Consider the following 56,218-nt stretch of genomic DNA (forward strand, 5'->3'; position numbering starts at 1 on the left):
CTGCCGGTGACATCCGGTACCCGCTACGCCTTCCTGCCCTTCCTCTATGATGAGAAAGGGCAGGCCCTGTGGGAGGAAGGCCAGCAACATCTGGCAAAGGAATCCTGATACGACAGGGTGGCCGGTTACAGCCGTTGGGGTTGCGGCGGCTCCGGTTCCCGCTGCGGCAGCGGCACATCCGGTTCGGGCGTGCCGGGCGGCAGGCGACCGGGATCGTGACCGGGAATTGGCTGCTCGCCCGGCGGGGGGATTTCCGTATTGCCGGGCGTCGGTGAACCGGGCAGGGGCGGTATGATGCCCATGGGACAAGCTCCTTAAAATCAGGGTGGGCCTGTTACTCCAACACCAGGGGCGCCCATGCGTTCCCGCCATGCGCGGATGGTTCTTGAGACGCTGGAATAGTTCCGATATGGGATGGTTTGGTAATTCTGCCTGATCCGTGAGCATTTCCCATGTCGTCCCTTGCTGTCACCGCCGAAACCATGTCCGATCGTATCCGCCGTCATGTCGACGATCTGGTTCGGCTGGCCATCCCGGTGATCATTGCGCGGGCCGGCATCATCGTCATGGCCCTGACGGATACGTTGATCGTTGGGCGTTACAGCGCGCAGGAACTGGCCTATCTGGGCATGGGCCATTCGCCCATTGCCGTGCTGCTGGGGGTGCAGGTGGGGTTGCTGCTGGGGGTGGTGGTGGCCACCGCCCAGACGGTGGGCAAGGGCGATCTGGCCGGTACCGGCGTGATCTGGCGCCGTTCCTTGCCCTATGCCGTGCTGATCGGCACCATCATCGCCGCCGCCAGCCTGTTCGGGGAAGAGTTTTTGCTGTTGACCGGGCAGGAACCAGACCTTGCCCAGGGGGCCGGGCATGTGATGGCGGTGATGGCGTTCGGGATGCCGGCCGCCGCCTTGCATCTGGCCTGCAGCCTGTATCTGGAAGGGTTGAAGCGGCCGATTCCCGGCATGGTCGCCATGTTGATCGGCAACGTTTTGAATGCCGGGCTGGTCTGGCTGCTGGTGGGCGGTCATTTCGGCCTGCCCGCGCTGGGGGCTGTAGGGGCCGCCTGGTCCACCACCAGCCTGCGCTGGCTGGGGGCTATCGGCATGATCGCCTATGTCTGGTGGCATCCGCTGCGCGACGCCTGGGGCGTGCGCGGCGATTTCCGGGGCTGGTGGCGTGATTCTGTCACCCAGCGCCGGGTCGGCTATGCCGCCGGCCTGTCCAACGCCCTGGAAGGTTCGGCCTTTGCCGGGCTGGGTCTGTTTGCCGGCTGGCTGGGGGCGGCGGCGGTGGGGGCCTATACAATCGGCCTGAACCTGATCGCCCTGCCATTCATGTGTGCCCTGGGGCTGGCCTCGGCTACGGCGGTGCGGGTGGGCAATGCCTATGGCGCGCGTGATCAGGCCGATATGGTGGTGGCCGGCTGGACCGGGTTGGGGGTGACCAGCTTCATTCTCTCCCTTGTCGGGCTGTTTTTCTTTGCCGCCCCCGCCTGGATTGCCGGGCAGTTCACCCATGATGCCACCGTGCTGCTGCTGACCGCGCCGCTGATCGCCTTTTCTGCCTGGCTGCTGGTGGCCGATGGTGGGCAGGTGGTGATGGCCCAGGCTTTGCGCGGGCGCAATGATACCTGGGTGCCCACCGCCCTGCATTTTGTCAGCTATTACGCGGTGATGATGCCGCTGGGCTGGCTGCTGGCCTTCCCGCTGGGGCGCGGGGTCTTGGGTCTGTTTGAGGGGATTTTCATCGCCAGCGTCTTCTCCGTTTCCGTGCTGGCGGCCCGGTTCTGGTGGCTTTCGCGCCGCGTGTGAATGCAGGTGGGTGCTTTCATTGTTCGCATCCGCGAATGGTGCTACAAGAGCGTGAAAGCCGCTGGCCAACCAGCGGCTTCATTTTCCGACACGTAATGACGAGTTCCGCTCGGTGACTTCCACGCCCGCTCTGCCGTCCGATATCTCGCCCATCACCATCGAAGATGAGATGCGGCGTTCGTATCTCGATTACGCCATGAGCGTAATCGTCAGTCGCGCGTTGCCGGATGTGCGCGACGGGTTAAAACCCGTGCATCGCCGCATCCTCTACGCCATGAAGGAAGGCGGTTACGACAGCACCAAGCCATATAAGAAATCGGCGCGTATCGTCGGTGACGTGATGGGTAAATACCATCCGCACGGCGACAGCGCGATTTATGACGCCATGGTCCGCATGGCGCAGGATTTCTCCATGCGCCTGCCCCTGATCGATGGTCAGGGCAATTACGGCTCCATGGATGGCGACGCTGCGGCGGCCATGCGTTACACCGAGGCCCGTCTGGCCAAGGTGTCGGAATTCATGCTGGATGATATCGACAAGGAAACGGTCGATTTCCAGGCCAACTATGACGAATCGCTGGAAGAGCCGACGGTTCTGCCGGCCAAGTTCCCCAATCTGCTGGTCAATGGTGCCGGCGGCATCGCCGTGGGCATGGCCACCAACATCCCCCCCCATAATCTGGGGGAGGTGATTGAGGCGTGTCTGGCTTATATCGAGAACCCGGATATCTCGATTGATGAGCTGATCGATATCGTCCCCGGCCCGGATTTCCCCACCGGTGCCCTGATTCTGGGCCGGTCCGGCATCCGTTCCGCCTTCCATACCGGTCGTGGCAGCGTGATCATGCGCGCCAAGACGGAGGTGGAGGAGATCCGCAAGGATCGCTGGGCCATCGTTGCCACCGAAATCCCCTATCAGGTCAACAAGTCCAAGCTGCTGGAACGCATTGCCGAATGCGTGAATGAAAAGCTGGTCGAAGGCATCAGCGACGTCCGCGACGAATCCGACCGCGACGGTGTGCGCGTGGTGGTGGAACTGAAGCGCGATGCCGTGCCGGACGTGGTGCTGGCCCAGCTTTTCCGCCACACCGCGCTGCAGACCAGCTTCGGCGTCAATATGCTGGCGCTGAATGGCGGCCGGCCGGAACTGCTGGACCTGAAGGCGATTATCGCCGCCTTCGTCCGCTTCCGCGAACAGGTTGTCACCCGCCGGATCGAGTTCGAGCTGGGCAAGGCGCGCGAACGCGCCCACACCTTGGTTGGTCTGGCCGTGGCCGTGGCCAACCTGGATGACATGATCGCGCTGATCCGCACCGCGCCCGACCCGGCGACGGCGCGCGAACAGATGATGGCGCGCGAATGGCCGGCGCGTGATGTGGCCCCGCTGATCGCCCTGATCGACGAGCCGGGCCGCACCCTGTCGGAAGCTGGCACCTACAAGCTGTCGGAAGTGCAGGCCCGCGCCATTCTGGACCTGCGCCTGCACCGCCTGACCGGGCTGGAGCGTGACAAGATCGGCGAGGAACTGACCGGCGTTACCGATCAGATCAAATATTTCCTGGCCGTGCTGTCCGATCGCGCCATGCTGCTGGATATCATCCGCACCGAACTGGGGGAGATGAAGGAACGCTTCGCCACCCCGCGCCGGACCATGATCGAGGAATCGGAGTTCGAAAGCGACATTGAAGACCTGATCCAGCGGGAGGATATGGTCGTCATCGTCACCCAGGGCGGCTATATCAAGCGCGTGCCGGTCTCCACGTACCGGGCGCAGGCGCGTGGCGGTAAGGGCCGCTCGGGCATGAGCCTGAAGGCGGAGGATAATGTCTCCGACCTGTTCGTTGCCAACACCCACACGCCGATGCTGTTCTTCACCAGCCGTGGCATCGTGCATAAGCTGAAGGTCTGGCGCCTGCCGCAGGGTACGCCGCAGACCCGCGGCAAGGCCCTGGTCAATCTGCTGCCGCTGGAGGAGGGGGAAACCATCTCCACCGTCATGCCGATGCCGGAGGATGAGGGTACCTGGGGCACGCTGCAGATCGTGTTTGCCACCAGCAAGGGCGGCATCCGCCGCAACAAGCTGTCGGACTTCCAGAATATCCGCGCCAATGGCCTGATCGCCATGAAGCTGGAGGAAGAGGGCGAAAACCTGATCGCCGTGCGCACCTGTGGTGAAAGCGACGATGTGCTGCTGGCCACGCGCCTCGGCCGCTGCATCCGCTTTGATGTGTCGGATGTGCGCGTGTTCAGCGGCCGTACCTCCACCGGCGTGCGCGGCATCAAGCTGGCCGATGGTGATGAGGTGATCGGCATGTCGATCCTGCACCATACGGATTACAGCGCCGATGAACGCGCCGCCTATCTGAAGCAGGCGCGTGAGCTGCGCCGGGTCGAGGGTGAGGAGGCGGATGACGCAGTGGATGTCGAGGCCGAACCCGTGGAAGGCACGGCGGAACTGTCACCCGAACAGTTCGCTGAGATGCAGGCACGCGAACAGATGATCCTGACGGTTTCCGAACAGGGTTACGGCAAGCGGACCTCGGCTTATGAATATCGGCTGACGGGCCGTGGTGGCCAGGGCATCTGGAACATGGATATGGGTGATCGCAACAAGGCCATCGCCGCCGTGTTCCCGATCAACGACACCGACCAGTTGATGATGGTCAGCGATTCGGGCCAGGTGATCCGGATGCCGGTGCACGATATCCGCCTGACCGGCCGCAAGAGCAAGGGTGTCACCCTGTTCCGTCTGTCGGGGGATGAACGCGTCGTCTCCGTCGCCCGTCTGGAAGATGATGGCGGCGATGCCGGTACGGAGGGTGGCGACGATGCCGCCCCCGTGGCGGCAACTGATCAACCGTAACAATATTGCAGGTGACAGGCCAGTCCCCCTGGGGGCTGGCCCTTGTCTTGGCGTCACCGTACCGGGGAGGGGAGTTGAGATGACGGGCAAGCGTCGGATCGGTGTGTATCCGGGAACCTTCGACCCGATCACCAATGGTCATTTTGACATCATCCAGCGCGCTGCGCGGACGGTGGATCATCTGATCATCGGTGTCGCCAGCAATGCCGGCAAAGGCCCGCTTTACACCACGCAGGAGCGGGTGGAACTGGTGGCTGGCGAGCTGGAACAATTGACCAAGCAGGGAATCAGCGTTGAGGTCCGGCCGTTCGACAAGCTGTTGATGCAGTTTGCGGTGGATTGCGGCGCTTCGGTGATCATCCGGGGGCTGCGCGCTGTTTCGGATTTCGAATATGAATTCCAGATGGCCGGCATGAATGCGCGCCTGAATCCGTCGGTGGATACGGTGTTCCTGATGGCCTCCGACCGTCACCAGTTCATCTCTTCGCGCTTTGTGAAGGAGATTGGCCGGCTGGGTGGTGACATCAACCATTTCGTCAGCCCCCGGATTGCTGCCAGCCTGAAGGCCAAGTTCGAAGAGGAGCGTCAGCAGGGCAAGGTCGGCTGACCATCTGACCGGCGGATGATGCAAGGGTGGTTTGCAGGCAATTGTAATAGTTGACGAACCGCCTTCATCTGCTTATGGTCCGCCCCACTTTCGAGGAGCGATTCCGTAGCTCAGTCGGTAGAGCACGTGACTTTTAATCATGGGGTCGTGGGTTCGAATCCCACCGGAATCACCATCGAAAAGACAATCAAATCAACGACTTAGCTTGATTTGATGTTGGGAACAAGGAGAGAACATACCAACTCCCCCATACCGACCTACGCAGACACGTGTTCCGGTCAGGTATCAGGCGAGAAAACTACGTTCATTTTCTTCATCTAGACAGCGTTAAAATACCTCTAATGCATTCTTGTTGGTAATGCTGCTTGGATGACGTGTATTTTTCTGGTACTATAATTAGTACCCTATGTCTTTCCTTATAGCTTATGCTCGTGTATCGCGCGGCTGAACTTCATTCGCATGGTGACACTATTTTTCACTATCGGGCTGGTTCAGTCTTCGCAATGTTTGAATACGGTAGTAATTTCTCCAATTGTCTTTTCTATAAGTAGGAGAAGTGATGTGTTTAAAATTGTCGATCCAAGAAAAGTAAGAATATTTAGGCCCTATGGGGAGAATGTTGACCCCTGGTTCAAAATAATAGATGAAGAAATATATATACCTGGGAAAAATGGACCAATATCATATTCAATTGAAAAAATTGACTGTAAAGAGACAATAGACAAAGTAGAGTTAAATAACTGGAACGATGTTTCTAGGTATTTTGATAGAATAGGCTGCGGAGATCAGTTTAAAAGTGAATTTCCCGGAGTTCATTACATTAATCTTGGAGATTAAGATGCTTAATACTTGCAATGCGATTGCTTGAATAACCCAGAAAGTTCAAAGCAGGCCCGGACGTTGTTCCGGGCCTTTTCGTTTGTCACCATCACAACCGGACGCGCACGCCGGCCAGCCATTGGCGCTCCGGGCCGATATTGGTCAGACCGTCGCTGCGGCGGCCGGTTTCAACCCGTTCGCCGGTGACATTCTCCGCCGTGGCGTAGAATTCCAACTGTTGATCCACCCGCCACGCGGCATAAAGATCGCCAACAATGAAGCCGTCCAGGGTGCCGAGATTGCGGCTATCCTCGAACTGTTTGCCCGCAGCCCGGACCTGGGCGCGCAGGGTCAGTTCCGGGCGCGGCGTCCATGTCATGTCAACCGTGCCGGAATGCCGGGGTGCCTGGCCCAGTTGATTGCCCCGCAACGCCGCCATCGTGCCGGGATCGGTGATCTCGCTGTCGCTGAAGAGATAGGCAACGCCAAAACGTAAAGTCGGTGCGGCCTGCCAACCGATTTCAGCCTCCAGCCCCTGCACCTCAACGCGGGGCAGGCCCCGACGCTGGGCCAGGCTGCCGCCGGCTGGAACGAAGATCCCCAGTTCGGCGTTGGTGCCGGGGCTGGTCTGGATAACCACATTATCCACGGCATGTTTCAGCCGCACATGAAACAGGGTGGCATTGGCCGTGATCCCGGCACCAGGGCTTAGACGAAGCCCGGCCTCCACCCCGCGCATTCGTTCCGGCTGCAAACCGGGGTTGGCTTCTGTTATGTCATTGCCGACCCGGAACGGACGATAAAGCTCGTTCAGGGTGGGCAGGCGGAAGCCGGTATAGGCGGCCACCCGCAGGCCCAGCAGGTCGCTGGCCTGCCAGTCGATGCCGGCGCGGCCATTGGCGACGGTGCCATCGCGCTTGGCATAGCGGTCATTGCGCAACAAGGTACCGCTGGCAATGTCGCTTTCAATCCGGCGGCCATCGCTGTTGCGCCAGGCATCCAGCCGGCCGCCGGCGGAAACGGTCAGGCCCTGAATGCCGGTCCAGGCATGTTCGAAAAACAGGCCGGCAACAGATTGGCTGCCGCCAGCATCCCGCATTCTGGTGTAGCGGCCGGCGCTATAGGTCATCAGTTCGCGGGTCTTGCCCTCTGTTTCCCGGATATCGGCGCCGATGTCCGTCTGGTGTCCGTCCGCCGGGGAGAAGGCGACTTGCAGAATGCCACCCTTGGCCGTGGCGGGCACATCATACTGGTCCAGCGACGGGTTTTCCGCCGTGCGGGCCGCATTCACCCCGGAAAAGGTGCTGGCGAAGGACCAGTCCCGCCAATAAGCCACGGCTTCCCAATCGATTTTTTCCCCCGTGCCGACCAGCCGCAGGCTGGCCTCTGTCGCGTCGGTTGAATTGTTGGTGTAGGGCGTGCCATTGCCCCGGCTTTCCTTGAAACCGGCTAGTTTCGCTGTCGCCGTGACGCTGCCCAGTTGGGTGGACAGGGTGCCATCCACGGCATAGGCATCGCTGTCGACCTTGATATCGATGGGGCCGCGCCGTGACGGTTCCACCAGATTGACGCCATCGGTGCGAAAGGCGCTGCCGGACAGGCCGAGATGCCAGCCATCGGCCGAGCCCCCGACGGACGATTGCCCCATCCAGGTGCCGTTGCTGCCACCGGCCAGTTCCAGATCCAACCCGTCACGCTGTTTGGTTTCAATCCGGATGGTGCCGGCCAGGGCGGCATTGCCCCAGGGGCCGGCCCCCCCGCCACGGGTCAGCACCACATTGTCGACCGCAGCGGTCGGCAGGCGGGACCAATAGACCCAGCCGCCGAACGGGTCATTCACCGGCACACCATCCACCAGCACCAGGGTGCGCCCGGCCCCGTTGGGGCCGATGCCGCGCAGGCTGACGCCTTGGGCCGTCGGGTTGGCGGTGCGCGAGCCGGCACGGCGGAACAGGCTGAATCCCGGCACCGCCCGCAAGGCCTCGTCCAGCCGGCGCTGCGGCGCGGTGGCCAGGGTGGCGGCATCAATCACGGTCGGCCCATAGGCCCGCTCATAGGCGGGCACCCCCTCCCGCCGCCCGGTGACGACGATCTCTGCCACCTGACTGGTATCGGCGGCCAGGGCCGGGGGGACCATGGCAAGGCTGATGATACCAAGGGAGACAAGATGCCTGGGGGACAGGGCGGTGGAATGGCTGTGTTTCATCGCTTGGGGCTTCTCCGGCTTCGGCCGTTCTTCGGCAATTCATTGATCTATAAGGGTCGGGGCACGCCCCTGGGCAAGGTTTATCTGTCCGGGGATCTGGCTGATATCGCCATGCAATCCGGCCGCTCCTCCTGGGAAGTATTTATCTTTGCCCCATGCTACGGCCCCAGCTAAGTCGGCCATATTAGACCAAGGAAGCATGGGCCGGCCCTGCATGTCCTGGGGACAGGTGATCATGCCCTTTCCGGCGCTGTGGAGTATGGTTTCAGGGGCATTTCCGCTGAAAATACTCTCCCCCCAAAGTTCAATAAACCAACGTCCAATATCAAGCCGGCTCGATGCTTCCTAAAGTGTCGCCGTGAAATCTTTTCAATCTGACAGTTTTTGTTCCACCCGCCGCGAATATTCGTGGCGGGGCAGGGGATAACTTGCCCGCGAGCCGGGCCAATCATCAAAATGGGAGGTAAAAATGCAACTGCGCAAGGTTCTGCGGCTGGGGGCGTGCGGTTTTGCTTTGGGTTTCGGGCTCAGCGGCCCCGCCATGGCCGACACGACGGAGGAATTGCTGAAACAATTGAAGGCCAAAGGCATTCTCAGCGAACAGGAATATCAGGCCCTGTCCGCCCGCCGTGCGGAGGAGGAGAAGGCAAAGCCGGCCCCGGCCGCCGTGGCTGCCGCCCCGACTGATCCCAGCCGCCTGCTGCAGGCCAGTGACAGCGGCATCGGCTTCAAGGTCGGGGCGGTGAATGTGCAGATTTCCGGTTCCGTCAACGGTTTCTACGTCAAAGATAAAGCCGACAGCCCCGGTGCGGGCAAGAATGTGGTGGGCGGGTTGGCTAGTGTCGGCGGCAATGATACCAGTGCCATCCGCAATGGTCTGCTGCCCGGCTTCCTGAAATTCGATGTCACCACCCGACAGGGCGGCTGGGATGTCGGGGCGCATTTCGGCATGTATCCCGGCATCAACAGTGTCAATTGGGGCGGCGGTGCCAATTCCGCCGGCCAGCCGACGGCGCTGACGACCTCCGGCATTGATTTCCGCCAGACCTATCTGACCTTCGCCCGCGCTGGCTTTGGTGAGGTGAAGGTGGGGCGTGATATCGGCCTGTTCGGCTCCGATGCCATCCTGTCCGATATCACCCTGCTGGGGGTGGGGACGGCGGCCGGCAATGCCGCCCCCTCCAACACCTCGCTGGGGCGCATCGGGCTTGGCTATATCTATACGGATTTCCAGCCGCAGATCACCTATACGACGCCCGAATTCGCCGGGTTCAAGCTGTCGGCCGGTATCTTCCAGCCGCTGGCCACCGCGGGGGAGAGCGAGTTGAACGACACGCCCGGTTTCCAGGCCAAGGCGAGCTATGACGTGAAGAATGGCACTGTCAGCGGCCGGATCTGGGCCGGGGTGTTGAGCCAGGATCACGACCCGGCCACGCCTGGTGGGCCGGATTACAAGGGGACTGCCTTCGATGTCGGCGGCAAGCTGGGCATCGGCGATGCAGGTCTGCTGGGCTATTACTATACCGGCAAGGGGGTCGGCACGACGGGGCTGTTCATTCTCTCAGCCGATGCCAAGGGCAACCGGCGCGACAGCGACGGCTTCTATGTCCAGGGCACCTACAAGATCGACAAGGTGACACTGGCCGCCTCCTATGGTGAAAGCCGTCTCGATCTGGCCAAGGGGGAAGTGAACCCGACCCTGTTGTCCGCCAACAAGTCCTGGGTGGCCGCCACCCATTACGCCCTGACCGATTGGGTGACGCTGGTGGGCGAATATATCAACACCAAGGCGGAGGCCCATGGCGGCAACAAGGCCAAGTCCGACACCATCGCCATCGGTGCAATCCTGTTCTTCTGATCCTCCCGGGTGGGGGGCGGCGCGCGATCCGGTGCAATCATGCCTCTCACCTCGGCAGCCTTTTCCAGCCCTTGAACAGCAAGCCTATCGGACCGCCATACGCGCAGCCATTAGACCATGGCAGCATGTTCCCGAAAGCCCATGGAAAGCGTTTTGGCACCAAAGTCCAATTAGGTGTGGAGGGGGAAAAGGTTACGCTTCCAACCATTGAAAGGCTGGGTTGCCAGCCCGCCATCGACCATTCTTCCCCGAGGAAATCACTATGCCGTCGTCCGCCCGCATCGCTGCCGGCCTGATCGCCGTTGCCCTGCTGTTCGCCAGTTCTTCCCTGCCAGTGCTGGCGCACGGGGATGTCACCCCGCAACCTGTGAATATCGAAGGGCTGGAGAAGCTGGGGCCCGACTGGCGGCCCAGCAACCCCTATCGCGGGAACAAACGGGCCATTGAGATCGGGGCTTCGGCCTATAACCAGAATTGCGCGCGCTGTCACGGGCTGGGTGCCATTTCTGGTGGCATTGCCCCGGACCTGCGCTTTCTGGAGATGGGCGATACCGGCGATGAATGGTTCTCCGAACGGTTCCGCAAGGGCGCATCGCGCGATGGCAAGGTCTATATGCCCGCCTTTGGGGAAGTGCTGGGCCAGGAAGCCGGCTGGGCCATCCGCGCCTGGCTGGAAACGGTTCCGCAATGAACAGGTGCCATCTGCTGGCCCTCATCGTGACCCTGCCGCTTGCGGCAGGGTTTTCGTGTTCGGCCAGCCCCGCTGGACAAGGGTGAAATTGGTCGCCCCCCCGGTTGAAAAGCTGCGGGCGGAAACACCAATGGCCGTGCCCAGACATTCCGTCCTGGCGCCGGCCTTGCTCAGTGTCCGTCTGAAAAGTTTTTCTTCTTTTTCAATACGCTAATGTTTTAATCCCGTCACCCCGGCGAAGGCCGGGGTTCAGTTCGTAGAGCAAAGCGCCCTTTGAGTCTGGACCCCGGCCTTCGCCGGGGTGACGGTAGCGTTTAAGGATAAGATGTGTAAGACGTTGAGATAGAGTGAAACTTTCCGGACGGGCTCTCAGAAAGACAACCTGCTTCTATGTCCCCACCAATGAGGGAGGCGTGGATTAATGGACTGAAGCAACCAAAATTACAGCCAGGGCACGCCGTAAGGCTACCTGCAGGCGTCCAACGCCAGGACAGCGGGGCTTCTTCTCGGCGTTCAAGCTATTCAAAGCGTAATGTGACCTAATGCGTTTCACCAATTCACCGGGCAGGCGGTGCAATCCTGCATGTAGGTGTTCTGGAAGATGGCATAGGGAAAATGGGCCCCGGTCAGGTCGGCGCCGATCAGGTTGGCCTCGTAGAATTTCGCCTCCTGCAGGCCGGCATTCACCAGTTTGGCCTGATGGAACTGCGCGCCGGAGAACCAGGCGGCTTCCAGATTGGCGGCGGTCAGATCGGCGCGGCTGAAATCCGCCTTGGCGGCACGGGCGAATTCCAGGTTCGCCCCGCGCAGGCTGGCGCCACGCAGCTTGGCCCCCTGCAGGAAGGCTTTGCGCAGATCGGCTGCCTCCAGATCCGCGTTATCGAGGATGGCCCCGCGCAAATCCGTGTCCCGCAGATCCGCGCGGGCCAGCTTTGCCCCCGTCAGGTCGGCCCCTGACAGGTTCAGCCCGCGCAGATTCTGATGGCGCAGATCGACACCCGGACATTTCGCCCCTTTCACCAGCAGGCAATCGCCCACCTTGCGGGGACTGTCGGCCTCCTCCTCCTGCGCCACGGCAGGGAAGGCGAGAAGGCTGGCCAGCAAAAGGGAGCAGAGCAGGCGCATCGGGGGGACTCCATGGGCGAACGGGTGGCCGGATCAGCGCCCCCTCCCGCCAGACGGACGGGAGGGGGCGTGGCTTTTTACGGTGCTGCGGCTGTGGTGCTGCGGTCCTGGTGCAGGCGGAAGACCCAGAAGGAACCGCCCTGCGGCACATTGCTGGTCAACGGCCCCATGTCGCCGCCCCAGAGCGGCACCGCCCCGCCATAGCCTGAGGCGATGCCGATATATTGCACCCCGTCCATTTCCCAGGTGATGGGAGAGGAGACGATGCCGGAGCCGGTCTGGAAGGACCAAAGTTCCTTGCCATTCTTGGCATCAAACGCCTTGAGATAGCCGTCGCTGGTGCCGGTGAAGACCAGATTGCCCGATGTCGTCATCGTCCCGGCCCAGAGCGGCAGCCTTTCCTTATGTTCCCAGACGATCTTACCGGTCACCGGGTCCATGGCGCGCAGGATGCCGACATGGTCCTCGTACATTTTCTTGATACGGAAGCCCATGCCCAGATAGGCGCTGCCCTTCTGGTAGGAAATGTTCTCCGTCCAGTAATCTTCCTTCCAATGGTTGGCAGGGATATAGAACAGGCCCGTTTCCTCGCTATAGGACATGGGGTTCCAGTTCTTGCCACCCAGGAAAGGGGGGGAGACTTCCACCGCTTTGCCCTTCAACTCCCCCTTTTCCGGCAAAGGCGGGCGCTGGCCTTCCACCTCGATCGGGCGGCCGGTCTTCAGGTCGAAGCCCTTGGCCCAGGTGATGTTGTCCACGAAGGGATAGGCTGCGATCAGCGCCTTGGGCCGGTTGATCTCCCCACCGGCCGCCGCCAGTTTGGTGCGGTCGGTGATGAAGAAGAAGCCGTTGCGGTCGGCATGGGCGGCGGCCTTGATGGTCTTGCCGTCCTTCTTCAGGTCGAACAGGATGATCTCGTTATTGCCGGAAAAATCCCAGGTGTCGTTGGGCGTGTGCTGGTAGAAGCCCTTCAGTTCGCCGGTGGTCGGATCGACATAGGCCTGGCCGGAGGTGAACAGGCTGTCACCCGGCCAGCGGGCCCAGCCATTCCACGGCCCCGGATTGCCGGCACCGACCACGATGGAATTGGTTTCCGGGTCGAAGGTGGCGCTCTGCCAGGGGGCGCCGCCGCCATGGTTCCAGGCCTCCACCAGCTTGCCATCCTTGTCGCGCGGCCAGCTTGGCGCCTTGGGATTGCCGGTGATGGTGCTGTCCTTGCCGTTCAGCCGGCCCATATGGCCTTCCACGAAGGGCCGCATCCAGATTTCTTCGCCCGTGTCGGGATCACGGGCGAACAGACGGCCGACCACGCCGAACTCATCACCCGACGAGCCATGGATCAGCAGCACCTTGCCGGTCTTCTGATCCTTCACGATGGTGGGGGCGCCGGTCATCGTATAACCGGCCTCATGCTCCCCGAATTTCTTCTTCCAGACCAGCTTGCCCGTGTGCCGGTCCAGCGCCACCACGCTGGCATCCAGCGTGCCGAAGAAGACCTTGTCGCCATAGATGGCGGCGCCGCGATTGATGACATCGCAGCAGGGGCGGATATCGTCAGGCAGCCGATGGGTATAGGACCAGAGCCGCTTGCCGGTGCGCGCATCCAGCGCAAACATCCGGCTGTAGGAGGCGGTGATATAGATGATGCCATCATGCACGATGGCCTGGGTTTCCTGCCCGCGCTGCTTCTCATCCCCGAAAGAGAAGGACCAGGCCGGCACCAGATTGCCGACATTCTTGTCATTCACCTGGGAAAGCGTGCTGTGCCGCTTGGCATCCAGGCCCATGCCATACATCAGCACGTCACTGGTGGTCTTGGCATCATTGGCGATGTCTTCCCAGGTAACCGGGCGCGGCGCATCGGCCATGGCGCCGCTGGAAGTGATCGACGCCATGACAACCAGGCTGACCCCGGACAACAGGGCACGCCAGGTGCGTGCCGATGGATTTCTCAGCATCATTCTCTCCCTATTCGCCGATTATCAGGATTATCGGGGTAAAGGCCCATGCGTAACGGGAGCCATGACCCGCTGCTTATGAGAAAACACTGGCACCAGCGGCGAATAAGGAAAATGATGCTTTCTGACGACAGGTGGTTTTGACTTGGGACAGCGCGGGATTTTCCTGAATTTTTCTCGTGAGAAACATCCTTGTTGATCGGGATTTTTATCCCGGTCAGACAGGGTAAAATATCCCAAATCAGGGATGAAACCATGGCATTGCGCCATTTCGTCAGGGCAGGCTGTGGCTTATACTAAAGAAGGGTGTTCCCGGTCGGGCCGGTGATTGTCCGACCTTCTTCCTGCGTGTAGCTTTGAAACCGCCCACAAAAAAATCAAGCGTCGGCAGGCCCGACAGGGCGACGGGAGGATAGGCATGGGCAAGGTGCTGATCGCGGATGATCATCCGCTGGTACGCGACGGGCTGCGCACGGTGCTGGCCGTGGCGCTGGACCGTTGCGAGCTGTTTGAGGCGTCCGATCTGGATGAGGTGATCCGCATCATCGATCGGGAAGGGGATTTCGATCTGATCCTGCTGGATCTGAATATGCCCGGCAATAATGGATTTGCCGGGCTGTCCACGCTGCGGGCACGCTATCCGTCATTGCCGGTGGTGATGGTCTCGGCCACCAGCGACCGGCAATTGGTGCATGAAGCGCTGCGCCATGGGGCGGCGGGGTTTGTGCCCAAATCGCTGCCGCGCGGGCAGATTGCCCAGGCGCTGCGCCAGGTGCTGGAAGGGGATATCTATATCCCGTCTGACCTGACGGATGCACCGCCCCCCACGCAATCGGGGGAGGATCAGGAAATCCTGCGCCGCATCGACACCCTGACGCCGCAACAGCGCAAGGTGCTGGAACTGGTGGTGGCGGGCCGGCTGAACAAGGAAATTGCCTTTGAGCTGGATGTGACGGAGACGACGGTGAAGGCCCATGTCTCTGCCATCTTGCAGAAGATGCGGGTTTTCAGCCGCACGCAGGCGGTGATCCTGGCCAACAAGGTGAATTTCGCCCCGTCCCCCGGCACGGCCCAGGCCTCGGCCCGGGCGGCGGCCACCCCATGACGTCTGGCCCCGGCGTGCATTGCGCGCCGGGGCAACACGGCCGGTCCGGAAGAGGGGGCTTCACCCCCGCAGCTTGGCCAGCAATTGGCTCAGCATCTCCTTGGCTTTGCCCGGATGGTTCACCAGGGCGGCGGCATCGGCATTGACCGGTTGGCCCACCACCACAACACCCACCATGCCCATGGCGTAATGCGGCTTGCATTTGAAACCATAGAGGCCCGGCTGGTCGAAGGTGACGCTGATCTCTTCATTCATCTTGCCGACAAAGGGTTCCACGCCCTCGGGCAACATGCCCTTGATCGCTTCGGCATTGTGGCTTTTGTCGGTGGGGATGAAGCGCACCGTATCACCCGGCGCGATGGTCAGCATCGCGGGTTCGAACACCATAGTGCCCGTGCTTCCCTGGTTGCGCATCGTTACTTCATGCGTGGCGGCATCGGCCGTGCCGGCGATCAGGAACTGGGCCGCCATGGCAGCCAGAAGAAGCGGGCGCATCGTCATTGGGAAACCCCTTTGTTTTGCCGGTGAATTTCCCCATCAGAATCCCGCGTCCTGGCCGTTTCGCAATTGCACCATGGTGGTGCAAGGGCGCATCTGGGACGTGTTTCTTCGCACAAAGTCTAATTTACGGCTAGGTCGGTGGGGCGCACTCTTGGGTCTGATCCTGGACCCCACGGCATCGGGGTCCCAAACTTCTTCCAGGGAGACGCCCCCATGCTGCACCAGGCCATCGCAAAGCTGAAATCCAGCGTCACCATCCGTTCCAGCTATGATAATTTCATCGGTGGTGAATGGGTTGCCCCCGTCCGGGGCCAGTATTTCGATAATATCTCCCCCATCACCGGCGGGGTGGTCTGCAAGGTGGCCCGCTCCACCGCAGAGGATATCGAACTGGCGCTGGACGCCGCCCATAAGGTCCGCGAAAAATGGGGTCGTACCTCTGTCGCCGATCGCGCCGGCGTGCTGAACCGCATCGCCGACCGCATGGAATCGCAGTTGGAATTGCTGGCGCTTGCGGAAACCATCGATAATGGCAAGCCGATCCGGGAAACGACGGCCGCCGATATCCCGCTGGCCATTGATCATTTCCGCTATTTCGCCGCCTGTGTACGCTCCCAGGAAGGCAGCCTGGCGGAAATCGACCATGACACGGTGGCCTATCATTTCCATGAGCCGCTGGGCGTGGTCGGCCAGATCATCCCCTGGAACTTCCCCATCCTGATGGCCGCCTGGAAGCTGGCCCCGGCGCTGGCCGCCGGCAATTGCGTGGTGCTGAAGCCGGCCGAGCAGACGCCGATGGGCATCATGGTGCTGATGGATGTCATCGGTGACCTGCTGCCGCCCGGCGTGCTGAATGTGGTGAACGGCTTCGGCATTGAGGCCGGCAAGCCGCTGGCCACCAACAAGCGCATCTCCAAGATCGCCTTCACCGGGGAGACCTCCACCGGCCGGCTGATCATGCAATATGCCTCGGAAAACCTGATCCCGGTGACACTGGAACTGGGCGGCAAGTCGCCCAACATCTTCTTTGCCGACGTGATGGCGGAAGATGATGATTTCCTGGACAAGGCGCTGGAAGGCTTCGCCATGTTCGGCCTGAACCAGGGCGAAGTCTGCACCTGCCCGTCGCGCGCCCTGGTGGATGAGCGGATTTATGACCGCTTCATGGAAAAGGCCATTGCCCGCGTGCAGAAGATCAAGCAGGGCAGCCCGCTCGATCCCTCCACCATGATCGGGGCCCAGGCCTCCAACGACCAGTTGGAGAAGATCCTTTCCTACATCAATATCGGCCGCGACGAAGGGGCCAAGGTATTGACCGGCGGCGGCCGCGCCGATCTGGGCGGGGATCTGACCAATGGTTACTACGTCACCCCGACGGTGCTGGAAGGCCATAACAAGATGCGCGTCTTCCAGGAGGAAATTTTTGGCCCCGTGCTGGCTGTCACCAAGTTCCGGGGCGAGGAAGAGGCGCTGGCGATTGCCAATGATACGCTCTATGGCCTGGGTGCCGGGGTGTGGAGCCGCGATGGCAACCGTGCCTATCGCTTTGGCCGCAATATCCAGGCCGGCCGCGTCTGGACCAACTGCTACCATCTCTACCCGGCCCATGCCGCCTTTGGTGGTTATAAGCAGTCGGGCATCGGGCGTGAGACGCACAAGATGATGCTGGACCATTATCAGCAAACCAAGAACCTGCTGGTCAGCTATAGCCCGAAGGCGCTGGGCTTCTTCTAAGCCGGTCCTGTTGTGTGATGGGTGTGAAGGCGGATGGCGTCCGGAGGCGCCATCCGCCCTTCCTTTTTGGTCTTCCCCTGCCACGTGATGGAGCGAACCCATGGTGCCGCGCGTTCTGTCCACTGCTACCGCCGATGCGCTGATTGATCGGCTGCGCGCCATGCATGGGCCGGTGATGTTCCACCAGTCCGGCGGCTGCTGTGATGGTTCGGCGCCGATGTGCTATCAGGCGGGGGAATTCAAGGTCGGCAGCCGGGATGTCTATCTGGGCGACATTCACGGCGCCCGCTTCTTCATCGGTGCCGCCCAGTTTGAGTATTGGGAACATACCCAACTGATCATCGATGCCGTGCCGGGACGCGGGGCGGGTTTCTCCCTCGAAGGTCCGGAGGGCTTGCGCTTTCTCACCCGCTCCCGCGTTTTCACCGATGCGGAAGCGGCAGCGTTGCAGGCGGCAGGGCCGCCGCTACGGGGCGATCAGGTCTGAATCCTCCTGTTTCAGCAGTCCGCCGTGGCAGACAGTGACTTGCGGTAATCCGCGACGGCAAGGCCACCGATGCCCCAATCCTCCATTGCGACCTCGTCGATCACAACGAAGGTGGTGGCAGGATTTTTGTCCAGCACCGCCACCAGAAGATCGGTTACGCCCTTGATAAGGCGGGACTTCTGTTCGGGTGTGGCACCTTCGCGGGTGATCTTGATGTTCACATAGGGCATGGTCGCTCCTTACCCCTGGCGTTCGATAATCTGGAAGACCTTGGCGATGATGCGCCACTGCCCCTCGGTGCGGACGAGCGTGAGAAAATCCACGAAATCCCGTTGCCCGATGGAACAGCGCAGGCGGGCGACGGCCGTGTTTTCCCCGGCCAGATCAATGGCATCGATATGGTCGCGGCGTGACTCCCCCCGTGACGCCGGTGACTGGCGGGCCGCCACCACCGGGACATATTCCGCCATCGTGCGATAAAGCATGGGTGTTTCGTCGGCCGTGGCGTAGATCGCCTTTGGATGAAAGACGCGCTGCAGAATCTCGGTATCGCAGAAGTAAAGCGCATCGAAATAGTCCTGCAGGATGGCGGTAATGTCGGTGAACGCCTGTGTCATGCCGCCTTCTCCACGATCAGACCTTCTTGCTGCATCGCCTGCTGCACCGAGGGGCGCTGCGAGAGACGGTCGAGATAGGCGCCGACATGCGGCCAGGGCGACAGGTCCAGCCCGATGAAGCGCGACCAGTTCAGCACCACAAACAGATAAGCATCCGCCACACTGAACGTGTCACCCAGGATGACGCTGCGGCCATCAGCCAATCCGCGTTCAACATCGCCAATACGCTTGGTCAGCCTGGCTTCGATGGTCGCTTTTTCCGCGTCATCAAGGGCTCGTCCCTCGAAATAGGGGCTGAATGCCTTGTGCAGTTCGGATGCGGTGAAGTTCAACCATTCCTGCAGCCGTGCCCGTTCCACCGTACCCGGCAGGGGGGCAAGCCCGGCATCCGGCCGGCGATCGGCAAGGAACTGCAGGATGGCCGGATTTTCTGTCAACACCGCGCCACTGGCCAATTCCAGGGCTGGAACATAGCCCTTCGGATTGATCTGGCGGTAATCAGCCCCGGTTTCGGTCAGACCGGACTGGGTATCAACCTTCTCTGCAGAGAAGGCCAGCCCGAGTTCATTCAACACGATCCGCGACGCCATCGAACAGGCGCCCGGCTTGAAGTAGAGTTTCATGACGAGGTTCCTTGCTGCTGATAACGGGAAGTTATGCAGCGCGGTTTCCCTTGCCAACCAAGTTTCTAACAGTTACTGGATTATCCGGTTTCCCCGCAGTAACCTCAAGTTCCGGCATGAGCCTCAAGCTTCGCAAGAACCGCAGCGCGCGTCCGCCCGAGCCCTGCGCGCTGACCGAGTGCATGACCATTATTGCCGGAGCCTGGGCCCCGAATGTAATCTGGCATCTGCGCGCCGGGCCGCGCCGGTTCAACGAATTGCGGCTGGATATTCCACCGGTCTCCGCCAAGGTTCTGTCGCAGCGTCTGCGGGAGCTTGAGGGCAGAGGGGTGTTGACCCGTACCCTGCAACCGACCTCGCCCCCGTCGGTCGAATATGCCCTGACGCCGCTAGGGCGGGAGCTGATACCAGCGCTGGATGCGATCGTTGAGGTTGGGCACAAGCTGAAAGCCGCGGCGCAAGCGGATGCGGATAACGCTACCCGATCAACTGCGTCACCAGCGCCCGCAACTGGGCCGGTTTGACGGGTTTGGTCAGCAGGGCATAGCCGTCATTCTGCACCCGTTCATGCACGCTGGTGGTACGGTTGGCGGTGATGACGATGGCGGGGATGTCACGGCCACGGGCCTGGATCACCTGGGCGATGGCATCCACGCCCAGTTCACCATCTTCCAGATGGTAGTCGGCGATAATGACATCGGGCCAGCCGCCCAGTGCCGGCAGAACACCCATGGCGGCCGGGGCGCTGGGGGCCACCTGCACCTGACAGCCCCAGCCGCGCAGCAGCGCGCCCATCCCGTCCAGGATTGCCTGTTCATTATCGATCACCAGAATGCGCGCACCGGTCAGCGGGCTGGCCGGTGGGGACATGCGGACGCTGCTGATCTGCGGCGGGCGCTGCTTGCTGCCCAGCGGCACCGTCACCGTAAAGGCCGACCCGCGTCCCAGATGGGAGCGCAGGCCGATGGGCGTGTCCAACATGCGCCCGGCCCGCTGCACAATGGCAAGACCCAAGCCCATGCCCCGGTCGCGTCCGGCTGGCCGGTCACCTTCCAGGCGGCGGAATTCCTCAAACACGGCTTCCAGCTTGTCGGGCGGGATGCCGGGACCGGTATCCAGCACCTCGATCCGCACCGCATCGGTCAGCCGGCGGCAGCCGACCAGCACCCGCCCGGTGCGGGTGTAGCGCAGCGCGTTGGAGACGAAATTCTGCAAGATGCGGCGCAACAGCCGCATATCGGTATGCACAATCGCCCGGCTGGGCAGCACCCGCAGGTCCAGCCCGCGCTCCTTGGCCACCGGCGCATATTCCGCCTGCATGGAGGAAAGCAGCATGGCCAGCGGGAAATCATCCAATTGCGGCTGCACCACCCCGGCATCCAGCTTGGAAATATCCAGCAGCGCTTCCAGCAGATCTTCCACCGACAGCAGGGCGGCGTCAGTCTTTTCCACCAGCACCCGCGCGCCGGCTTCCTGTTCCGTCTCGGTCAGGGCGGAAACGAACAGGCGGGCGGCGTTCAGTGGTTGCAGCAGGTCGTGGCTGGCGGCGGCCAGGAATTTGGTTTTGGAGAGGTTGGCCTGCTCGGCCGCCGTCTTGGCCTCCCGTAGCTTGGCCTCGATCTGCTGGCGTTCGGCAATTTCCTGCTGCAGGGCGGCGGTGCGTTCGGCCACTCGCCGCTCCAGCCCCTCATTGGCTTCCCGCAGGGCCTCAGCTACGCTGCGCCGTTCGGTGACATCCTGGATCAGGGAGAAGAAGCCCAGCACCCCCCCATCGGGGGCGAAATGCGGCACATAGGTTGCCTGGGAGTAGCGTTTGCCGGACCTTGTATCGAATTCCAGGTCGAACTGGGTCTCAAAGCCCGCCATCACGGTAGCGATGTGCGGGCGGCGCAGCAGATAGGCCGGCTCCCCCAGCAATTCCCGCATGGTGGAGCCGACAATCTCGTGCCGGGGCCGGCGGAAGATTTCACCGTAGCGGCGATTGACGAAGCGATAGGTTTCGTCTGCATCGACATAGGCGATCAGGGCCGGCATGGCATCGGTGATCAGGCGGATTCGTTCCTGCCCGTCGCGGGCATCCCGCTCCTTCACATCGGTAATGTCAGTATAGATGCCGACAATGCCGCCATCGCGGGTCCGCCGTTCATTGATCTGAATCCAGCGGCCATCGGCCAGGGCGTGGACATGGGTACCGTCAGCCCCGGCATGTTGGGCCACCCGGTCGCGCACCCAGCGGTCCGGGCCGCTGCTGTCCGACAGCACGGAGCCACGGGCCGCCGCCAGCCGCGCGATTTCCCCAAAGCTGATGCCGGGGCGGATCATCTCCGCGATGGCGGGCCAGAGGCTGAGATAGGTGCGGTTGCACATCACCAGCCGGTCATCATCATCGAACAGGGCAAAGCCCTCATTGACGCTTTCAATGGCTTCGGCCAGCCTTGTCTGGGCCGTCTCCGCCAGTTCCTTGGCAGTGGCTAATTCACTGTTGGAGGCCTCCAGTTTGCGCAGGGTCTCTTCCAGTTGCTGGGTGCGTTCGCGCACCCGGCTTTCCAGCACGATGGCCGTCTGGAACAGGGAAAAGGCGTTGCCGTGATAATCCATGGACCGTTCCACCCGGTCCATCAGCGCCTTGTTGATGCGCCGCAGCTTCCAGTTTTCCCGCTCCAGGATGGCGATACGCTCCTGTTCCGGGCTGGGCAGGTCGTTGGCAGGGTCAAGCAGGGCTGTCATCGGCGACCTATCGCCAGACCGGTGAAGGTCTGGTTCACATGCATGGCGTTGAACTGTTCACCATAGGTGCAGAAGCCGACGACATTCTGGCTGGCCAGCACCTTGGAGGCGGCATGTTTCAACTGTTTCTGTTCCAGTTCCAGCGAACGGAACACACAGTCGAACGCCAGGATCAGCTCCGGCTTGCCAATCTCCGCCGTCAGCCCCTCGAACAGTTCTTCCAGGTTGCGCACAATATCCACGCCGGTCGCCACCGTCAGCACGATGCCTTCATCAATGGCGCAGAAGAAGGTGAGGCTCTCATCCTCATTCACCTTCTGGATGGAGCGGACATAATATTCCCCGCCCACCCGCACCACCACGGGGTAGGAGGCGAAGATCATCGGGGTCAGCGGCTCCCCCTCCAACCCCACCATGCGGGCATATTCGCGGGCCGCCGGCTCGGCATTGATTTCGGTGACGATGCGGCGGGTGGGATCGGCCTGGGTGACCACCATCTTTTCGTCGGAATGCACGAAATGCTGGTTGCGGAACACCTTGAAGGGCCGCGTCGTGGTCAGGATCAGCAACACCCCGGCATCGACATGGAATTCCCCGTCATGCAGCACATGGGTCTGCTCAAACCGCATGTCATCGCCGGCCGACCCGCCGATCAGCGGCAGGCCGCCCAGCGCATCATGCAGGGCGCTGATGATCAGTTCCTCTTTCACGCACAGCCCGTCGACCAGAAACAGGGCGACATTGCGGGCATCGGGGCCCATGCCGATGGCCGCATCCTCCGCTTCCGCCAGCAATTCCCGCACGCGGGGGCGGGCATCGCCCATTTCAAACCGGCTGACATGATCAAAGCGGCCGATGGTGGCGGCGAAATCACCCTTGGGGAAGGCGACGGCGCTGATCGCCCCATCCATATAGCCGAACGGCGTCAATTCCCCGGCCGTGGTGCAGCCGATGACGGGAACGCCCGGCAGGCGGGCGCGCACCTGTGCGGCCACAGCCGGCAGATCATGATGGGACGAGCAGAACAGCACCACCAGCACCGGGTCGGCCGCCAGCAGCGATGGGGAAAGCTCATCAATGGCCGCCGCCGGGTCCGCCTGATGGCTGCAGGCACGGACCAGCGGCCGGCTTGGCTGTGGCGACATGCGCCCCTCGATCCAGGCTCGGCATCGCCCCGGCCGGGGGACCGGGGCATGGTTGCCCGAATGGTAAGGCCAGCGGGGCGGGCTGCCAAGATGCCGGCTTTCACCAATCACTTAGACGATAGTGCAATGTGACGCGACAGACGATCAGTCTATCCGGTGTGATGCCTGTCCGCATCCATGACGCGGGAGATGGAGCCATGCTGCCTGACCTGCAGGCCCGGCGGTGCGCAGCAGCATCAAGCCTCTGCCGGTCGAGGCCCGCTGTGATCTCGCACCAGCCGTCGAACCAAAGTCCAATACCCGCCGCCCCTTATGCCGCCTAGCCTTTTCGGCAACCGGAGGGGGTGTGATGCTGCGGCTGCTGATGCTGTTCCTGATGCTTATGCTGTTCGCCGCCCCGGCCCCCGCCGCCGCGCTGACGGAGGAGGAACTGGCCCGTCTGCTGCCTGATGGGTACAGCCTGGGGCAGAAGGAAAAGACGGTGCCGGCCTGGCCGCTGATCAAGGCCGGCATGGTGGCGGGGTATATTTTTGAAACCGGATCGCTGACGTCCATTCCCGGCTTTTCCGGCACGCCGATGAACCTGCTGGTGGCGATGGATGATGCCGGCCGTTTTCTGGATGTGCAGATCCTCTCCCAGCATGAGCCGGTCTTTGTCGATGGGCTGGGGCCGCAGCCCTTCGCGGATTTCCTGACGCAATATCGCGGCCTGACCATCCGGCAGAATATCAAGATCGGCAGCCAGTATGGTGCCTCCGACCGGGCGGGCAGCAGTTCGGTCACCCTGGACGGGGTGGCCAAGGCGACGGCCAGCCTGCGCATCGCCAACCTGACCATTCTGGGGGCCGCCACCAAGGTAGCGCAGGCCAAGATGGCGGCCCTGGCACCCAAGCCGAAATCCATCCCGCGTCCAGATATGGACCAGATCAGGGGCTGGGATTCCCTGGTCGCCAGTGGTTATGTTCGCCGTCTTACCCTGACCAACGCCATGGTTGAACAGGCATTCCAGGGCACCCCCTTCGCTGGCCTGGATGCGGCGGGGCTGGCCGATACACAGGGGATTTTCATCGACCTCTGGGTCGCCTATCTGAACGTGCCCACCATCGGCCGTTCCCTGCTGGGGGAGGCGCAGTATGCCCAGGTGATGGACCGGCTGCAGCCGGGGGAAGAGGTGCTGCTGGTGCTGTCCAGCGGGCGTTATTCCTATACCGGGCCGGATTTCGTGCCGGCCACGGTGCCGGACCGGCTGGCGGTCAGCCAGGCCGGCTTTCCGGTCAATATCCGCGACATGGTGCATGATTATGTGCTGCCTGCCGGCTTGCCGGCGGTGGATGAGGTGCGGTTGTTCCGTATCGACGGGTCCGCCGCCTTCGATCCGGCCAGCCCCTGGACCCTGTCGCTGCGCACGGTGCGGGAAAAGGGCCTGATCCTGCCCGACCGGCAGATGCGCGATTTCACACTGAATTATACGCTGCCGGCCAGCCTGTTCACCGACCCGGTGATTGTGGAAGCCCCACCGGAATGGCTCCTGGCCTGGGGCAGCCGTCTGCCGGAACTGGCCATTCTCGGGCTGTTGCTGCTGGCGCTGACGGCGGGATTGATCGCGCAGACCCGCCTGTCCCGGCGCGAACGGCAGTTCTATTGGACGCGCATGGGCTTTCTGGCGGCGACGCTGGGCTTTATCGGCATTCAGGCCCAGGGCCAGCTCTCCATCGTCACCGTGCAAGGTGTGGTGAAGGGGGCGGTGAACGGCATGAATTTCAGCTTTCTACTCTATGATCCGGTGTCGTTGCTGCTCTGGGCCTATGTCGCGGTCACCGCCATCATCTGGGGGCGGGGCACGTTCTGCGGCTGGCTCTGCCCCTTCGGCGCGCTGCAGGAATTTGCCGATGCACTGGGTCGGCTGCTGCGGCTGCGGCGTATCCGGGTGCCGGGCTGGCTGGATCAGCGGCTGGTACTGGTGAAATATGCCGTGCTGTCGCTGCTGCTGGTCACGGCCCTGGTTCTGCCGGGGGAGGCGGAGAAAGCGGCAGAGGTGGAACCGTTCAAAACCGCCATCACGCTGGGTTTCATCCGCGATCTGCCCTTCGTGCTCTATGCCGGGTTCTGGCTGCTGCTGGGGCTGGTGATGTTCAAGCCCTTCTGCCGCTATCTCTGCCCGCTGGGTGCCTTTCTGGCACTGGCCGGCCGGTTGCGCCTGCTGGACTGGATACCCAGGCGGCCGGCCTGCGGCAGCCCGTGCCAGCTTTGCACCAGCCGCTGCCGGTACAAGGCCATCCGGCGGGATGGCTCCATCCGCTATGACGAATGTTTCCAGTGCCTGGATTGCGTCGGCATTTACGCCGACAAGGGACGCTGCGTGCCGCTGGTGGTGGCGGCACGCCATGGGGAAGGGGCCGCAGCCCGCATCCAGCCCAGAAAGGGGAGCGGTCACCATGCCGCCTGAAACCATGCTGCTGCCCAGCCGCCGCCGGGTATTGCGCCTGTCCGCCCTGGCCCTGGCGGGCGGTGCGCTCGCCCTCTGGCCCCGCCGACCACCGCCGGTGACATGGCAGGGCCAGGCCATGGGCGGCCCCGCCAGCCTGACCCTGCATGGGGTGGAGGAAGGGGCGGCCAGGGCGCTGATCGGCCATGTTGTCCGGTTGATCAGCGCCCTGGAGGGGCTGTTCAGCCTGCATCGGCCGGACAGTCTGTTGTCCCGCCTGAACCGGGAAGGGGAATTGGGTGATCCGCCCGCCGCCTTCACCGATCTGCTGCGCCAGGCCCTGGCCCTGTCAGCCGCCACCGCTGGCGCCTTTGATCCCACGGTCCAGCCGCTCTGGCAATTCTACCGGGATGGGGCGGCTGATTTTGGGGCGGTACGCCAGGCGGTCGGCTGGCAGCGGGTGGAGGTTCGGCGCGACCGGGTGCGGCTGCCGCCAGGCATGGCGCTGACCCTGAACGGGATTGCCCAGGGCTATATCACCGACCGGGTGACCGATCTGCTGCTGGCCCAGGGTGTGGGGCATATGCTTGTGGATATGGGGGAACCGCGCGGCATCGGCCGGCGTGATGACGGGCAGGAATGGCAGTTGGGGGTGGCCGATCCAGCCGATGCCACGCGGATCGCCACTCACATTCCCGTTTCCGGCCGGGCCGTCGCCACCTCCGCCCCGCGCGGCAGCCTGATCGATGCGGCTGGCCGTTATGGCCATATCCTGGACCCGGCAACTGGGCTGCCGGCCGATCGCTGGCGGCAGGTCAGCGTCGCCGCCAGCACGGCCACCCTGGCCGATGCCCTCTCCACCGCCATTGCCGCCAGCGATCCCGCCCGCGCCCAGTCCCTGCTGGCCGCTGGGGGCGGGCAGGCGATGGTGGCCGGGTTGAAAAACTTGCCTGGGGGATAGAAGGGTTCATCCGGCGATGCTAGGCGCTGTTGATTTGACGCCGCATCATCGCTCGAAAATAAACCCGATCCGCCTTGTTCAGAACTCTAACGAATCAGAAAACCTATAAACCCGTCTCAGGAATTTTCCCGGATTCAGGGTATATTATTTGTCGGAGATGAATTTCCAGCCCGTCTCCGCCGCCGCGCGTGCCACCTCCCCATAGGCGAGCGCCCGCCTGTCTGCCGCATTGCCCGCCAAGGCACGGGCATAGACCCCCTGACAGATGGCGGTGATACGGAAAAAGGCGAAGGCCATGAAATAGGGCCAGTCGGGAATGCCGGAACGCCCGGTGCGCCGGCAATAGGCGGCGACATAGTCCGCCTCTGTCGGGATACCCCTGGCCACCAGATCGACGCCCACCAGACCGGGAAACTGTTTGATGCCGGCCGGCAGGTGATAGGCCATGCAATTATAGGCCAGATCGGACAGGGGATGGCCCAGTGTGGCCAATTCCCAATCCAGCACCGCCAGCACGCGCGGTTCGCTGGGGTGCAGCATCAGATTGCCCAGGCGGAAATCGCCATGGGCGATACTGGTTTCATCCCCCGCAGGCACATGGGCTGGCAACCACGCCATCAGCCGGTCCATGGCGGGGATGTCGCTCTCCCCGCGTGCGGCAATGAATTGCTTGGACCAGCGGTCGACCTGCCGGGCGATGTAGTTTTCCGGCTTGCCGAAATCGCCTAAGCCCGCTGCCTGCCAATCCACATTATGCAAGGTGGCCAGGGTGGCGTTCATCGCATCATAGGTGGCGGCGGCCTCCGCAGGGCTCAGCCCGTGCAGCGCCACATCGGACAGAACGCGCCCGTCAATATGGTCCATCAGGTAAAAGGGCGTGCCGATCACCTCTTGATCGTCACAGATCAAGCGGGCATTGGGCACCGGCACGCCGGAACCGGCGAGCGCCCGCATGATGCGATATTCCCGCTCAATCATGTGGGCGCTGGGCAGCAGCTTGCCGGGTGGCTTCTTACGCAGCACCAGCTTTGTGCCATCTGTGGCAGTCAGCAGGAAGGTGGGGTTGGATTGCCCGCCCTGGAACTGGCCCACCTGCCAGGGGCCGGGTATTTCCGGCAGGTGGCGGTCCAGGAAGGCGGCCAGCGCCGCCTCATCAAACCGGTGCTGGGGCAGAACCTCAATCACGCTGGCGCTGGTCTGGCGGGCATCCGTCATGGTGGTCACTCCCCTTCAGATGACTGTTGGGTCCGCTATTGTCGCCCCACCATCGGCCACGATCAACTGTCCTGTAACAAAGGCACCCGCCGGGCCGGCCAGCATCAGCGCCACGCCGGCAATTTCGTGCGGTTTGCCGAAGCGGCCCAGCGGCGCACGTTTACGCACGGCGCGGGCGATATCGGGATTGTCGGTCAGGGCCTTGGCGAAATCCGTTTCGACGATGCCGGGGGCGATGGCGTTGACGCGGATGTTGGACGGGCCGAATTCCACCGCCAGATTGCGCACCAGGGCCGCCTCTGCCGCCTTGGACACACCATAGGCCCCGATCACCGGATTGCCGCGCAGCCCGGCGATGGAGGAGAGTACGATTACCGACCCGTCGCGCCGTTCTGCCATGGCGGGCAGCACCATGTTGCACAGCCACCAGGTGCTGCGCAGATTGCTGCCCATGATCTTGTCCCACGTCTCATCGCTGAGGCTGCCCAAGGGGCCATAGGCCGGGTTGATGGCGGCGTTGGCGACCAGAATATCGATGCGGCCCCATTGGGCGATGGTGGTATCCACCAGATTTTGCAGTTCCTCCTTGCGCCCGATATTGCAGGGGACGGCGATGGCCTCCCCCCCGTCAGCGATGATGGCATCGCGCACGGCCACACAGGCATCCAGCTTGCGGGAAGAGATGACAACCTTGGCCCCGGCGCGGGCAAATTCCTCCGCAATCGAACGGCCGATGCCGCGCGACGAACCGGTGATCAGGGCCACTTTGCCGGACAGGTCGAACAATGGATGGGTCATGTTGGCGTCTCTCCCTTACCGCGCTGTGGTGCCGCCATCGACGGCGAATTCGCCGCCGGTCAGGAAGCTGCTTTCATCGGACAACAGGAACAGGATCATGTTGGCCGCATCTTCCGGCTCCCCCATCCGTTCCAGGGCGGCAGTACGTTCCAGCCGGCGGCGCAGGCGTTCCGGGTCGGGCGAGAGGTCCAGCATCTGCTGCACCATCGCCGTCTTCAGGAAGCTGGGATGCACGGAATTGCAGCGGATATTGTACTTGTTCTGGGCGCACCAGAGGGCCACCGATTTGGACAGCAGCCGCACCGCCCCCTTGGCAGAGCAATAGGCCGGCAGGTCCGGCGCGCCGCGCAACCCGGCGACGGAGGAAACGTTCACGATGGCCCCGCCGCCGGTGTGCTTCATGGCGCGGATGGCGTGCTTGCAGCCCAGGAAGACGGATTCGGTATTCACCGCATGGACCAGCCGCCAGCTTTCCAGGGTTTCTTCCTCAATATTGCGCAGCGACCCGCAGCCGGCATTATTCACCAGCCCGTCCAGCTTGCCGAACCGTTCCCCGATTTCGGATATTACTTCTACCCAGCGGGCCTCGCTGGTGACATCCTGCGGCAGGAACAGGGCACCTTCGCCCAGTTCGGCGGCAGCAGCCTCCCCACCGGCGACATTGCGGTCGGTGATGACCACCCGCGCCCCTTCGCGCAGCAGCACCCGCGCCGTCGCCAACCCGATGCCTGAGGCACCACCGGTTACCAGGATGATTCGATCCTGCACTCTGCCAGCCATCTTTTCCTCCCCTGCCGCCGGGTGCACCGCCCCGGCGTGTCAAACGCTTGTTTGAGTGTAGACATGAAAGGCGGGGGAGGGCAACAGGGAAGGGGGCTCACGCCCGATGGTACGGATGCCCGGCGATGATCTGTTGGGCGCGGTAGAGCTGTTCGGCCAACATGCCGCGCACCATCATGTGCGGCCAGGTCATTGGGCTGAAGGCCAGCACCAGGGCAGCGCGCTGGCGGATGCTGGCGTCCAGCCCGTCGGCACCGCCAATGACGAAGGCCAGATCGCTGATGCCGGTGTCGCGCCACTGGCCGACACGGGCGGCGAAATCCTCCGACCCCATCATCCGGCCGCGTTCATCCAGCGCCACCAGCGTGGCGGACGGGGGCAATGCTGCCAGCAGCAATTCGGCCTCCGCCTTCTTCAACTCCTCCCCCTCCAGCCGCTTTTTCGTCTCCACCTCCCGCAGGGTGAAGGGCCAGGAGAGGCGGGATCTGTATTCTTCAAACAGATCGCGCGCCGGGCCGGGCTTGGCCCGCCCGACGGCGGCAAGCCACAGGCGCATGGGGGTGTCCTTTAAGGTACAGGCAGCGGCGGAACAGCAGCGATGCAAGGGGGAAGGCGGACAAGCCAAGGGCGCCCAGGCTGTTGCCCGGCGCCCTGTCGCAAACCAGCCCTGATAAACGGCGCGGGTTATTGCGCCGGCAGCATGTCGTAGCCGGGGGCCAGGCTGTTCAGCGAGGCCGGCAGTTCCACGCCCCACATCTTTTCGATGCTGTAGAAGGCGCGCACTTCCGGGCGGAACAGATGCACGATCACATCGCCGGCATCCACCAGCACCCAGTCGCATTGCGGATAGCCTTCCGCGTTGCCGGCATGGACGCCGATATCGCGCAGCTTGGAAATAAGCTGTTCGGCCATGGCACCGACCTGACGGGCCGAGTTACCGGTGGCGACCACCAGATAATCCGCCATCGTGGTCTTGCCGCGCAGGTCGATGGTGATGACGTCTTCTGCCTTGTTCTCATCCAGAACCGTCAGAACCAGATCGCGGGTGCGTTCCGGCATGTCGGCGGCGGCCAGGTGGCCGGTCTGGGTGGAGGTATTGATCTCTGCGCTCGCTGTCGTATTCACCGAATAATCCGTCCTTGATGATCCACGCCGCCAGCACCACCCTGGCACCGTATCGCCGTGGCCGAAGCGGGATGCAGGGGTGCTTCCAGGAACACCCAGGCCGGGGCCTTTGCACCCGCAAGGTGCTTGGCCGCCGACATCTGCCATCGCGCTTTGGCGAAACGCCGGGCGGCCTTTCCGCCCAACGCGCCGACAGAATAAGGCTGACGCGGAAATATCGCAACGGGGACCATCCCGAATATCCGCGTCCATCCCCGCCAACGCGGCATCTGGGCCAGATTGTCCGCCCCCATCAGCCAGACGAAATCCGTGCCTGGAAAATGCCGTTTCAGCCCCGCCAGCGTATCCACCGTATAGCGTGTGCCCATACGGGTTTCGATATCGCTGACCCGGATGCGCGGGTGGTTGGCCACCCACGCGGCACCGGCCATCCGCTGGGCCAGCGGTGCCATTCCATCCAATGATTTCAATGGGTTCTGGGGGCTGACCAGCCACCAGACCTCATCCAGCCCCAGCATCCGCAGGGCCATCAGCGACATGTGCCGGTGCCCCCCATGGGCGGGGTTGAACGACCCGCCCAGAAGCCCCACGCGCAGGCCCCGCCACAGCCCCCCCGCCAGGGGACGGGGGGGCGTGGGAAGGGCTGTGCCATGCGTGGCGGTCAGGTCGGTCGCGTGGGGCGTGCGTGCATCAGGGGCGGGTGTGCCCATCGCCCCGCACCACATATTTGTAGCTGGTCAACTGTTCGGCTCCCACCGGCCCGCGCGCGTGCAGCTTGCCGGTGGAAATCCCGATCTCCGCCCCGAAGCCGAATTCACCGCCATCGGCGAACTGCGTGGAGGCATTGTGCAGCACAATGCCGCTATCCACCCGCGTCAGGAACCGCTCCGCTGCGTCGGCATTTTCGGTGATGATGCTGTCCGTATGGTGGCTGCTATGGCGGCCGATATGGGCGATGGCCGCATCCACATCCGCCACCAGCTTCACCGACAGGATGGCATCCAGATATTCGGTGTCCCAATCCTCATCCGTTGCCGGCACGACGCGGGCATCCAGCGCCTGCACCCCGGCATCGCCCCGCACCTCACACCCGGCCTTGATCAGATCGTCCAGGATGGCGGGCAGCAGGTTTGCCGCCACAGCCTGATGCACCAGCAGGGTTTCCGCCGACCCGCAAACGCCGGTACGCCGCATCTTGGCGTTCAACACCACGCGGCGGGCCTTTTCCGGGTCGGCATCCTTGTCCAGATAGACATGGCAGATGCCATCCAGGTGATAGATCACCGGCACCCGGCTTTCGGCGGCCACGCGCCCGGTCAGCGACTTGCCGCCGCGCGGGATCACCACATCCACCCAGCGCGTCATGGTCAGCAATTCGCCCACGGCGGCGCGGTCGGTGGTGGGGGGCATCTGGATGGCATCGCGCGGCAACCCCGCCGCATCCAGCCCCTGATGCAGACAGGCCAGGATGGCGCGGGCGGAACGGATACTCTCCGACCCGCCGCGCAGGATGGCGGCATTGCCGGATTTCAGGCATAGCGCGCCGGCATCCGCCGTCACATTGGGCCGGCTTTCAAAGATGATGGCAATCACGCCCAGCGGCACCCGCACCTTGGTAAAGCGCAGGCCGTTGGGGCGCGTCCATTCCTCCAGCACCGCCCCCAGCGGATCGGGCCGATCGGCGATTTCCTCCAGCCCGTTGGCCATTGATTCCAGCCGCGCCGGATTCAGCAGCAGCCGGTCCAGCAGAGAGGCTGACAGGCCTTTGGCCTCACCCGCCGCCATATCCTGGGCGTTGGCGGCCAGGATGCTGTCGGCATTGGCGCGGATGGCCTGTGCCGCCGCACGCAACGCCTGGTCGCGCACCGGGCCTGGCACCAGGGCGATTTCCCCGGCGGCGGCGCGGGCGCGGCGGCCGAGATCATCCATAAGGCGCGCAATATCCTGGCTGTCGGTGCTGGTCATGGTTCCACCCGGTGAATTGTTACGCGGATGCTAACCGTTCATTCGTCATATTTCACCCCTGCCGCCCGGATGCCCGCCATGCTAAGATGCAAGCATGATCAGCAGCGTCACCAGCAGCAGCCCTGATGTGGCCCGCACCGCCGCCAGCGGTTTTGCGGATGTGCAGGCGACAGTGCAGGCCGCAACAGAGGCGGTTGCCACCAGCGGGGCAGGCCCGGCGGTCATTCTGGACCTGAAAGGGGCGGAGGTGAAGGCTGGGATCAGTGCCGCCATCATGCAGACCGACCAGAAGAATTTTCAGCGGTTGCTGGACGTGCTGGCCTGATTTGGTTCGATTGTGTAGAGAAGAATATTCTTCTCTACACAACTCACCAGTATTTTCTTAATGATATTCCGATGGTATAATCATTGTTCCTCCCGTCGATGCCAAATTCAGTAAATGGTTGAATTGATATGTTCGGGATAGAATCAATAAAAATATCGTGCCTATAATGATTCCTGTGTGTTGATATTTGATCGAAATCATCGCCATTATAAGTAGATGCATTAACATGTTGGCCCACAAATGAAGAAGCAAACGTGATGCTTGGAGAAATTCGGTAAGCCATACCCGCATTGTATCGAATGAATCTACCTGGTTTTGTTGAAAATCCCTCCATTTTTTTTGAAATAAAATCACCGTATGAGGTAGACATAAAAAATTTTACCATATCTATAGAGTAATTCATGTAAAAATCAACCGTTCCTCCCCAGAATCCATTAGATGAAACTAGCGCCCCATCATTCAACGTTGGCGATGAGGTTGGGATAATTAAGCTTGATCCTATATATATATTAATATCGTTATTTTTTTCATCAATCAGCCTGTAAATTATTTTTGTTGTTACGCTATTTAAATCAATAGAAGAATTGCTTTCTTTCCCATCAATAAAAGTGGATGTTTTATTGCTAGAGTAGTTTCCCGATGTACCAACACTGATGGAAATTTTTTCACTTTGATTGTACGACATATAATAAAATATGTCTGTGTAATTTCCATTGTAATCATATGCATAGCTATATGATGATTCTCCAGTATATTGAATCCCAACTTCTAGAGAAAAGGAACTATTTAGCGTTTTTGTCGCGCCAGTGAACTGATCATAATTAATATCATTTTCGGTAATAATTTTATTAATTGGCTCATTTTCATCATTTTGTTTTGTTTCTATATGAGTCACTTTTTCCCATTTCAGGGGTATTTTTTCACTGAAATCAGTTTTAATAAAATGTTTAAATTGGTCATTTTCATAAGTATAATCAATTACGCCACTTAAAATTGATCCGTCATTTAAATGTAAATAAACTTTTTCTTCCGTTTTCATAGCAATAACATCTCCTCTATATATTTTTTTTAATTTCCCATCATCTGTGTAATTTATGTTATATCCGTCATCATTGATGATAACTATGGAAATTTTTTCTCCATTATTTTTAATTATCTCGTCAGTTGCATTTGATTTTTCCGTGATCAGAAGTGCAAAAAAAATAGCAATGATTCTCTTCATATTCTTCTCCATTTAATGTACAGTTTATTCGGATGAAGCTGAAGAAACTGCACTTATATTGCTCCGACCCGCCTAAAGGTTGAACTTTAGGCGGGTCGGAGGCCAGTGAGCGCTGGACCTGCATTTGAGGGAACGCGAAATCTGCCTTGATCGGTCACAATCAAGGCAGATTGGAATTATTTTGTTGGTGCAGTTACATAGCCAATCACGTTATAAGTGCTAGCGCCAGAATCAACTTTGATTTTAGTCCAATTATTATTGACGCGACTTGCTGTGTGTGAAGCCTCTTTTCCATCTCTATTCCAATTGGCATCTGAGTATGAAAATGCCCCCCCATTTACTGAGCTTACCCAGCCAACATGACCTCTCGATTCAAAATTTATAGTCTTTCCTTCGGAGTTGACCCTAGTTCCGTCGAAAACAACAATTGATGATGCGGAAGGGGTAGAGGAAACCGTAATTCCTGGATTCTTTACGGAATCGGCAAAGTATTTTGCGTCTCCTTTTAATTGCACTTTTCCAGCATTTGCTAATTTTTGATTTACATATTCTGTGCACTCCAGCGCATTGGCGACAAAAGAAAAAGTGCTCGATAGAAAAAATGATAAAAGTAGTGCTGTTTTCATGTTTTTCATACTAGTCTCCATGTGTTGGTGTGGCTTGACCTTAGGGTTGCATGAATGCTTATTAATCATTGAATGTGCGCGGTCAAGCGAAAAATATGAAAATTTTCATGCTTATTCTAGTATTTGGATCTTGTTATATATTTTTTGGGCTTTCCAAATAATATTGGTTTTTATTTTTTTTTGATAATTCATTCTTTTGTGTTTTTATTACTTATTAAATAAAATAACGGCCACTACATTGTATGTAGTGGCCGTTATTTTTTGTTTTTTATTGTTACTTCAAGCTGCCGCAGAAGCGCTGGATGCGCGTGCAGGCTTCTTCCAGCACTTCCGTGCTGGTGGCATAGGAGATGCGGAAGAACGGCGACAGACCGAACGCCGCGCCATGCACCACGGCCACGCCTTCGGCTTCCAGCAGTTCAGAGGCGAAATCCTCGTCCGTCTCAATCACCTTGCCGGTGGGGGCCGTCTTGCCGATGGTGCCAGCGCAAGACGGATAGACGTAGAAGGCGCCTTCCGGGTTGGGGCAGTGCAGGCCGCTGGCCTGGTTCAGCATGGAGACGACCAGATCGCGGCGCTTCTGGAACACAGCAGCGCGTTCCTTGATGAAGTCCTGCGGGCCGTTCAGCGCTTCCACGGCGGCGGCCTGGGAAATGCTGGTCGGGTTGCTGGTCGACTGGCTCTGGATCACGCCCATGGCCTTGATCAACGCCTTCGGACCGGCGGCATAACCAATGCGCCAGCCGGTCATCGAATAGGACTTGGAAACGCCATTGACCGTCAGCGTGCGGTCATAGAGTTCCGGCACCACCTGGGCGATGGTGGTGAACTTGAAATCATCATAGACCAGATGTTCATACATATCGTCGGTCATGATGTAGACATGGGCGTGGCGTAGCAGCACGGCACCCAGGGCCTTCAGCTCATCCGCCGTATAGGCCGCACCCGTCGGGTTGGACGGGCTGTTCAGGATCAGCCACTTGGTCTTCGGCGTGATGGCGGCTTCCAGATCAGCCGGCTGCAGCTTGAAGCCGTTTTCGGCCGGGCAGGCGACGGAAACCGGCGTGCCCTCGGCCAACTGCACCATATCCGGGTAGGAGACCCAGTAGGGGGCGGGGATGATCACCTCATCGCCTGCATTCAGGGTGGCCATCAGGGCATTGTACAGCACCTGCTTGCCACCGACACCGACCGTTACCTGATCGGGCGTGTAGGTCAGGCCGTTCTCCCGCAGGAACTTGGCGCAGATCGCCTTTTTCAGTTCGGGCGTGCCATCCACATCGGTGTAACGGGTCTGGCCCCCTTCGATGGCGCGGATGCCGGCGGCGCGGATATTTTCCGGCGTATCGAAATCGGGTTCGCCAGCACCCAGGCCGATCACATCACGGCCGGCGGCTTTCAGCGCGCGGGCCTTGCTTGTCACCGCAATGGTCGGTGACGGCTTGATGCGGGACAGGCGGTCGGCAAGGAACGACATCTATATTCCCCTGGTTGGGACGGTTTATGACCGGGCACGGACCTTAAAGCCCCCTGTCATTGCGCATCAAGCACCCGATTTGGATGGGACGGGCGCGTTTTGGGCAAGGGTGGCGTGACAGCTTGCCCAGGGCGGCGGTGGGGGCGGAAGGGTGACAAAACCGCCCGCATCGGCTATCCAAAATCTTATGCTGAGCGAACTTGCCTCCTGGATCGGGATTTCCATTGTGGACCTGATCACCATCGCCGTGATCACGGTGGTGGTGATTGTGCTGATGATCACCTTCGCCCTGTCGGTGAAACCCCGCAAATTCAAGCCGGTCAGCACCCGCCAATATAATGCCGAACTGTTCAAGCGCCGGATGGAACTGGAAGAGCTTTCCTATCCGATGTTGAATGAGGTGAAGATCGGCGGCGGCAAGGCGGGACCGACAAAGATTGATCAGGTCATGCGGCTGCCGGCCAGCATCCTGCTGATTGTGTCTTCCCCGCCGGATGTGGTGGGCACCCCCCGTTGCAGCCAGAATGCCGGGCAGTGGAAATATGTGAAGCCTGACCATTCCGTAGGGGCCTTCCTGAACCCCGTGGTGCAGCTGCATCCGCTGATCAGCGCCATCCGGTCCCGTTTTCCGCTGGTGCGGGTGCGGGTATTGTGCGTCTTTCCACGGACGGCGGAATTTGGCAGCCGCCCGCCGCGCGGCTGCTGCACGCCCGATAACATGACCAGCATCATCCGGGAAATGGCGGCAGAAGATGGTGTGCCCAACCAGGCCATGGATGCCGCCTGGGAAAGCATATCCGCCGCCCTGGGCCAGAAAAGCAGCAGCCAGAGCCAGGGCGGCGACGCCCTGCCGGAGAAAAAACGCGGCAAGCGGGCCAAACCCTGACGCCCGTGAACAAAAACGGATCAAAACCCCTTCCACAGCGGCCATGCTCGGCATAAATTAGCCGGCATGAGCAAGCCAGCCGCCCCCACCGCCGCCCTTCCCGACGCTTCCAACCCGCTGCCCTGGCGCGTGAGGCTGGAGGAGCGGCCGTTTCTGGAGCCGTTGACGGTTGTTTCTGACTATACGCCCGCCGGCGATCAGCCACGGGCGATTGAGGAACTGACCGAGGGTTTGAATAACGGGGAGCGGGATCAGGTTCTGCTGGGCGTCACCGGTTCCGGCAAGACCTTCACCATGGCCCATGTCATCCAGCGGGTGCAGCGGCCGACCCTGGTTCTGGCGCCGAACAAGACGCTGGCGGCCCAGCTTTATGGGGAGATGAAGAGCTTCTTCCCCAATAATGCCGTGGAATATTTCGTCAGCTATTACGATTATTACCAGCCGGAAGCCTATGTTCCGCGCACCGACACCTATATCGAGAAGGAAAGCTCGATCAACGAACAGATCGACCGGATGCGCCACGCGGCGACGCGGGCGCTGCTGGAACGGCGGGATGCCATCATCGTCGCCTCGGTCTCCTGCATCTATGGTATCGGCTCGGTCGAAACCTACACGGAAATGACCGTGCCGCTGAAAGTGGGGCAGCGGCTGGACCGGCAGCCGTTTTTGCAAAGGCTGGTGGAGCTGCAATATCGCCGCACCGATGTGGGTTTCGGGCGCGGATCGTTCCGGGTGCGCGGCGATACGGTGGAACTGTTCCCCGCCCACCTGGAAGATCGCGCCTGGCGGCTCTCCCTGTTCGGGGATGAGCTGGAGGCGATCCATGAGATCGACCCGCTGACGGGTGAGAAACTCATCTCCATGAAGGAGGTGCGGATTTACGCCAACAGCCACTATGTCACGCCCAAGCCGACCTTGTTCCAGGCGGTGGAGCAGATCAAGCGCGACCTGAAAATCCGGCTTGAGGAGTTCATGGCCCAGGGCAAGCTGTTGGAAGCGCAGCGCCTGGAACAACGCACCACATTCGATATCGAAATGATGGTGGCCACCGGCTCCTGCGCCGGGATCGAGAATTATTCGCGCTACCTGTCCGGGCGCAATCCGGGGGAACCGCCACCGACCCTGTTTGAATATCTGCCCCAGGAAGCGCTGCTGATTGTCGATGAAAGCCATGTGATGGTGCCGCAGATCGGCGGCATGTATCGCGGCGACTTTATGCGTAAATCCACCTTGTCGGATTTCGGTTTCCGCCTGCCATCCTGCGCCGATAACCGCCCGTTGAAGTTTGAGGAATGGGAGGCGATGCGGCCACAGACCGTGTTCGTGTCCGCGACCCCTGGTAACTGGGAGATGGAGCGGACGGGCGGGGTGTTCGTGGAACAGGTGGTGCGCCCCACCGGTCTGGTCGATCCGCAGGTCATCATCCGCCCCACCGATACCCAGGTGGATGATGTGATGGCGGAGGTGCGGGAGGTGGTGGCGCGCGGCCTGCGCGTGCTGGTCACCACCCTGACGAAGAAGATGGCGGAGGCGCTGACGGAATACATGATGGAGGCGGGCATCAAGGTCCGTTACATCCATTCCGATGTCGAGACGCTGGAACGTATTGAGATCATCCGCGATCTGCGGCTGGGCGTGTTCGATGTGCTGATCGGTATCAACCTGCTGCGCGAGGGGCTGGATATTCCCGAATGCGGGCTTGTCGCCATTCTGGATGCCGACAAGGAAGGTTATTTGCGGTCCCGCACCAGCCTGATCCAGACCATCGGCCGCGCGGCCCGCAATATTGAGGGCCGCGCCATCCTTTATGCCGACCGGGAGACGGACAGCATGAAGGCAGCCCTGGAGGAAACTGCCCGCCGCCGAGCCAAGCAGCTGGAATATAATGCCGAACATGGCATCACCCCGGAATCGGTGAAGAAGAATATCGCCGATATTCTGGGCAGCGTGTATGAGCGCGGCGACCGGGTGGAGGTGGATACCGGTGCGGCCGAAGGCATCGGGCTGGCCGGCAAGGACATCAAGACCATCATCGCCGAGTTGGAAAAGAAGATGCGCGCGGCGGCGGCGGACCTGGAGTTTGAGGAAGCCGGCCGCATCCGTGATGAAATCCGCCGGCTGGAAGCCATCGATCTGGGGCTGGCGCCCGGTGCCTCCCCCATCCGCGCGTCCGCCCAGGGGGAACGCCCGCGCAGCCCGGCCAAGCCGGAACGCAAGGCAGGTGGCCGCACCAAGGGGGCGGCCAAAACCAAGGATGGCGGGCTGGAAGTGGGGGGGATCGAGTTTGGCGGCAAGAATACCAAACGTCGCCGCTGATCCCCCGTTCCATGTGAATTCGCCGGGGCCGGTGGCCTCAGCCCCCCGTTCTTGATTGGTTCGGTTGGCATATCAATCTGATACAATTCGTCGCAGCCTGAACTTTATCCGGTGAAGGAGGCGATATGGCACAGCGTATCAGTGGCGGGGCGGTTTTCATTGCCGACCGTGATCCATCCATGCCGATGATCCGGCAGATCAGTGTGGCCGATCTTTTCCAGGCCCTGGGGAAAGGGGTGGAGGATTTTCTGGCCGCCCCGACTCAGCTTCTGTTTCTGGGATTGATCTATCCGGTGGTCGGCGGGGCGGCGGCTGCCTTCGCCGCCCAGACCGACGTGATCCCCATGCTCTATCCCTTGATCGCCGGCATCACCCTGATGGGGCCCTTGGCGGCCGTCGGACTGTATGAGGTGAGTCGGCAGCGGGAGATGGGGCGGCCGGTGACTTGGCGCAACGCCTTCGATGTGCGTCATTCCCCGGCCCTGGGGTCTGTCGCTTGGCTGGGTGCCCTGTTATTGACGCTGTTTGTCGGCTGGCTGGCGGTGGCGGAACGGATTTATGGCGCCACCATGGGAGGATTGCCCCCTGCCGATTCGATGGAGTTTTTGCGCCAGCTGATCAGCACACGGGAAGGCTGGTCCATGATCATCATTGGCAATGCGGTGGGGTTCGTCTTTGCGCTCACCGTGCTCTGCCTGACCGTTGTTTCCTTTCCCTTTCTGCTGCATCGCAATGGCGGGATCTGGCGTGCCATTAAGGTGTCTGTGCTTGCGGTGCGCTGCAATCCCGCGCTGATGTTGCTCTGGGGCCTGATGGTTGCCGGCCTGCTGTTGCTGGGTTGTTTGCCGCTTTTCGTTGGGTTGGCGGTGGTAATGCCCATCCTCGGCCATGCAACATGGCACCTTTACCGTGCAATGGTGGTTTAAACGCCCCGCTATTTGGCAGATGAAACACAATTTAGTTGTTGAATGAGATCCGCCTTGCGCCTTATGACTGCTTACACTGCATTCAGCAGTCATAGTGATAAGGGGGAAATCTTGTTCAAACGTCTGATGATGTCTGCCTTCGTGCTGACGGCGCTGGTTGGTAACGCTTGGGCTGAAGCAAAGCAGAACTTCACGCTAAAGAACCGTACCGGTTACACCATTTCCGAAGTCTATGTCTCTCCTGCAAAATCTGATGATTGGGAGGAAGATATTCTAGGCCGCGATGTGCTGTCCGACGGGGAGAGGGTTGACATTACCTTCAGCCGCAAGGAAAAAAGCTGCATCTGGGATTTGAAGGTTGTCTACGACGACGGGACCCCGGCGGAATGGGAAGGATTCAACCTTTGCGAGGTTTCGATCATTTCGATCTTCTATGACCGCAAAAAAGACCAGACCTGGGCTGAATATAACTGATCCTTTCTTTCGCAAGGTAAGGATGAAATAGTATAGGCCGCCGGATCGCTCCGGCGGCCTATATGCTTTTCAGGAAAAGTCAGCGATCAGAACTGGTCGACCGGCATTTCCATCATGCTCTTGCCGCCCGCCATCAGGCTCTTGAAGCGGAAATCCACCTCCGGCAGCATTTTGTCCATGAAGAAGCGGGCGGTCTTGATCTTAGCGTCGTAGAAGCCTTCCTTGCCGTCCGTACCCTCGGCCAGCTTGGTCTGCGCCACCTTCACCATCTTCAGCCACATCCAGCCGAGCGCAACCAGACCGAAGATGCGCAGATAGTCGGTGGAGGCAGCACCGGCTTCATCCGGCCGCGCCATGCCCTTCTGCGCGACGACAGCGGTTGCCTGCTGTAACTTGCCAAACGCCTTTGCCAGCGGCAGCACGAATTCCAGCAGCGTGGCGTCTTCCTGGCTCTGCTCCAGTTCGGCCTGCATCGGGTGGAAGAAGCGGCGCAGCAGGCGGCCCATATTCTGCGGCATCTTGCGACCCACCAGATCCAGCGCCTGGATGCCGTTGGTACCTTCATAGATCATGGCGATGCGGGCATCGCGCACGAACTGTTCCATGCCCCATTCACGGATATAGCCGTGACCGCCATACATCTGCTGGCTGTTGGTGGCGACCTCATAGCCCATGTCGGTGAAATAAGCCTTCACCACTGGGGTCAGCAGGGCCACAAAATCTTCCGCTTCCTGGCGAACGGTCGGGTCCGGGTGCTTTTCATAGAGGTCGATCATCATGCCGACCCAATAGCCCAGCGCGCGCGCCCCTTCGGAGAAGGCCTTGCCCTGCATCAGGTTCTTGCGCACATCGGGATGCACGATGATCGGGTCGGCGGCCTTTTCCGGTGACTTGGTGCCGGAAAGCGAGCGGCCCTGGATACGGTCCTTGGCATAGGCAACGGCGTTCTGATAGGCGACGGCGCCGATGCCCAGCCCCTGCATCCCCACGCCCAGACGGGCGGTGTTCATCATGGTGAACATGGCGCGCATCCCCTTATGCGCTTCGCCCACCAGCCAACCCTTGGCATCGTCGAAATTCATCACACAGGTGGCGTTGGCCATGATGCCCATCTTGTGCTCGATGGAACCGCACATCACGCCATTGCGCACGCCGGGTTCGTTATCCTCGGTCGGCAGAAATTTCGGCACCAGGAACAGGCTGATGCCCTTGATGCCCGGCGGGCCGTCCGGCAGCTTGGCCAGCACCAGATGGATGATATTGTTGGTCAGGTCATGTTCACCGGCAGAGATGAAAATCTTGGTGCCGGTGATGTTGTAGCTGCCATCCTCATTGGGGGTGGCGCGGGTCTTCAGCAGGCCCAGATCGGTGCCGCAATGCGGCTCCGTCAGGCACATGGTGCCGGACCATTCGCCGCTGACCATCTTGGGCAGATAGCGCTGCTTCAGCTCATCATTGGCGTGGGCGCGGATGGCGTTCATTGCGCCCTGGGTCAGGCCCGGATACATGGCAAAGGCCATGTTGGCGGAGCAAAGCAGCTCTTCCAGTACCACGCCCACCGTGTGGGGCAGGCCCTGGCCGCCGTAATCGGGATCAAAGGCCATGCCCTGCCAGCCGCCTTCGACATATTTGTCATAGGCTGCCTTGAAGCCTTTGGGCGTGCGGACGACGCCATTTTCGTAATGGCAGCCTTCCTCGTGGCCGGACAGGTTGATCGGCTGCAGCTCGTTCTCACACAGCTTGGCGGCCTCTTCCACGATCGACTGGATCAGGTCGGGGGTCGCATCCTCATAACCCGGCAGGTTCGCCAGTTGGGCGGCGTTCAGCACGTCGTTGAGGACGAAATTGATGTCTTCCAGCGGGGCCTTGTAGATCGGCATCTGAATTCTCCGTGTGGACCGCTACCGCGGCAGACCCGCACCCCCTGACACGCCCGGCACCGATGGATGGATTATCGGTTTCAGACGGGAAAGAAGATGGGGCACCTCGGGGCGTCGATAGGGTGGACGGAAGGGGGGGGAGTGGTAGGATGGAGCTATACTTAACCGTCACCCCGGCGAAGGCCGGGGTCCAGTTCGTAGAGCAAAGCGCTTGTGATTCTGGACCCCGGCCTTCGCCGGGGTGACGGTAAAAGGTCAGGCTTACTGTTGAGGAAAGGGGGCGGAGCGTGGCGCTCTCCCCCTCACCCTCAATTCCGCAGCGGCTTGCCGGTTTCCAGCATATGTTCGATGCGGTTGATGGTGCCCGTGGTCTTGGTCAATTCCAGGAAGGCTTCCCGTTCCATGTCCAGCAACTGATCCTCGTTCATCACCACCGTGATGTCGGTGTTGCCGCCGGACAGGATATGGCCGACCTTCTTGGAGACCACCACGTCATACGCCGTGGCCTTGCCCTGCTGGGCGAAGCCATCCACCGCCAGATCGAAGGCCGCCTTGGCCGTGGGGCCGGGCAGGCGGATTTCCGGGGCGGTCGGGGGCGTGTAATTGGCCGCCAGTTCCAGCGCCTTCGCCTTGGCGTCGGCCAGCAGCCGATCCTTGTTGAAGGTGATGCCGTCGGTGGGCTTCAGGATCAGCATATCCTTGGCCTCAAACGCTGACTTGGCCACCTTGGCGGTGCTGATGGCCTCAAACGCGGCGGACAAGGCCGGCATCGGCCCGCCCGGACGCTTCTTGTTGGCCAGATGGCGCACCACCATTTCCTTGCAGCCGCCCCAGCCGGGAACGACACCCACACCCACTTCTACCAGACCGGTATAGGTTTCGGCATGGGCCTGCACGGCGGAGCTGTGCAGCAGGATTTCGCACCCACCACCCAGCGCCATGCCCGACGGGGCCGACACGGTTGGGAAGGGGGCGTATTTCAGCGCCTTATAGGTCTGCTGGCCTTCGGCAATCATCGCCTCGATCTGGGGATAGAGGCCGATATTGATGGCGAACAGGGCCAGACCCAGATTGGCACCGACGGAGAAATTCGGCGCCTCATTATGGACGACCAGCGCCTTGTACGGGCCGGACTTGCCGTCGCCGATAATGCCGATGGCCTTGCGGATCAGGTTCATGATGTCCTGGTCCAGCGCGTTCATCTTGCTGGTGAATTCCAGGCACAACACGCCGTCGCCAATATCCCACAGGCTGGCCGAGCCATTCTTGGCCACCGGCTTGGAGCCGCGCTTGATATCGGTCAGCAACAGCACGCCGTCCGGGCGCTTCACCTCGGCATAGTCGCCGCTGGTGGTCAAGAACAGCAGCTTGGACCCATCCACCTTGTAGAAGGGCCGACCCGCGGCGACTTCCACCATGTGGGGAACCTTTTTGCCTTCCGCCTTCAGCTTCTCGGCAAACCAGCCGGCGCCCAACTGGTCGATCATCTCGAACGGGCCGGCCTTCCAATTATAGCCGAGCCGCATCGCCTCATCGACGGCGGTGATCTGTTCGGCGATCTGCGGCACCAGATCGGCAGCATAGGACAGCGCCTGCGACAGCACGCGCCAGGCATAAGCCCCGCCCTTGTCGCCCGTTTCCACCAGGGCCTTCAGCCCCTTGGCGGCAGCGGACACCAGCGACGCCTTTTCCGAAGCGCGGTAGACGCCCGTCGTCAGGTCGATGGCTTCCTTGACGCGGCGGCCATCGGCGGCCTTGGTCTGGCGATAGAAACCGCCCTTGCCCTTGCGACCGGTATAGCCTTCGCTGATCATCTTGGTGATCATCGGGCTGTCACGGTGGATGCGGCGGTAATCATCGTCCGCCGGCAGGGTGGCCAGCAGCGACTTGGAGATCAGGGGCATCAGGTCCAGGCCGACCAGATCGATCAGGCCGAAGGTGCCGGTCTTCGGGATGCCCATGGGCCGGCTGGTGATGGCATCAGCCTCTTCCACCGTCAGCCCGCCATCGATCGCCTCATTCACGGCGGCGGCCATGAAATAGGTGCCGATGCGGTTGGCAATGAAGCCCGGTGTGTCCTTGCACTCCACCACGCCCTTGCCCAGCACTTTGTCACAGAAGGCGCTGACCGTATCAAAGGCATCCTGGCGGGTTTTCGGACCCTTCACCACTTCCAACAGGCGCATGTAACGCGGCGGGTTGAAGAAGTGGGTGATGCAGAAATCAGCGGCAAACCGTTCCGTCTGGCCCTGCAACAGGATGTTCAGCGGAATGGTGGAGGTGTTGGACGAGATGATGGACCCGTCCTTGCGCACCTTTTCCAGCTTGGCATAGAGATCATGCTTGATGGCCGGGTTTTCCAGCACGGCCTCCACGATCCAATCCACATCGGCCAGCTTTTCCAGGTCATCCTCGATATTGCCGGGGGTGACGAGGCTGGCCGCCTTCCTGTGCATGAAAGGGGCGGGGTCGGTCTTCTGCATCTTCTCGATGGCGCCCTTGGCGATCACCGAGCGGTCGCCGCCGCTATCCTTCACGGATTGCGGTACGATATCCAGCAGATAGACCGGAATGCCGGCATTGGCGATATGGGCGGCGATACCGCTGCCCATCACGCCCGCGCCGATGACGGCGGCTTTCTTGATTGTCATGGTTGCTCCTCCCGTCCAGCCCGGATCAGACCGCTTCCAGAACGGTGGCGATGCCCTGGCCGCCGCCGATACACTGGGTAGACAGCGCCAGCGACTTGCCTTCACGCACCAGCAGGCTGGCGGCCTTGCCGGTGATGCGGGCACCGGTGGCGCCCAGCGGATGGCCCATGGCGATGCCGCCGCCATCAATATTCACCTTGGCCGGGTCGAAGCCCAGTTCCTGGCAAACGGTCATGGCCTGCACGGCGAAGGCTTCGTTGCTTTCAATGATGTCCAGATCGGACACTTTCAGGCCGGCACGGGCCAGCGCCTTGGTGGTGGCCGGCACCGGGCCATAGCCCATGATGGTCGGATCACAGCCGGCAACGGCGATGGAGCGGATCTTGGCCAGCACCTTCAGCCCATGGGCCTTGGCGAAATCTTCCGAGCAGATCAACGTGGCCGATGCACCATCGGTGAGCGGCGAGGAGGTGCCGGCGGTCACGGTGCCGGCGGCATCAAAGGCCGGCTTCAGGGTGGAGAGCGCTTCCACCGTGCTGTCACCACGGATGCAACCATCCTGGCTGATCACCTTGCCGGACGGGGTGGTGATGGGGACGATTTCCGCCTCAAACTTGCCTTCGGCCTGGGCCTTGGCGGCCTTGCGATGGCTTTCCACGGCGAAGGCTTCCTGCTGGGCGCGGGTGAAGCCGAACTTCTTGGCCAGGTTTTCAGCCGTGATGCCCATGGACATATAGGCACCGGGGTTGGCAGCGTGCAGGGCCGGATTGGGCATCGGGTTGAAGCCCATCATCGGCACGCGGGTCATGCTTTCCACACCGGCGGCGATGAAGCAGTCACCGGCCCCCAGCGCGATGGCGCCAGCGGCCTGATGAATGGCCTGCATGGAGGAGCCGCAGAAACGGTTGACCGTGGCGCCGGCGACCGATGCCGGCAGGCCCGCGATCATGGCGATCAGCTTGGCGACGTTGAAGCCCTGCTCCCCTTCCGGGAAGGCGCAGCCGACGATCAGATCTTCCACGGCGGCACCGTCAACACCCGTACGTTCCAGCAGGGCCTTGACGACGGTCGCGGCCAGATCATCCGGGCGCACCTTCGTCAGCTCGCCCTTGTTGGCCAGATGGAAAGGCGACCTTGCATAACCGGCAATCACGACATTCTTCATAATCTTCCGCGCTCCTCGCCTGGTGTGGCTTCGGCCCCGGTTAAGCCCGGTGTGCCGATGGTGGGTTTGATTGGGGTAATGGCACCAATGGGCCAAGGGGGTTCAGTCCGACTGGACCGAAACCCCCTTGGCCTGGAGATGGGAGACGATGAGATCATCGATCTCCCGCAATTCCTTCAGGGTCTGCTGCACATCGCGCAGCTGCTGTTCCAGATGGACGATGCGGTTGCGGGCCCCTTTCAACAGAAAGGTCATCTGCTCCACCTGCGCTTCGTCCGTATCGTAAAGATCCAGGAAATCCTTGATCTCCCCGATGGAGAAGCCCAGCCGCTTGCCACGGCAGATCAGTTTCAGCCGCGCCCGGTCACGATGAGTATACACCCGCGTCTGCCCGACACGGGCAGGGGAGATCAGCCCCTCATCCTCATAGAAACGCAAGGAGCGCAGCGTGAGCCCGAACTCCTCCGCGAGCTGGCCGATGGAATAGGTCCGTTCCGTCTGGGGGTTGGACCGGGTCATTTCCGCGCTGTTCAGCATCCGACCGTTCCTGCTTAGCCAACAGGGCACTGTGCCTTAACCCGGTGGGGTAAGAGTGCCTTACGTTTACGTAATAGTTAGATTAACCTTACGCGCGCGTCAAGTGGTTTTTGCATGGCCGCCATCCGATTGATGGCAGAGAACAATATGGGGGTGGACAAGGGCCTATGCCAGCCGCAAATCTCCCCGCCCGACAGTTTCTTTCTTATAAGCCAGTGATTGGGTCATGATGATGAAGGGTGAGCAGGGTCGTTTCGTTCTGGTGGTGCGCTGCCCGGACCGGAAGGGCATCGTGGCGGCGGTATCAACCTATCTGGCGTCGCACGATGCCTCGATCACCGAATCCAACCATTTCAACGACGCCATCAATGACCGTTTCTTCATGCGCGTCGTCTTCCGGCCTGATGGGGCCGGCTTCCCCGATCTGGCGGCGTTGAAGGACGGGTTTGCCCCGGTGGCCGCCGCCTATGATATGGAATGGGAACTGCACGATCTGACGGTGAAGCCCAAGGTGGTGATCGCCGTTTCCAAGTTCGGGCACTGCCTCTATGACCTGCTGCACCGCCAGCGCTCCGGCATCCTGCGCATGGATATTCCGGCCGTGGTGTCCAACCATGATGATATGCGCAGCTTCGTGGAATGGAGCGGCATTCCCTATCATCACCTGCCGGTGGCCAAGGATAATAAGGGCGCGCAGGAAGCGGAGTTCACGAAGATCATCCAGGAGAGCGGGGCCGATCTGGTGGTGTTGGCCCGCTACATGCAGATTTTGTCACCGGAATTCTGCGGCGTGCTGGCTGGGCGCTGCATCAATATCCATCACAGCTTCCTGCCCAGCTTCAAGGGCGCCAAGCCCTATCACCAGGCCCATGATCGCGGCGTGAAGATCATCGGCGCCACGGCGCATTTCGTCACCAATGTGCTGGATGAAGGCCCGATCATCGAACAGGACATTCAGCGCGTGGACCATAGCCATACGCCGGAAGATCTGGTGAATATGGGCCGCGACGTGGAATGTGCCGTGCTGGCCCGCGCCGTGCGCTGGCAGTTGGAACGCCGGATTATTATGGATGGCTCTCGGACGGTGGTGTTTCGGTGATGGCTGGTGCGGTCGATTGAAGGCCGCACCATTTCGCTTGAACAGTCGGTGAGTGTCACGAACAAAAATTTTAAAGTTGTATCTGTTGTCATGATTTTATTTATTTTGGCATATAAATTGCTGTTGATATTTTAACCAAACGAGCTGGACGTTATACTCGTTTGCCTTGATCAGAACCAATTGGTTCTGATCAAGGCCCTCAATCGCCGGTGCCAACATCCGCTGGCTTGGCTTCAGGCGGCATGGGCCGCGCGGCGGCCGCCGCCGCGCCAAGTTGCAATGAGTTCACCTCATCACAACTTGGTATTAGAGGTTAACGATAATCCAGCTTTTGAAATTGATCTGCATTTTAAGGAGGTTAGCATGTCTATATCAAATTTTGGCTCATTTTCTGGTGTTTCTTCAAAAGAAAATTATGAAGCAGATGAGAGATTCGTCAAGAGAATTAAAGTAAATTTGGACAGTGTCGTTAAATTCGCATTGGTAAATGATCCCGAAAAGGCTTCCGAAGCGTTAAATGAATATAATAAATTAGAAAAATTTTACAAAAAAATGACTGAACGGGGGGAGGCTGCACGAAAAGCTTCGGAAGAACAAAAAATTAATGGAATAATATATCAGAATAATCGTGCGCTATTTTTCTTCTATGAAGATGGCTCTATGAGTATACCAAATGCGTTTTCTTCAAAATTGAGTAGTGCGGCGGCTGAAATTTTAAATAATAATAGAATTACAACTAAAGAAAAAATGTCCCTCACCCTTCGTGAGCTTGGGTTAAAAGAATCCGATTTTGGTTCTTATGATTTCAGCCACAACTCAAATGGTCCACGTGTACGCGATAGCTTATCTGTTGTTACAGAGGAAGGTTTAGAAGAGTTTTTGAAGAGCCCTTCTAAACGATCTACCCTTCCCGAACCCTGGTCTCGGCGGCCGTCTGTCTGGCCTCACCGGTATTGAGGTGATGGAACGGTCGCAGATGCTGGATCGGGGAAAAACTGTCGGGTAACAATGGTTTAAAACTTAAGAGGTTTCCATGTTGATTTAATTAATGGAGGGAAAAATGTCTGATGTATCCTTTGTATATCTCGGCTTCCGAGAAGGTGATCAGGTTATCAGACGACAGGTACAGTTGCTCAATCAAAAATCTCTGGATGTTCGGGATGATCCTGAGCAACTAAAAATGTTCAAAGAGTCGCTTAATTTAAAAGATAAAATTGAAGAACCTGTTGGAAACAGTGGTGAAAATACAAAAATTGATGCTGTTATTTATGAAGGTGGACTTCCAGCATTTACAATATATAAAGATGCTGGCTATCCAATAGCGGGAAAGTATGCGAATTTAGTAAAAGAAAACGTAATAAGACAATCAATGACAACAAAAGAAAAATTATCAACCTTCTTAAGGGAGGCTGGAAATGGTAGTTTCACTGTTTATGATTTTAGTGAAAAACAAAATGGTCCAATTATAAAGGATCAAGTAACCAATACAGAAGAAGTCCTCAAGGCATTTCTGAAAAAAGATGGTCAGCAATCAAAACCTCTCCCGAACCCTGGTCTCGGCGGCCGTCTGTCTGGCCTCACCGGTATTGAGGTGATGGAACGGTCGCAGATGCTGGATCGGGTAAAAACTGCCGGGTAACAATGGCTTGCCCAATCTGCCGGTGTCGGTCATTTTTGCCGGGTTTGGACCTGGAGGAATGATGATCGACCAGAATGGCAAGCCGGTGACCAAGCCGGCGCTGAAACAATATCTGGAAACCTATAATGCCGGTGTGCGCGGTTCCAAGGAATTTGGGGCTTTGCCGCGCGCCCTGATCACCATCTGTGACGGGCTGGTGCCGGGCAAGACTACCTATGTGAAATGCGTGGAAGGGCAGGTACAGATCTCCCGCCGCAAGGATGGCAAGGTTGCCGGCGGCGGCCTGTAACCGCCACCGGCCCCCCCTCTTACAGCAGCTTCGCAGTCAGCTTCACCTCGGCATTCAGCACCTTGGAGACTGGGCAATTCGCCTTGGCATTATTGGCGATCTCGGCGAATTTCTCCGCACTGATGCCGGGCACGCTGGCCTGCAGCGACAGTTCCACGGTGGCGATCTTCCAGCCCGGCCCGTCACTTTCCATGATCAGCACCGCGCCGGTGTTGATCTCCGCCGCTGGCGTATTGTTACCGGCCAGCATGAAGGCCAACTGCATGGAAAAACAACCAGCATGGGCGGCGGCGATCAGCTCTTCCGGGTTGGTGCCCTTGCCATCGCCGAACCGGGCCAGGAAGGAATAGGGGACATTGTCCAGCGTGGCGCTCTGTGTGGTCAGGGTGCCGTCGCCATCCTTGCCGGTGCCATGCCAGACGGCCTTGGCGGTGCGCTTCAACTGGGCCATTACGGTTCTCCTTGTTCGCTCGCTGGGGAGAAAACAACATAGCATCTTCGCCCGGCGTTCCCGCATGGCTGTATTGGCGTCAGATTGAATAATCCGATCATAAACCGCTTGCGGCGACCTGCCGCGTCCGGTCTGCGGTGGTGGCCTCATCTGGCCCCTGTACAACGGGTAAAGGGCTCTGCGATGCTGCGCCGCCCATTTCCGGGCTTTCCGCATCCGTTGCAGATGGTTGGAACGATGAAGCTCTATTACAAGGCCGGTGCCTGCTCCCTGGCCCCCCATATCGTCCTGCGTGAGGCCGGTGAGACGTTCGAGATCGAGGCGGTCGATCTGGCGACCAAGAAGACGGCCAGCGGCGCCGACTTCACAGCCCTCAACCCCAAGGGCTATATCCCGGCCCTGCTGCTGGATGATGGCAGTCTGCTGACGGAGGGGGCCGCCATCTCCCTTTATGTGGCGGAAAAGAACCCGGCCGCCGGTCTGTTGCCCGCCGATGCGCTGGGCCGGGCGCGGGTGACGGAAATGCTGCTGTTCATCGCCACCGAACTGCACAAATCCTTCTCCCCGCTGTTCAACCCCAGCTTTGACGCGGCGGCCAAGGAAACCGCCAAGGGTCTGCTGACCCGCCGGCTGGATTTCACGGAAAAGCTGCTGGCCGATGGCCGTGACTATCTGGTGGGGGGCAGCTTCACCCCGGCCGATGCCTATCTGTTCACCGTGCTGGGCTGGACCGGCTTTGTCGGCATCGATCTGGCCGGCTTCACCCATCTCAGCGCTTACCGTGCCCGCATTGCCGCCCGTCCGGCGGTGCAGGCGGCGCTGAAGGCCGAAGGGCTGATCTGACGATCAGGTGCGGGCAGGGGCGGGCCGTGGCCTGCCCCTGCCTCACCCCTCCCGCCGGGGCAATTCCACCCGGATGATCAGCCCGCGGGGTGAGCCGACCAGGGCCTTGATCTGGCCGCCATGCATCTGCACGGCACGCTGGGCGATGGACAGCCCCAGGCCCAGGCCCGGCACATCGCCGGTGGTTTCCAGCCGCTTGAAGGGTTCAAAAATGCTGTCCAGCATGTCCGCCGGCACGCCGGGGCCATGGTCGCTGACGGTCAGGTGCAGATGCTCCCCGCTCACCCGTGCCTCGATCCGCACTTCCGTGCCGGGATCGGTGAATTTCACCGCGTTGCGCACGATATTTTCAAAGGCGCGGTAGAGCATTTCCCCGCTGACCCAGGAGACAAAGGCGGGATCGCTGGCAAGGCAGACCCGCGCGCCCTTGGCCGCCGCTTCGAATCCCGCATCCTCTGCAATCGCGCCCAGCAGTTCGATCAGATCGACCTTTTCGTAAGGTAAGTTCTGCTGGCCGGATTCCAGCCGGGCCAGGGTCAGCAATTCCTCAATCAGCTCATCCAGCCGTTCAGATTCGCGTTCGATCCGGGCCAGCATGGCCTGCTGTTCATCGGGGGATTGGCGCAACAGGCCGATGGCCGCCTGCAGGCGGGTCAGTGGGGAGCGCAGCTCGTGCGAGATGTCGTGCAGCAGACGGCGCTGCGCCTCCAGCGTCTGCTGCAACTGTGCCACCATCCGGTCGAATTCCCGCACCAGATCAACAATCTCGTCCCGCCGCCGGCCCATCAGCGGGCCGACACGGGTGGAAAGCTGGCCGGACGCCACAGCCCGCGCCGCCTCCCCCAGCCGGCGCAGGGGCCGCGACAGGTGCCAGGCCAGCAGGGCGCTGAACAGGATGCTGAACATGGTGCCGATGGCAAAGGGCAGCCGATGGTTCGGCTTTTGCCAGATGGGCAGCCGGCTTTGCAGCAGGAACAGCCGGCCATCCGGACTTTTCAACAGCTTGCTCGCCCCCTCCGGCGGCGTGGTCATCCGGGTACCGGGCGTCAGTTCGGTGAAGCTGAACTGCTCATTCTCCCGGTTGGCATGGCGGATGATGGGCGACACGGCGTCCGGTCCCTGCGCCTCCACCATGCTGGATATGGTCATGAACAGGGCCGTGCGCAGCCAGGAACCACTTTCCGGCCCGTTGCGCTCCTTATATTCAAAAATGGCGAACAGCACGGTGAAGGACAGGGTGGTGGCCAGCCAGAAACACAGGAACAGTTTCCAAAAAAGACGCCCGGGTCTCATACCCATCTCCCTTGCTCGTCACCGACCAAGGGAGATTTCAGGTTCCCTCAATCGCCGGGCGCCAACATCCGTTGGCTTGGCTCACGCGCACATGGGTGCGCGGGCCAGCGGTCGCTGGCCGCCAAACTGCCGAAGGCTTGGCCTTCGACAATTTGGCCTCACTCGCTGACCAACTGATAGCCCTGGCCGCGCACACTGACGATCCATGATTGGTTATCCCCGCGCAGCCCCAGTTTCTGCCGGATACTGCTGATATGCACATCGATCCGCCGGTCGAACCGGGTCAACGGCCGGCCCAGGGCATTCAGCGACAATTGCTGTTTGCTGACCAACTGTCCCGCATGGCGGGCCAGCTCCTCCAATAGCGAAAATTCCGTGCCAGTCAGTTCCAGCGCCTTGCCCTGCCAATGGGCGGTGCGGGTGCCGGGGTTGATTGCCAAAGCCCCGCAGACCAGGGTTTCGGCTGCCCCATTTTCCGGCCGCTGTACACCGGTGCGGCGCAGGATGGCGCGCAGCCGCGCCACCAGTTCACCGGGTGAACTGGGCTTGGGCACATAATCATCGGCCCCCAGTTCCAGCCCGGCGATGCGGTCCACATTATCGCCCCGCGCGGTCAGCAGCAGCACGGGGATCTGGCTGCGCGCCCGGATGCGGCGCAAAACCTCAATCCCCGACAGGCGCGGCATCATCACATCCAGCACCACAATGTCATAGCGGCCGGACAGCGCCTCTGTCTCCCCCTGCTGGCCATCATGCACGGCCCGCGCCTCGAACCCTTCACGGGTCAGGTACTCGGCCAGCATCGCCGTCAGTTCGCGGTCATCATCAACAAGCAGCACATGCGTCATGGCCGGGCCATCATGATTGCAAAACCCGGCCGGGGCCGGCGGGGCAAGTGCCCCTTGTTGCGCCGGTCCTGGCCGGGTGTCACACCAACTTTACCCAACTTTACCCTTTCGATACCCCGATAAACATTCACCTGCGCTAAGCCATGCAGCGTGATGGCCCGAAGCGGCCGGCAGGGGAAAATAAGAATGAGACGTTCCCTTTATCTTGTCCTGGGTGCGGGTATGGCCCTGTCCGGCTGTACCCTGGGGCCGGATTACCAATCGCCACCCGTGGCCAAACTGGCCCCCGCCTGGGCGGCCCCGCAACCCCATGGCGGCCAGGGGGGCAGCCTGCTGGGCTGGTGGGGTCAGTTCAATGATCCGGTTTTGACCCGCCTGCAGCGGATGGCAGAGGCCGACAGCCCCACGCTTGACCGCGCGCTGGCCCGGATTGACAGCGCGCGGGCCACCCTGACCAGCAGCCGCAGCGCCCTGTTCCCGGCGGTCAATGCCACAGCCGGCGATACGCGCAGCCGGCAGGCCGTGGCCGGCAACGGGGTGATCAGTGAAAACCGCAGCGGCCGGCTGGATGCCAGCTGGGAACTGGACCTGTTCGGCAAAAACCGCCGCACCGCAGAGGCGGCCGATGCCCGTATCCAGGCCCGCACCGATGAATGGCACGATGCCCGCGTCTCCCTGGCGGCGGAGGTGGCGGATTATTATGTGCAATATCGCGGCTGCACCCTGCTGGCCGCTGCCTATGACCAGCAGGCCCAATCCCAGCAATCCACCATTGATCTGACCCGCATCAAGGAAGAGGCGGGCTTCACCGCCCCCGGTGACCGCGCCCTGTCCGATGCCAGCGCCGCGCAAAGCCGGTCGCAGGCCGCCCAGCAGCGGGGCCAGTGCGAATTGCTTGTCAAAAGCCTCGTCTCCCTCAGTGGTGGCGATGAACCGGCGGTGCGGCAGATGCTGGCAGAGGGGCAGGGGGCTTTGCCGCAGCCGGCCCAGCTTTCCATCACCCAGTTGCCCGCCGACCTGATCCGCCAGCGCCCCGATGTGGCGGCCCTGGAACGCGAAGTGGCGGCCAGCAATGCGGAGATCGGGGCGGCTATTGCCGACCGTCTGCCCAGCCTCAGCCTGACCGGCAGCATCGGCATTGCCGACAGCGGCAATGGCAGCGCCACCACCTGGTCCTATGGTCCCAGCCTGTCGCTGCCTTTGTTCGATGCCGGCCGCCGCGCCGCCGCCGTCACCCGGGCAGAGGCGGCCTATGCCCAGGCGGTGGCCAGCTATCGCGTCCAGGTGCGCAGTGCGGTGCTGGAAGTGGAGCAGACCCTGGTGAAGCTGGATACCAGCGCCCGCCGGCAGGCCGATGCCGCCCGTGCGGCCGATGGTTACCAGCGCCATTTCCAGGCCATTGATGCCAGCTGGCGGGCCGGCAATGCCAGCCTGCTGGACCGGGAACAGGCGCGGCGCAGCGCCCTGGATGCCGAGATTTCCCTTATCAATCTGCGCCAGGAACAGGTGCGTTCCTGGATCGCGCTCTACAAGGCAGCCGGTGGCGGCTGGCAGCTGGAGGGCGGCCAATAATGTCCCCGAAACATCAATTCATTAATGGGTGGAGCTTCCCCGTGCCGACAGTCCCGACCCGCCCCCGCCCGTTGCCCCTGCTGGCGCTGGCCGCCCTGCTGGCCCTGTCCGCCTGTGGCAAGCCGCCGGAAAAGGCGGATGGTGCGGCGGCTAAACCGGCACCCGCGGCCAGCAGTCTGGCTGTTACCGTGACGCCGCCGCAGGTACTGTCCTGGCCGATGCAGCTGACCGCCAACGGTGCCATCGCCCCCTGGCAGGAAGTGATCATCGGGGCGGAGGTCGGCGGCCTGCGTATCGACAGCCTGAAGGCGGATGTCGGCGATTGGGTGAAGCGGGGCGACGTGCTGGCCCAGTTCGACGATGCCACCCTGCTGGCGGAGGAAAACCGGCTGGTCGCAGCACTGGCATCGGCCAAGGCAACGCTGGAACAGGCGACGGCCGATGCCGCCCGTGCCACCAAGGTGGGGCAGAGCGGGGCGCTGTCCGCCCAGCAACTGGACCAGTACCGCATCGCCAAGCTGACCGCGCAGGCGAATGTCGCCTCGGCAGAGGCGCAATTGCAGACGGCGCGCATCAAGCTGCGCCAGTCCCGCATCGTGGCGGCCGATGATGGCTTCGTCTCCTCCCGCTCTGCCCTGCTGGGGCAGGTGCCGTCGGCGGGGACGGAACTGTTCCGGCTGGTCCGCCAGGGACATATCGAATGGCGGGCGGAACTGGACAGCCGCCAGCTCGCCCAGGCCAAGCCGGGTCTGAAAGCGGTGCTGACCCTGCCCGACGGGCAGGTGGTGGAAGGGCTGGTGCGGCTGGTCTCTCCCACCCTGAATGCCGATACCAGCCGGGGCATCGTCTATGTCCGCCTGCCGCTGGAAAGCCCGGCGCGGGCCGGCATGTATGCCAGCGGACAGGTGGAACTGACACCCAGCAACGCCATCACCGTGCCGGATACGGCCATCGTGCTGCGCGATGGCCGCTCTTACGTCTATCTGCTGCAGGATGACATGAAGGTGCGCCAGCAGCAGGTCAGTCTGGGGCGCCGGCGTGACGGGCGGGTTGAAATCACCAGTCCGCTGGACCCGCAGGCCCGCATCGTCACCAGCGGCGGCGCCTTCCTCAGCGATGGGATGCCTGTGCGCATGGCCGATGATGGAAAGGCCGCGAAATGATGAATATTTCCGCCCTGTCCATCCGGCATCCGGTGCCGGCGGTCCTGCTGTTCATCCTGCTGACCGTGCTGGGTTTCCTGGGGTTTGAGCGTCTGGGGGGGCAGAACTTCCCGGATATGGACATTCCCACCATCAATATCAGCGCCACCCTGGAAGGGGCTGCCCCGCAGCAGCTGGAAACGGAGGTGGCGCGCAAGATTGAGGATCAGCTCACCTCCCTGCGGCTGCTGGACCATATCAGCACCACGATCAGCGACGGCAACGTCAATATCAGCGTCAGCTTCACCATCGACAAGGACACCAACGAGGCACTGGATGAGGTGCGCAACGCCGTGGACGGGGCCATGCCGGAACTGCCGGCGGCCCTGCGCACCCCCGTCGTCTCCAAAA

52 protein-coding genes, 1 tRNA gene and 1 pseudogene (2 of these 54 only partly in view) are annotated in these 56,218 nt (G+C 61.0%); 27 read left to right on the forward strand and 27 right to left on the reverse strand.

Annotated elements, in window-relative coordinates:
• Window positions 1-108, forward strand: partial view of a 2OG-Fe(II) oxygenase gene (locus tag PCJ49_RS04180; protein ID WP_269909865.1) — the end only. 984 nt of this gene lie to the left of the window's left edge; 108 of the gene's 1,092 nt are visible here — the last part of the coding sequence; the start codon falls outside the window, past its left edge; it ends in the stop codon at window positions 106-108.
• Between the two features lie 17 nt (window positions 109-125).
• Here PCJ49_RS04180 and PCJ49_RS04185 read toward each other — a convergent pair whose 3' ends face one another.
• Entirely contained in the window at window positions 126-302 is a 177-nt protein-coding gene (locus PCJ49_RS04185) for a hypothetical protein (RefSeq protein ID WP_269909866.1), read from the reverse strand.
• Between the two features lie 150 nt (window positions 303-452).
• Between PCJ49_RS04185 and PCJ49_RS04190 the strand changes: the two genes are divergently transcribed.
• From PCJ49_RS04190 to PCJ49_RS04210, 5 genes are all read left to right on the forward strand, one after another.
• Complete coding sequence (locus PCJ49_RS04190) at window positions 453-1,811, forward strand: MATE family efflux transporter (protein WP_269909867.1); 1,359 nt, start codon at window positions 453-455, stop codon at window positions 1,809-1,811.
• Window positions 1,812-1,923: 112 nt separating this feature from the next.
• Window positions 1,924-4,674 (forward strand): DNA gyrase subunit A, encoded by a 2,751-nt coding sequence (gyrA, locus tag PCJ49_RS04195; RefSeq protein ID WP_269909868.1) that lies wholly within the window; start codon window positions 1,924-1,926, stop codon window positions 4,672-4,674.
• A 79-nt stretch (window positions 4,675-4,753) separates the two neighbouring features.
• Window positions 4,754-5,281 (forward strand): pantetheine-phosphate adenylyltransferase, encoded by a 528-nt coding sequence (coaD, locus tag PCJ49_RS04200; RefSeq protein ID WP_269909869.1) that lies wholly within the window; start codon window positions 4,754-4,756, stop codon window positions 5,279-5,281.
• A gap of 99 nt (window positions 5,282-5,380) precedes the next feature.
• Window positions 5,381-5,456 (forward strand) — tRNA-Lys (locus PCJ49_RS04205).
• Between the two features lie 386 nt (window positions 5,457-5,842).
• Window positions 5,843-6,118: a hypothetical protein gene (locus tag PCJ49_RS04210; RefSeq protein WP_269909870.1), complete on the forward strand. Its 276-nt coding sequence runs from the start codon at window positions 5,843-5,845 to the stop codon at window positions 6,116-6,118.
• Window positions 6,119-6,209: 91 nt separating this feature from the next.
• Here the strand turns inward: PCJ49_RS04210 and PCJ49_RS04215 are convergent, their stop codons facing one another.
• Window positions 6,210-8,306, reverse strand: coding sequence for a TonB-dependent receptor (locus PCJ49_RS04215; protein WP_269909871.1), 2,097 nt, complete (start codon window positions 8,304-8,306; stop codon window positions 6,210-6,212).
• Between the two features lie 469 nt (window positions 8,307-8,775).
• On the opposite strand from PCJ49_RS04215, the gene PCJ49_RS04220 reads away from it, so the two are divergent.
• Window positions 8,776-10,164, forward strand: a complete 1,389-nt coding sequence (locus PCJ49_RS04220; protein WP_269909872.1) for a porin — start codon at window positions 8,776-8,778, stop codon at window positions 10,162-10,164.
• 262 nt (window positions 10,165-10,426) lie between these two features.
• Complete coding sequence (gene pedF, locus PCJ49_RS04225; protein ID WP_269909873.1) at window positions 10,427-10,855, forward strand: cytochrome c-550 PedF; 429 nt, start codon at window positions 10,427-10,429, stop codon at window positions 10,853-10,855.
• A 549-nt stretch (window positions 10,856-11,404) separates the two neighbouring features.
• Here the strand turns inward: pedF and PCJ49_RS04230 are convergent.
• Together PCJ49_RS04230 and PCJ49_RS04235 are read right to left on the reverse strand one after the other, a co-directional pair.
• Window positions 11,405-11,980: a pentapeptide repeat-containing protein gene (locus PCJ49_RS04230; RefSeq protein WP_089286776.1), complete on the reverse strand. Its 576-nt coding sequence runs from the start codon at window positions 11,978-11,980 to the stop codon at window positions 11,405-11,407.
• Window positions 11,981-12,057: 77 nt separating this feature from the next.
• Entirely contained in the window at window positions 12,058-13,875 is a 1,818-nt protein-coding gene (locus PCJ49_RS04235) for a PQQ-dependent methanol/ethanol family dehydrogenase (protein ID WP_347710427.1), read from the reverse strand.
• A gap of 481 nt (window positions 13,876-14,356) precedes the next feature.
• On the opposite strand from PCJ49_RS04235, the gene PCJ49_RS04240 reads away from it, so the two are divergent.
• Window positions 14,357-15,043: a response regulator transcription factor gene (locus tag PCJ49_RS04240; RefSeq protein WP_269909874.1), complete on the forward strand. Its 687-nt coding sequence runs from the start codon at window positions 14,357-14,359 to the stop codon at window positions 15,041-15,043.
• Between the two features lie 60 nt (window positions 15,044-15,103).
• Here PCJ49_RS04240 and PCJ49_RS04245 read toward each other — a convergent pair whose 3' ends face one another.
• Window positions 15,104-15,544: a pseudoazurin gene (locus tag PCJ49_RS04245; protein ID WP_269909875.1), complete on the reverse strand. Its 441-nt coding sequence runs from the start codon at window positions 15,542-15,544 to the stop codon at window positions 15,104-15,106.
• Between the two features lie 213 nt (window positions 15,545-15,757).
• On the opposite strand from PCJ49_RS04245, the gene adh reads away from it, so the two are divergent.
• Both adh and PCJ49_RS04255 read left to right on the forward strand, forming a co-directional pair.
• Window positions 15,758-17,278: an aldehyde dehydrogenase gene (gene adh, locus PCJ49_RS04250; RefSeq protein WP_269909876.1), complete on the forward strand. Its 1,521-nt coding sequence runs from the start codon at window positions 15,758-15,760 to the stop codon at window positions 17,276-17,278.
• A 100-nt stretch (window positions 17,279-17,378) separates the two neighbouring features.
• Complete coding sequence (locus PCJ49_RS04255) at window positions 17,379-17,765, forward strand: DUF779 domain-containing protein (protein WP_269909877.1); 387 nt, start codon at window positions 17,379-17,381, stop codon at window positions 17,763-17,765.
• 11 nt (window positions 17,766-17,776) lie between these two features.
• Here PCJ49_RS04255 and PCJ49_RS04260 read toward each other — a convergent pair whose 3' ends face one another.
• The 3 genes from PCJ49_RS04260 to gstA (PCJ49_RS04270) are packed head-to-tail and all read right to left on the reverse strand — an operon-like array spanning window position 17,777 to window position 19,005.
• Window positions 17,777-17,995, reverse strand: coding sequence for a 4-oxalocrotonate tautomerase family protein (locus PCJ49_RS04260; protein WP_269909878.1), 219 nt, complete (start codon window positions 17,993-17,995; stop codon window positions 17,777-17,779).
• Window positions 17,996-18,004: 9 nt separating this feature from the next.
• A complete protein-coding gene (locus PCJ49_RS04265; RefSeq protein ID WP_269909879.1) occupies window positions 18,005-18,382 on the reverse strand; it encodes a nuclear transport factor 2 family protein in 378 nt (125 codons plus the stop codon).
• Window positions 18,379-19,005, reverse strand: a complete 627-nt coding sequence (gene gstA, locus PCJ49_RS04270) for a glutathione transferase GstA (protein ID WP_269909880.1) — start codon at window positions 19,003-19,005, stop codon at window positions 18,379-18,381. The genes PCJ49_RS04265 and gstA (PCJ49_RS04270) overlap by 4 nt, the downstream gene beginning before the upstream one ends.
• Window positions 19,006-19,121: 116 nt before the next feature.
• Between gstA (PCJ49_RS04270) and PCJ49_RS04275 the strand changes: the two genes are divergently transcribed.
• On the forward strand, window positions 19,122-19,529 hold the full coding sequence (locus PCJ49_RS04275; RefSeq protein WP_269909881.1) for a helix-turn-helix domain-containing protein: 408 nt from the start codon (window positions 19,122-19,124) through the stop codon (window positions 19,527-19,529).
• Here the strand turns inward: PCJ49_RS04275 and PCJ49_RS04280 are convergent.
• Window positions 19,483-21,732 (reverse strand): NahK/ErcS family hybrid sensor histidine kinase/response regulator, encoded by a 2,250-nt coding sequence (locus PCJ49_RS04280; RefSeq protein WP_269909882.1) that lies wholly within the window; start codon window positions 21,730-21,732, stop codon window positions 19,483-19,485. The genes PCJ49_RS04275 and PCJ49_RS04280 overlap by 47 nt on opposite strands.
• Window positions 21,729-22,877 (reverse strand): nitric oxide-sensing protein NosP, encoded by a 1,149-nt coding sequence (gene nosP / locus PCJ49_RS04285; protein WP_269909883.1) that lies wholly within the window; start codon window positions 22,875-22,877, stop codon window positions 21,729-21,731. The genes PCJ49_RS04280 and nosP overlap by 4 nt, the downstream gene beginning before the upstream one ends.
• A 349-nt stretch (window positions 22,878-23,226) precedes the next feature.
• On the opposite strand from nosP, the gene PCJ49_RS04290 reads away from it, so the two are divergent.
• Both PCJ49_RS04290 and PCJ49_RS04295 read left to right on the forward strand, forming a co-directional pair.
• Window positions 23,227-25,323 (forward strand): 4Fe-4S binding protein, encoded by a 2,097-nt coding sequence (locus PCJ49_RS04290; protein ID WP_269909884.1) that lies wholly within the window; start codon window positions 23,227-23,229, stop codon window positions 25,321-25,323.
• A complete protein-coding gene (locus PCJ49_RS04295) occupies window positions 25,313-26,263 on the forward strand; it encodes an FAD:protein FMN transferase (RefSeq protein WP_269909885.1) in 951 nt (316 codons plus the stop codon). Before PCJ49_RS04290 ends, PCJ49_RS04295 begins: the two co-directional genes overlap by 11 nt.
• Window positions 26,264-26,407: 144 nt before the next feature.
• Here the strand turns inward: PCJ49_RS04295 and PCJ49_RS04300 are convergent, their stop codons facing one another.
• From PCJ49_RS04300 to PCJ49_RS04330, 7 genes and pseudogenes are all read right to left on the reverse strand, one after another.
• Window positions 26,408-27,478 (reverse strand): phosphotransferase, encoded by a 1,071-nt coding sequence (locus PCJ49_RS04300; protein ID WP_269909886.1) that lies wholly within the window; start codon window positions 27,476-27,478, stop codon window positions 26,408-26,410.
• Window positions 27,479-27,493: 15 nt separating this feature from the next.
• Window positions 27,494-28,276: an SDR family oxidoreductase gene (locus PCJ49_RS04305; RefSeq protein WP_269909887.1), complete on the reverse strand. Its 783-nt coding sequence runs from the start codon at window positions 28,274-28,276 to the stop codon at window positions 27,494-27,496.
• A gap of 15 nt (window positions 28,277-28,291) precedes the next feature.
• Entirely contained in the window at window positions 28,292-29,056 is a 765-nt protein-coding gene (locus PCJ49_RS04310; protein WP_269909888.1) for a glucose 1-dehydrogenase, read from the reverse strand.
• A 97-nt stretch (window positions 29,057-29,153) separates the two neighbouring features.
• A complete protein-coding gene (rlmH, locus tag PCJ49_RS04315) occupies window positions 29,154-29,612 on the reverse strand; it encodes a 23S rRNA (pseudouridine(1915)-N(3))-methyltransferase RlmH (RefSeq protein WP_269909889.1) in 459 nt (152 codons plus the stop codon).
• A 128-nt stretch (window positions 29,613-29,740) separates the two neighbouring features.
• Window positions 29,741-30,115 (reverse strand): ribosome silencing factor, encoded by a 375-nt coding sequence (gene rsfS / locus PCJ49_RS04320; protein ID WP_089286912.1) that lies wholly within the window; start codon window positions 30,113-30,115, stop codon window positions 29,741-29,743.
• Window positions 30,116-30,177: 62 nt separating this feature from the next.
• Window positions 30,178-30,891: a nicotinate-nucleotide adenylyltransferase gene (locus PCJ49_RS04325; protein ID WP_269909890.1), complete on the reverse strand. Its 714-nt coding sequence runs from the start codon at window positions 30,889-30,891 to the stop codon at window positions 30,178-30,180.
• Window positions 30,872-32,161: pseudogene (locus PCJ49_RS04330) on the reverse strand (glutamate-5-semialdehyde dehydrogenase); the annotation flags it as partial. The pseudogene PCJ49_RS04330 and the gene PCJ49_RS04325, both read right to left, overlap by 20 nt.
• A gap of 79 nt (window positions 32,162-32,240) precedes the next feature.
• Between PCJ49_RS04330 and PCJ49_RS04335 the strand changes: the two are divergent.
• Window positions 32,241-32,471: a hypothetical protein gene (locus PCJ49_RS04335; RefSeq protein ID WP_269909892.1), complete on the forward strand. Its 231-nt coding sequence runs from the start codon at window positions 32,241-32,243 to the stop codon at window positions 32,469-32,471.
• A 43-nt stretch (window positions 32,472-32,514) separates the two neighbouring features.
• On the opposite strand, the gene PCJ49_RS04340 is transcribed toward PCJ49_RS04335, so the two are convergent.
• From PCJ49_RS04340 to PCJ49_RS04350, 3 genes are all read right to left on the reverse strand, one after another.
• Window positions 32,515-33,693, reverse strand: a complete 1,179-nt coding sequence (locus PCJ49_RS04340; protein WP_269909893.1) for a hypothetical protein — start codon at window positions 33,691-33,693, stop codon at window positions 32,515-32,517.
• A 176-nt stretch (window positions 33,694-33,869) separates the two neighbouring features.
• A complete protein-coding gene (locus tag PCJ49_RS04345) occupies window positions 33,870-34,328 on the reverse strand; it encodes a CHAP domain-containing protein (protein WP_269909894.1) in 459 nt (152 codons plus the stop codon).
• Between the two features lie 265 nt (window positions 34,329-34,593).
• Entirely contained in the window at window positions 34,594-35,796 is a 1,203-nt protein-coding gene (locus tag PCJ49_RS04350) for a pyridoxal phosphate-dependent aminotransferase (RefSeq protein ID WP_269909895.1), read from the reverse strand.
• Window positions 35,797-35,983: 187 nt separating this feature from the next.
• Here PCJ49_RS04350 and PCJ49_RS04355 point away from each other — a divergent pair, with 187 nt between their 5' ends.
• The 4 genes from PCJ49_RS04355 (at window position 35,984) to PCJ49_RS04370 (ending at window position 40,398) form a co-directional block, all read left to right on the forward strand.
• On the forward strand, window positions 35,984-36,682 hold the full coding sequence (locus PCJ49_RS04355) for a hypothetical protein (protein ID WP_269909896.1): 699 nt from the start codon (window positions 35,984-35,986) through the stop codon (window positions 36,680-36,682).
• Window positions 36,683-36,748: 66 nt separating this feature from the next.
• A complete protein-coding gene (gene uvrB / locus PCJ49_RS04360; RefSeq protein WP_269909897.1) occupies window positions 36,749-38,998 on the forward strand; it encodes an excinuclease ABC subunit UvrB in 2,250 nt (749 codons plus the stop codon).
• A 125-nt stretch (window positions 38,999-39,123) separates the two neighbouring features.
• A complete protein-coding gene (locus PCJ49_RS04365; RefSeq protein WP_269909898.1) occupies window positions 39,124-39,924 on the forward strand; it encodes a DUF2189 domain-containing protein in 801 nt (266 codons plus the stop codon).
• Between the two features lie 111 nt (window positions 39,925-40,035).
• Entirely contained in the window at window positions 40,036-40,398 is a 363-nt protein-coding gene (locus PCJ49_RS04370; RefSeq protein ID WP_269909899.1) for an argininosuccinate lyase, read from the forward strand.
• Window positions 40,399-40,484: 86 nt separating this feature from the next.
• Here the strand turns inward: PCJ49_RS04370 and PCJ49_RS04375 are convergent, their stop codons facing one another.
• The 4 genes from PCJ49_RS04375 to PCJ49_RS04390 form a co-directional block, all read right to left on the reverse strand.
• Complete coding sequence (locus tag PCJ49_RS04375) at window positions 40,485-42,278, reverse strand: acyl-CoA dehydrogenase C-terminal domain-containing protein (protein ID WP_269909900.1); 1,794 nt, start codon at window positions 42,276-42,278, stop codon at window positions 40,485-40,487.
• A gap of 308 nt (window positions 42,279-42,586) precedes the next feature.
• Window positions 42,587-44,929 (reverse strand): 3-hydroxyacyl-CoA dehydrogenase/enoyl-CoA hydratase family protein, encoded by a 2,343-nt coding sequence (locus PCJ49_RS04380; protein WP_269909901.1) that lies wholly within the window; start codon window positions 44,927-44,929, stop codon window positions 42,587-42,589.
• A gap of 25 nt (window positions 44,930-44,954) precedes the next feature.
• On the reverse strand, window positions 44,955-46,094 hold the full coding sequence (locus tag PCJ49_RS04385; RefSeq protein WP_089286767.1) for a thiolase family protein: 1,140 nt from the start codon (window positions 46,092-46,094) through the stop codon (window positions 44,955-44,957).
• Between the two features lie 102 nt (window positions 46,095-46,196).
• Window positions 46,197-46,631: a MerR family DNA-binding transcriptional regulator gene (locus PCJ49_RS04390; RefSeq protein WP_269909902.1), complete on the reverse strand. Its 435-nt coding sequence runs from the start codon at window positions 46,629-46,631 to the stop codon at window positions 46,197-46,199.
• 226 nt (window positions 46,632-46,857) lie between these two features.
• On the opposite strand from PCJ49_RS04390, the gene purU reads away from it, so the two are divergent.
• The 4 genes from purU to PCJ49_RS04410 all read left to right on the forward strand — a co-directional run bounded on the left by purU (window position 46,858) and on the right by PCJ49_RS04410 (window position 49,658).
• Window positions 46,858-47,730 (forward strand): formyltetrahydrofolate deformylase, encoded by an 873-nt coding sequence (purU, locus tag PCJ49_RS04395; protein WP_269909903.1) that lies wholly within the window; start codon window positions 46,858-46,860, stop codon window positions 47,728-47,730.
• Window positions 47,731-47,910: 180 nt separating this feature from the next.
• Window positions 47,911-48,687, forward strand: coding sequence for a hypothetical protein (locus tag PCJ49_RS04400; RefSeq protein ID WP_269909904.1), 777 nt, complete (start codon window positions 47,911-47,913; stop codon window positions 48,685-48,687).
• A 103-nt stretch (window positions 48,688-48,790) separates the two neighbouring features.
• Window positions 48,791-49,369 carry a hypothetical protein gene (locus PCJ49_RS04405; protein ID WP_269909905.1) on the forward strand — a complete coding sequence of 193 codons (579 nt, stop codon included), beginning with the start codon at window positions 48,791-48,793 and terminating at the stop codon, window positions 49,367-49,369.
• Between the two features lie 58 nt (window positions 49,370-49,427).
• Complete coding sequence (locus PCJ49_RS04410; protein ID WP_269909906.1) at window positions 49,428-49,658, forward strand: hypothetical protein; 231 nt, start codon at window positions 49,428-49,430, stop codon at window positions 49,656-49,658.
• A 19-nt stretch (window positions 49,659-49,677) separates the two neighbouring features.
• Here PCJ49_RS04410 and PCJ49_RS04415 read toward each other — a convergent pair whose 3' ends face one another.
• On the reverse strand, window positions 49,678-50,109 hold the full coding sequence (locus PCJ49_RS04415) for an OsmC family protein (RefSeq protein ID WP_269909907.1): 432 nt from the start codon (window positions 50,107-50,109) through the stop codon (window positions 49,678-49,680).
• Window positions 50,110-50,292: 183 nt separating this feature from the next.
• Between PCJ49_RS04415 and gstA (PCJ49_RS04420) the strand changes: the two genes are divergently transcribed.
• Window positions 50,293-50,952 (forward strand): glutathione transferase GstA, encoded by a 660-nt coding sequence (gene gstA, locus PCJ49_RS04420; RefSeq protein ID WP_347710421.1) that lies wholly within the window; start codon window positions 50,293-50,295, stop codon window positions 50,950-50,952.
• Window positions 50,953-50,994: 42 nt separating this feature from the next.
• Here the strand turns inward: gstA (PCJ49_RS04420) and PCJ49_RS04425 are convergent, their stop codons facing one another.
• Both PCJ49_RS04425 and PCJ49_RS04430 read right to left on the reverse strand, forming a co-directional pair.
• Window positions 50,995-52,245, reverse strand: coding sequence for a HAMP domain-containing sensor histidine kinase (locus tag PCJ49_RS04425; protein ID WP_269909908.1), 1,251 nt, complete (start codon window positions 52,243-52,245; stop codon window positions 50,995-50,997).
• Window positions 52,246-52,403: 158 nt separating this feature from the next.
• On the reverse strand, window positions 52,404-53,093 hold the full coding sequence (locus PCJ49_RS04430) for a response regulator transcription factor (protein WP_269909909.1): 690 nt from the start codon (window positions 53,091-53,093) through the stop codon (window positions 52,404-52,406).
• 186 nt (window positions 53,094-53,279) lie between these two features.
• Here PCJ49_RS04430 and PCJ49_RS04435 point away from each other — a divergent pair, with 186 nt between their 5' ends.
• The 3 genes in view from PCJ49_RS04435 to PCJ49_RS04445 are tightly spaced (at most 41 nt apart) and all read left to right on the forward strand, a layout consistent with a single transcriptional unit that may run on beyond the window.
• A complete protein-coding gene (locus PCJ49_RS04435) occupies window positions 53,280-54,665 on the forward strand; it encodes an efflux transporter outer membrane subunit (protein ID WP_269909910.1) in 1,386 nt (461 codons plus the stop codon).
• Window positions 54,666-54,706: 41 nt separating this feature from the next.
• Entirely contained in the window at window positions 54,707-55,828 is a 1,122-nt protein-coding gene (locus PCJ49_RS04440) for an efflux RND transporter periplasmic adaptor subunit (RefSeq protein WP_269909911.1), read from the forward strand.
• Window positions 55,825-56,218 carry the beginning of an efflux RND transporter permease subunit gene (locus tag PCJ49_RS04445; protein ID WP_269909912.1) on the forward strand. 2,669 nt of this gene lie beyond the right edge of the window, so the window shows 394 of its 3,063 coding nt (coding positions 1-394); its start codon is at window positions 55,825-55,827; its stop codon lies beyond the right edge, outside the window. Before PCJ49_RS04440 ends, PCJ49_RS04445 begins: the two co-directional genes overlap by 4 nt.

Source organism: Niveispirillum sp. BGYR6 (assembly GCF_027568365.1).
Taxonomy (GTDB): Bacteria; Pseudomonadota; Alphaproteobacteria; order Azospirillales; family Azospirillaceae; genus Niveispirillum.

What these genes read in the sequence shown, in the direction of transcription:
- rsfS (WP_089286912.1), bottom strand. Translation starts at nt 30,115, where the DNA reads ATGCCGGAACGCACCCGCGATCTGGTTCTGACGGTTCTGGATGAGAAC.
- PCJ49_RS04430 (WP_269909909.1), bottom strand. Translation starts at nt 53,093, where the DNA reads ATGACGCATGTGCTGCTTGTTGATGATGACCGCGAACTGACGGCGATG.
- gstA (WP_347710421.1), top strand. Translation starts at nt 50,293, where the DNA reads ATGCTGCGCCGCCCATTTCCGGGCTTTCCGCATCCGTTGCAGATGGTT.
- PCJ49_RS04415 (WP_269909907.1), bottom strand. Translation starts at nt 50,109, where the DNA reads ATGGCCCAGTTGAAGCGCACCGCCAAGGCCGTCTGGCATGGCACCGGC.
- PCJ49_RS04325 (WP_269909890.1), bottom strand. Translation starts at nt 30,891, where the DNA reads ATGGGCACACCCGCCCCTGATGCACGCACGCCCCACGCGACCGACCTG.
- PCJ49_RS04355 (WP_269909896.1), top strand. Translation starts at nt 35,984, where the DNA reads ATGCTGAGCGAACTTGCCTCCTGGATCGGGATTTCCATTGTGGACCTG.
- PCJ49_RS04240 (WP_269909874.1), top strand. Translation starts at nt 14,357, where the DNA reads ATGGGCAAGGTGCTGATCGCGGATGATCATCCGCTGGTACGCGACGGG.
- purU (WP_269909903.1), top strand. Translation starts at nt 46,858, where the DNA reads ATGATGATGAAGGGTGAGCAGGGTCGTTTCGTTCTGGTGGTGCGCTGC.
- PCJ49_RS04340 (WP_269909893.1), bottom strand. Translation starts at nt 33,693, where the DNA reads ATGAAGAGAATCATTGCTATTTTTTTTGCACTTCTGATCACGGAAAAA.
- PCJ49_RS04235 (WP_347710427.1), bottom strand. Translation starts at nt 13,875, where the DNA reads ATGGCGTCGATCACTTCCAGCGGCGCCATGGCCGATGCGCCGCGCCCG.
- PCJ49_RS04435 (WP_269909910.1), top strand. Translation starts at nt 53,280, where the DNA reads ATGAGACGTTCCCTTTATCTTGTCCTGGGTGCGGGTATGGCCCTGTCC.
- PCJ49_RS04410 (WP_269909906.1), top strand. Translation starts at nt 49,428, where the DNA reads ATGATGATCGACCAGAATGGCAAGCCGGTGACCAAGCCGGCGCTGAAA.
- PCJ49_RS04405 (WP_269909905.1), top strand. Translation starts at nt 48,791, where the DNA reads ATGTCTGATGTATCCTTTGTATATCTCGGCTTCCGAGAAGGTGATCAG.
- PCJ49_RS04300 (WP_269909886.1), bottom strand. Translation starts at nt 27,478, where the DNA reads ATGACGGATGCCCGCCAGACCAGCGCCAGCGTGATTGAGGTTCTGCCC.
- PCJ49_RS04295 (WP_269909885.1), top strand. Translation starts at nt 25,313, where the DNA reads ATGCCGCCTGAAACCATGCTGCTGCCCAGCCGCCGCCGGGTATTGCGC.
- PCJ49_RS04335 (WP_269909892.1), top strand. Translation starts at nt 32,241, where the DNA reads ATGATCAGCAGCGTCACCAGCAGCAGCCCTGATGTGGCCCGCACCGCC.
- coaD (WP_269909869.1), top strand. Translation starts at nt 4,754, where the DNA reads ATGACGGGCAAGCGTCGGATCGGTGTGTATCCGGGAACCTTCGACCCG.
- PCJ49_RS04310 (WP_269909888.1), bottom strand. Translation starts at nt 29,056, where the DNA reads ATGGCTGGCAGAGTGCAGGATCGAATCATCCTGGTAACCGGTGGTGCC.
- uvrB (WP_269909897.1), top strand. Translation starts at nt 36,749, where the DNA reads ATGAGCAAGCCAGCCGCCCCCACCGCCGCCCTTCCCGACGCTTCCAAC.
- PCJ49_RS04280 (WP_269909882.1), bottom strand. Translation starts at nt 21,732, where the DNA reads ATGACAGCCCTGCTTGACCCTGCCAACGACCTGCCCAGCCCGGAACAG.
- PCJ49_RS04345 (WP_269909894.1), bottom strand. Translation starts at nt 34,328, where the DNA reads ATGAAAAACATGAAAACAGCACTACTTTTATCATTTTTTCTATCGAGC.
- rlmH (WP_269909889.1), bottom strand. Translation starts at nt 29,612, where the DNA reads ATGCGCCTGTGGCTTGCCGCCGTCGGGCGGGCCAAGCCCGGCCCGGCG.
- adh (WP_269909876.1), top strand. Translation starts at nt 15,758, where the DNA reads ATGCTGCACCAGGCCATCGCAAAGCTGAAATCCAGCGTCACCATCCGT.
- PCJ49_RS04365 (WP_269909898.1), top strand. Translation starts at nt 39,124, where the DNA reads ATGGCACAGCGTATCAGTGGCGGGGCGGTTTTCATTGCCGACCGTGAT.
- PCJ49_RS04215 (WP_269909871.1), bottom strand. Translation starts at nt 8,306, where the DNA reads ATGAAACACAGCCATTCCACCGCCCTGTCCCCCAGGCATCTTGTCTCC.
- PCJ49_RS04230 (WP_089286776.1), bottom strand. Translation starts at nt 11,980, where the DNA reads ATGCGCCTGCTCTGCTCCCTTTTGCTGGCCAGCCTTCTCGCCTTCCCT.
- PCJ49_RS04385 (WP_089286767.1), bottom strand. Translation starts at nt 46,094, where the DNA reads ATGAAGAATGTCGTGATTGCCGGTTATGCAAGGTCGCCTTTCCATCTG.
- PCJ49_RS04305 (WP_269909887.1), bottom strand. Translation starts at nt 28,276, where the DNA reads ATGACCCATCCATTGTTCGACCTGTCCGGCAAAGTGGCCCTGATCACC.
- PCJ49_RS04375 (WP_269909900.1), bottom strand. Translation starts at nt 42,278, where the DNA reads ATGCCGATCTACAAGGCCCCGCTGGAAGACATCAATTTCGTCCTCAAC.
- pedF (WP_269909873.1), top strand. Translation starts at nt 10,427, where the DNA reads ATGCCGTCGTCCGCCCGCATCGCTGCCGGCCTGATCGCCGTTGCCCTG.
- PCJ49_RS04255 (WP_269909877.1), top strand. Translation starts at nt 17,379, where the DNA reads ATGGTGCCGCGCGTTCTGTCCACTGCTACCGCCGATGCGCTGATTGAT.
- nosP (WP_269909883.1), bottom strand. Translation starts at nt 22,877, where the DNA reads ATGTCGCCACAGCCAAGCCGGCCGCTGGTCCGTGCCTGCAGCCATCAG.
- PCJ49_RS04380 (WP_269909901.1), bottom strand. Translation starts at nt 44,929, where the DNA reads ATGACAATCAAGAAAGCCGCCGTCATCGGCGCGGGCGTGATGGGCAGC.
- PCJ49_RS04185 (WP_269909866.1), bottom strand. Translation starts at nt 302, where the DNA reads ATGGGCATCATACCGCCCCTGCCCGGTTCACCGACGCCCGGCAATACG.
- PCJ49_RS04265 (WP_269909879.1), bottom strand. Translation starts at nt 18,382, where the DNA reads ATGACACAGGCGTTCACCGACATTACCGCCATCCTGCAGGACTATTTC.
- PCJ49_RS04190 (WP_269909867.1), top strand. Translation starts at nt 453, where the DNA reads ATGTCGTCCCTTGCTGTCACCGCCGAAACCATGTCCGATCGTATCCGC.
- PCJ49_RS04220 (WP_269909872.1), top strand. Translation starts at nt 8,776, where the DNA reads ATGCAACTGCGCAAGGTTCTGCGGCTGGGGGCGTGCGGTTTTGCTTTG.
- PCJ49_RS04260 (WP_269909878.1), bottom strand. Translation starts at nt 17,995, where the DNA reads ATGCCCTATGTGAACATCAAGATCACCCGCGAAGGTGCCACACCCGAA.
- PCJ49_RS04350 (WP_269909895.1), bottom strand. Translation starts at nt 35,796, where the DNA reads ATGTCGTTCCTTGCCGACCGCCTGTCCCGCATCAAGCCGTCACCGACC.
- gstA (WP_269909880.1), bottom strand. Translation starts at nt 19,005, where the DNA reads ATGAAACTCTACTTCAAGCCGGGCGCCTGTTCGATGGCGTCGCGGATC.
- PCJ49_RS04390 (WP_269909902.1), bottom strand. Translation starts at nt 46,631, where the DNA reads ATGCTGAACAGCGCGGAAATGACCCGGTCCAACCCCCAGACGGAACGG.
- PCJ49_RS04290 (WP_269909884.1), top strand. Translation starts at nt 23,227, where the DNA reads ATGCTGCGGCTGCTGATGCTGTTCCTGATGCTTATGCTGTTCGCCGCC.
- PCJ49_RS04245 (WP_269909875.1), bottom strand. Translation starts at nt 15,544, where the DNA reads ATGACGATGCGCCCGCTTCTTCTGGCTGCCATGGCGGCCCAGTTCCTG.
- PCJ49_RS04275 (WP_269909881.1), top strand. Translation starts at nt 19,122, where the DNA reads ATGAGCCTCAAGCTTCGCAAGAACCGCAGCGCGCGTCCGCCCGAGCCC.
- PCJ49_RS04425 (WP_269909908.1), bottom strand. Translation starts at nt 52,245, where the DNA reads ATGAGACCCGGGCGTCTTTTTTGGAAACTGTTCCTGTGTTTCTGGCTG.